General features: G+C 71.4%; 52 protein-coding genes, 2 tRNA genes and 1 pseudogene (1 of these 55 only partly in view). 16 read left to right on the top strand and 39 right to left on the bottom strand.

The genetic code is table 11. From position 1 onward, the window contains the following. The 7 genes from EDF34_RS15630 to EDF34_RS15600 form a co-directional block, all read right to left on the bottom strand. Positions 1–123, bottom strand: the start of a protein-coding gene (locus tag EDF34_RS15630; protein ID WP_158615105.1) for an endo-1,3-alpha-glucanase family glycosylhydrolase. The gene continues 1,887 nt to the left of window position 1, outside the view; only the first 123 of its 2,010 coding nucleotides appear in the window; the start codon lies at positions 121–123; its stop codon lies beyond the left edge, outside the window. 250 nt (positions 124–373) lie between these two features. Further along, entirely contained in the window at positions 374–1,810 is a 1,437-nt protein-coding gene (locus EDF34_RS15625) for a sugar transferase (RefSeq protein WP_233575422.1), read from the bottom strand. A 226-nt stretch (positions 1,811–2,036) separates the two neighbouring features. Next, complete coding sequence (gene pth / locus EDF34_RS15620; RefSeq protein ID WP_123372447.1) at positions 2,037–2,654, bottom strand: aminoacyl-tRNA hydrolase; 618 nt, start codon at positions 2,652–2,654, stop codon at positions 2,037–2,039. 84 nt (positions 2,655–2,738) lie between these two features. After that, positions 2,739–3,362 carry a 50S ribosomal protein L25/general stress protein Ctc gene (locus EDF34_RS15615; RefSeq protein ID WP_123372446.1) on the bottom strand — a complete coding sequence of 208 codons (624 nt, stop codon included), beginning with the start codon at positions 3,360–3,362 and terminating at the stop codon, positions 2,739–2,741. Positions 3,363–3,622: 260 nt separating this feature from the next. Beyond that, positions 3,623–4,609, bottom strand: coding sequence for a ribose-phosphate diphosphokinase (locus EDF34_RS15610; protein WP_118766585.1), 987 nt, complete (start codon positions 4,607–4,609; stop codon positions 3,623–3,625). Next, positions 4,606–6,234 carry a bifunctional UDP-N-acetylglucosamine diphosphorylase/glucosamine-1-phosphate N-acetyltransferase GlmU gene (gene glmU, locus EDF34_RS15605; RefSeq protein ID WP_123372445.1) on the bottom strand — a complete coding sequence of 543 codons (1,629 nt, stop codon included), beginning with the start codon at positions 6,232–6,234 and terminating at the stop codon, positions 4,606–4,608. Before glmU ends, EDF34_RS15610 begins: the two co-directional genes overlap by 4 nt. A 232-nt stretch (positions 6,235–6,466) precedes the next feature. Next, entirely contained in the window at positions 6,467–6,910 is a 444-nt protein-coding gene (locus EDF34_RS15600; protein ID WP_123372444.1) for a CPBP family intramembrane glutamic endopeptidase, read from the bottom strand. 134 nt (positions 6,911–7,044) lie between these two features. On the opposite strand from EDF34_RS15600, the gene EDF34_RS18040 reads away from it, so the two are divergent. Genes EDF34_RS18040 through EDF34_RS15585 form a run of 3 tightly spaced genes read left to right on the top strand, consistent with a single transcriptional unit; the run spans position 7,045 to position 9,054 of the window. Continuing rightward, positions 7,045–7,416, top strand: a complete 372-nt coding sequence (locus tag EDF34_RS18040; RefSeq protein WP_123372443.1) for a peptidase inhibitor family I36 protein — start codon at positions 7,045–7,047, stop codon at positions 7,414–7,416. 19 nt (positions 7,417–7,435) lie between these two features. After that, positions 7,436–7,975 (top strand): RNA polymerase sigma factor, encoded by a 540-nt coding sequence (locus EDF34_RS15590; protein WP_123372442.1) that lies wholly within the window; start codon positions 7,436–7,438, stop codon positions 7,973–7,975. Next, the gene (locus EDF34_RS15585; protein WP_148076661.1) at positions 7,972–9,054 is read left to right on the top strand and encodes a CU044_5270 family protein; all 1,083 of its coding nucleotides are present in this window, start codon (positions 7,972–7,974) and stop codon (positions 9,052–9,054) included. The genes EDF34_RS15590 and EDF34_RS15585 overlap by 4 nt, the downstream gene beginning before the upstream one ends. A gap of 197 nt (positions 9,055–9,251) precedes the next feature. Here EDF34_RS15585 and EDF34_RS15580 read toward each other — a convergent pair whose 3' ends face one another. The 5 genes from EDF34_RS15580 to EDF34_RS17445 are packed head-to-tail and all read right to left on the bottom strand — an operon-like array spanning position 9,252 to position 13,065. Further along, on the bottom strand, positions 9,252–10,379 hold the full coding sequence (locus EDF34_RS15580; protein WP_123372440.1) for an FtsX-like permease family protein: 1,128 nt from the start codon (positions 10,377–10,379) through the stop codon (positions 9,252–9,254). Beyond that, positions 10,376–11,062, bottom strand: a complete 687-nt coding sequence (locus tag EDF34_RS15575; RefSeq protein WP_123372439.1) for an ABC transporter ATP-binding protein — start codon at positions 11,060–11,062, stop codon at positions 10,376–10,378. Before EDF34_RS15575 ends, EDF34_RS15580 begins: the two co-directional genes overlap by 4 nt. Before the next feature lie 2 nt (positions 11,063–11,064). Continuing rightward, positions 11,065–11,955: a hypothetical protein gene (locus EDF34_RS15570; protein ID WP_148076660.1), complete on the bottom strand. Its 891-nt coding sequence runs from the start codon at positions 11,953–11,955 to the stop codon at positions 11,065–11,067. A 35-nt stretch (positions 11,956–11,990) separates the two neighbouring features. Beyond that, a complete protein-coding gene (locus EDF34_RS15565) occupies positions 11,991–12,500 on the bottom strand; it encodes a hypothetical protein (protein ID WP_148076659.1) in 510 nt (169 codons plus the stop codon). 52 nt (positions 12,501–12,552) lie between these two features. Further along, complete coding sequence (locus EDF34_RS17445) at positions 12,553–13,065, bottom strand: hypothetical protein (protein ID WP_148076658.1); 513 nt, start codon at positions 13,063–13,065, stop codon at positions 12,553–12,555. 650 nt (positions 13,066–13,715) lie between these two features. Here EDF34_RS17445 and EDF34_RS15555 point away from each other — a divergent pair. Continuing rightward, positions 13,716–14,462: a hypothetical protein gene (locus EDF34_RS15555; protein WP_123372435.1), complete on the top strand. Its 747-nt coding sequence runs from the start codon at positions 13,716–13,718 to the stop codon at positions 14,460–14,462. Between the two features lie 287 nt (positions 14,463–14,749). On the opposite strand, the gene EDF34_RS15550 is transcribed toward EDF34_RS15555, so the two are convergent. The 3 genes from EDF34_RS15550 to EDF34_RS15540 form a co-directional block, all read right to left on the bottom strand. Next, entirely contained in the window at positions 14,750–15,691 is a 942-nt protein-coding gene (locus EDF34_RS15550; RefSeq protein ID WP_123372434.1) for a hypothetical protein, read from the bottom strand. Between the two features lie 2 nt (positions 15,692–15,693). Next, positions 15,694–16,206: a hypothetical protein gene (locus tag EDF34_RS15545; RefSeq protein WP_148076657.1), complete on the bottom strand. Its 513-nt coding sequence runs from the start codon at positions 16,204–16,206 to the stop codon at positions 15,694–15,696. Between the two features lie 490 nt (positions 16,207–16,696). Further along, positions 16,697–16,768: transfer RNA gene (locus EDF34_RS15540), tRNA-Gln, on the bottom strand. 118 nt (positions 16,769–16,886) lie between these two features. Here EDF34_RS15540 and EDF34_RS15535 point away from each other — a divergent pair. Both EDF34_RS15535 and EDF34_RS15530 read left to right on the top strand, forming a co-directional pair. Continuing rightward, positions 16,887–17,486 (top strand): TetR/AcrR family transcriptional regulator, encoded by a 600-nt coding sequence (locus tag EDF34_RS15535; protein WP_123372654.1) that lies wholly within the window; start codon positions 16,887–16,889, stop codon positions 17,484–17,486. A 41-nt stretch (positions 17,487–17,527) separates the two neighbouring features. Then, positions 17,528–18,034: a MarR family winged helix-turn-helix transcriptional regulator gene (locus EDF34_RS15530; protein WP_123372432.1), complete on the top strand. Its 507-nt coding sequence runs from the start codon at positions 17,528–17,530 to the stop codon at positions 18,032–18,034. Here EDF34_RS15530 and EDF34_RS15525 read toward each other — a convergent pair whose 3' ends face one another. The 10 genes and pseudogenes from EDF34_RS15525 to EDF34_RS15485 form a co-directional block, all read right to left on the bottom strand. Further along, positions 18,035–19,369, bottom strand: coding sequence for an ABC-F family ATP-binding cassette domain-containing protein (locus tag EDF34_RS15525; RefSeq protein ID WP_370450090.1), 1,335 nt, complete (start codon positions 19,367–19,369; stop codon positions 18,035–18,037). A 2-nt stretch (positions 19,370–19,371) separates the two neighbouring features. After that, a pseudogene (locus tag EDF34_RS18035) lies at positions 19,372–19,837 on the bottom strand (ATP-binding cassette domain-containing protein); the annotation flags it as partial. Positions 19,838–20,036: 199 nt separating this feature from the next. Next, positions 20,037–20,975 (bottom strand): 4-(cytidine 5'-diphospho)-2-C-methyl-D-erythritol kinase, encoded by a 939-nt coding sequence (locus tag EDF34_RS15520; RefSeq protein WP_123372430.1) that lies wholly within the window; start codon positions 20,973–20,975, stop codon positions 20,037–20,039. Next, positions 20,972–21,892, bottom strand: a complete 921-nt coding sequence (gene rsmA / locus EDF34_RS15515) for a 16S rRNA (adenine(1518)-N(6)/adenine(1519)-N(6))-dimethyltransferase RsmA (RefSeq protein WP_123372429.1) — start codon at positions 21,890–21,892, stop codon at positions 20,972–20,974. The genes EDF34_RS15520 and rsmA overlap by 4 nt, the downstream gene beginning before the upstream one ends. 76 nt (positions 21,893–21,968) lie before the next feature. Next, the gene (locus tag EDF34_RS15510; RefSeq protein WP_233575421.1) at positions 21,969–23,084 is read right to left on the bottom strand and encodes a resuscitation-promoting factor; all 1,116 of its coding nucleotides are present in this window, start codon (positions 23,082–23,084) and stop codon (positions 21,969–21,971) included. 381 nt (positions 23,085–23,465) lie between these two features. Continuing rightward, the gene (locus EDF34_RS15505) at positions 23,466–24,665 is read right to left on the bottom strand and encodes a ubiquitin-like domain-containing protein (protein WP_233575420.1); all 1,200 of its coding nucleotides are present in this window, start codon (positions 24,663–24,665) and stop codon (positions 23,466–23,468) included. Between the two features lie 144 nt (positions 24,666–24,809). Then, positions 24,810–25,739, bottom strand: a complete 930-nt coding sequence (locus tag EDF34_RS15500; protein ID WP_123372427.1) for a TatD family hydrolase — start codon at positions 25,737–25,739, stop codon at positions 24,810–24,812. A 3-nt stretch (positions 25,740–25,742) separates the two neighbouring features. Further along, on the bottom strand, positions 25,743–27,527 hold the full coding sequence (metG, locus tag EDF34_RS15495) for a methionine--tRNA ligase (protein ID WP_123372426.1): 1,785 nt from the start codon (positions 27,525–27,527) through the stop codon (positions 25,743–25,745). A gap of 158 nt (positions 27,528–27,685) precedes the next feature. Continuing rightward, positions 27,686–28,552 (bottom strand): endonuclease domain-containing protein, encoded by an 867-nt coding sequence (locus EDF34_RS15490; protein ID WP_123372425.1) that lies wholly within the window; start codon positions 28,550–28,552, stop codon positions 27,686–27,688. A 298-nt stretch (positions 28,553–28,850) separates the two neighbouring features. Then, complete coding sequence (locus EDF34_RS15485) at positions 28,851–29,969, bottom strand: sorbosone dehydrogenase family protein (RefSeq protein ID WP_123372424.1); 1,119 nt, start codon at positions 29,967–29,969, stop codon at positions 28,851–28,853. 44 nt (positions 29,970–30,013) lie between these two features. Between EDF34_RS15485 and EDF34_RS15480 the strand changes: the two genes are divergently transcribed. Next, positions 30,014–30,583 (top strand): isochorismatase family protein, encoded by a 570-nt coding sequence (locus tag EDF34_RS15480; RefSeq protein WP_123372423.1) that lies wholly within the window; start codon positions 30,014–30,016, stop codon positions 30,581–30,583. A gap of 16 nt (positions 30,584–30,599) precedes the next feature. On the opposite strand, the gene EDF34_RS15475 is transcribed toward EDF34_RS15480, so the two are convergent. Both EDF34_RS15475 and rsmI read right to left on the bottom strand, forming a co-directional pair. Then, the gene (locus EDF34_RS15475; protein ID WP_123372652.1) at positions 30,600–32,309 is read right to left on the bottom strand and encodes an ABC transporter ATP-binding protein; all 1,710 of its coding nucleotides are present in this window, start codon (positions 32,307–32,309) and stop codon (positions 30,600–30,602) included. 105 nt (positions 32,310–32,414) lie between these two features. Next, a complete protein-coding gene (gene rsmI / locus EDF34_RS15470) occupies positions 32,415–33,260 on the bottom strand; it encodes a 16S rRNA (cytidine(1402)-2'-O)-methyltransferase (protein ID WP_123372422.1) in 846 nt (281 codons plus the stop codon). A gap of 114 nt (positions 33,261–33,374) precedes the next feature. Between rsmI and EDF34_RS15465 the strand changes: the two genes are divergently transcribed. Continuing rightward, positions 33,375–35,231 (top strand): dolichyl-phosphate-mannose--protein mannosyltransferase, encoded by a 1,857-nt coding sequence (locus EDF34_RS15465; protein ID WP_370450085.1) that lies wholly within the window; start codon positions 33,375–33,377, stop codon positions 35,229–35,231. Between the two features lie 4 nt (positions 35,232–35,235). Here the strand turns inward: EDF34_RS15465 and EDF34_RS15460 are convergent, their stop codons facing one another. The 4 genes from EDF34_RS15460 to EDF34_RS15445 all read right to left on the bottom strand — a co-directional run bounded on the left by EDF34_RS15460 (position 35,236) and on the right by EDF34_RS15445 (position 42,679). Continuing rightward, positions 35,236–35,793 (bottom strand): isochorismatase family protein, encoded by a 558-nt coding sequence (locus tag EDF34_RS15460; RefSeq protein WP_123372421.1) that lies wholly within the window; start codon positions 35,791–35,793, stop codon positions 35,236–35,238. Positions 35,794–35,858: 65 nt separating this feature from the next. Next, positions 35,859–37,322 carry a beta-N-acetylhexosaminidase gene (locus EDF34_RS15455; RefSeq protein ID WP_123372420.1) on the bottom strand — a complete coding sequence of 488 codons (1,464 nt, stop codon included), beginning with the start codon at positions 37,320–37,322 and terminating at the stop codon, positions 35,859–35,861. Positions 37,323–37,465: 143 nt separating this feature from the next. Continuing rightward, positions 37,466–41,479 carry an Ig-like domain-containing protein gene (locus EDF34_RS17990; protein WP_123372419.1) on the bottom strand — a complete coding sequence of 1,338 codons (4,014 nt, stop codon included), beginning with the start codon at positions 41,477–41,479 and terminating at the stop codon, positions 37,466–37,468. A 183-nt stretch (positions 41,480–41,662) separates the two neighbouring features. Continuing rightward, complete coding sequence (locus tag EDF34_RS15445; protein WP_233575419.1) at positions 41,663–42,679, bottom strand: bile acid:sodium symporter family protein; 1,017 nt, start codon at positions 42,677–42,679, stop codon at positions 41,663–41,665. 110 nt (positions 42,680–42,789) lie between these two features. Here EDF34_RS15445 and EDF34_RS15440 point away from each other — a divergent pair, with 110 nt between their 5' ends. The 6 genes from EDF34_RS15440 (at position 42,790) to EDF34_RS15415 (ending at position 46,847) form a co-directional block, all read left to right on the top strand. Further along, positions 42,790–43,050 carry a GlsB/YeaQ/YmgE family stress response membrane protein gene (locus EDF34_RS15440; protein WP_123372418.1) on the top strand — a complete coding sequence of 87 codons (261 nt, stop codon included), beginning with the start codon at positions 42,790–42,792 and terminating at the stop codon, positions 43,048–43,050. A 144-nt stretch (positions 43,051–43,194) separates the two neighbouring features. Then, on the top strand, positions 43,195–44,028 hold the full coding sequence (locus EDF34_RS15435; RefSeq protein WP_123372417.1) for a hypothetical protein: 834 nt from the start codon (positions 43,195–43,197) through the stop codon (positions 44,026–44,028). Continuing rightward, positions 44,025–45,482, top strand: coding sequence for a hypothetical protein (locus tag EDF34_RS15430; RefSeq protein WP_123372416.1), 1,458 nt, complete (start codon positions 44,025–44,027; stop codon positions 45,480–45,482). Before EDF34_RS15435 ends, EDF34_RS15430 begins: the two co-directional genes overlap by 4 nt. 8 nt (positions 45,483–45,490) lie before the next feature. Continuing rightward, positions 45,491–45,781 (top strand): hypothetical protein, encoded by a 291-nt coding sequence (locus tag EDF34_RS15425; RefSeq protein WP_123372415.1) that lies wholly within the window; start codon positions 45,491–45,493, stop codon positions 45,779–45,781. Then, positions 45,778–46,392 (top strand): hypothetical protein, encoded by a 615-nt coding sequence (locus tag EDF34_RS15420; protein ID WP_123372414.1) that lies wholly within the window; start codon positions 45,778–45,780, stop codon positions 46,390–46,392. Before EDF34_RS15425 ends, EDF34_RS15420 begins: the two co-directional genes overlap by 4 nt. Further along, a complete protein-coding gene (locus EDF34_RS15415) occupies positions 46,389–46,847 on the top strand; it encodes a hypothetical protein (protein ID WP_158615104.1) in 459 nt (152 codons plus the stop codon). Before EDF34_RS15420 ends, EDF34_RS15415 begins: the two co-directional genes overlap by 4 nt. 6 nt (positions 46,848–46,853) lie before the next feature. Here EDF34_RS15415 and EDF34_RS15410 read toward each other — a convergent pair whose 3' ends face one another. From EDF34_RS15410 to EDF34_RS15380, 7 genes are all read right to left on the bottom strand, one after another. After that, positions 46,854–47,861 carry a hypothetical protein gene (locus tag EDF34_RS15410; protein ID WP_123372412.1) on the bottom strand — a complete coding sequence of 336 codons (1,008 nt, stop codon included), beginning with the start codon at positions 47,859–47,861 and terminating at the stop codon, positions 46,854–46,856. After that, a complete protein-coding gene (locus EDF34_RS15405) occupies positions 47,855–48,454 on the bottom strand; it encodes a hypothetical protein (protein WP_148076656.1) in 600 nt (199 codons plus the stop codon). The genes EDF34_RS15410 and EDF34_RS15405 overlap by 7 nt, the downstream gene beginning before the upstream one ends. Positions 48,455–48,574: 120 nt before the next feature. Next, positions 48,575–48,647 (bottom strand) — tRNA-Ala (locus tag EDF34_RS15400). 48 nt (positions 48,648–48,695) lie between these two features. Further along, positions 48,696–49,652, bottom strand: a complete 957-nt coding sequence (locus EDF34_RS15395) for a hypothetical protein (RefSeq protein WP_123372410.1) — start codon at positions 49,650–49,652, stop codon at positions 48,696–48,698. Positions 49,653–49,728: 76 nt separating this feature from the next. Further along, positions 49,729–50,328 (bottom strand): GNAT family N-acetyltransferase, encoded by a 600-nt coding sequence (locus EDF34_RS15390; protein WP_123372409.1) that lies wholly within the window; start codon positions 50,326–50,328, stop codon positions 49,729–49,731. Next, positions 50,328–51,551 (bottom strand): gephyrin-like molybdotransferase Glp, encoded by a 1,224-nt coding sequence (glp, locus tag EDF34_RS15385; RefSeq protein WP_123372408.1) that lies wholly within the window; start codon positions 51,549–51,551, stop codon positions 50,328–50,330. The genes EDF34_RS15390 and glp overlap by 1 nt, the downstream gene beginning before the upstream one ends. A 56-nt stretch (positions 51,552–51,607) precedes the next feature. Beyond that, positions 51,608–52,993: a UTP--glucose-1-phosphate uridylyltransferase gene (locus tag EDF34_RS15380; RefSeq protein WP_123372407.1), complete on the bottom strand. Its 1,386-nt coding sequence runs from the start codon at positions 52,991–52,993 to the stop codon at positions 51,608–51,610. 158 nt (positions 52,994–53,151) lie between these two features. Between EDF34_RS15380 and EDF34_RS15375 the strand changes: the two genes are divergently transcribed. Then, a complete protein-coding gene (locus EDF34_RS15375) occupies positions 53,152–53,823 on the top strand; it encodes a 5-formyltetrahydrofolate cyclo-ligase (protein WP_123372406.1) in 672 nt (223 codons plus the stop codon). Here the strand turns inward: EDF34_RS15375 and EDF34_RS15370 are convergent. After that, positions 53,813–56,371 (bottom strand): penicillin acylase family protein, encoded by a 2,559-nt coding sequence (locus EDF34_RS15370; protein ID WP_123372405.1) that lies wholly within the window; start codon positions 56,369–56,371, stop codon positions 53,813–53,815. The genes EDF34_RS15375 and EDF34_RS15370 overlap by 11 nt on opposite strands. A 159-nt stretch (positions 56,372–56,530) precedes the next feature. On the opposite strand from EDF34_RS15370, the gene EDF34_RS15365 reads away from it, so the two are divergent. Continuing rightward, positions 56,531–56,851 carry an FmdB family zinc ribbon protein gene (locus EDF34_RS15365; protein WP_123372404.1) on the top strand — a complete coding sequence of 107 codons (321 nt, stop codon included), beginning with the start codon at positions 56,531–56,533 and terminating at the stop codon, positions 56,849–56,851. Positions 56,852–57,120: the final 269 nt, after the last annotated feature.

Raw genomic sequence — 57,120 nt, 5'->3', positions numbered from 1 at the left:
GACCTGAGAGGTCGCGACGAGCACGTCGTACTGGGCGAAGTTCCGGGTCGGCTGCGAGCTCGCGGTGAACGTCGCCTGGCTCGGGGTCAGCTGCAGCGAGCCAGTTGCCGCTGCGACGGGCACGGATGACGCAGCGAAAGCAGGTCCGACCGTCGCCGCGACGGCCGCGGTGAGCACGAGAGCGGTCAGCGCCGCAGTGGCTCGCCGGAGACCGTGCTGACCGGCTGACGAACGTCGGTGCCGTGCCGTGGGTCGCTGCATGGGTCGACATGATGTGTGCGCGGGGCGCGTTTCGTAACCCCTTCGTGACACTTCCCCGTTCACGTGTGAGCCAAATCACACCCGTTCGAGTGACAGACCGGGACAGACCGGGCTAGTAGGCGCCGGCCCCGCGGAGCACCGCTCGACCTGTTTTCCACATGATCATGAGGTCCATCGCGACCGACCAGTTGTCGACGTACCGAAGGTCGAGCCGGACCGCTTCTTCCCAGTCGAGGTCGGAGCGCCCGCTCACCTGCCACAGACCGGTCAGACCCGGCTTCACGCACAGGCGTCGGTGCACCTCGTCCTCGTACGCCTCGACCTCGACCTCGAGCGGTGGGCGAGGGCCGACGAGCGACATGTCGCCGCGCGCCACATTCCACAGCTGCGGCAGCTCGTCGAGCGAGTACTTGCGCAGGAACCGCCCGACCGACGTCACGCGCGGGTCGTCGTGGAGCTTGAAGAGCAGACCCGCTCCTTCGTTCTGCGACAGCAGTGCCGCGCGACGTTCGTCCGCGTCGACGTACATCGTGCGGAGCTTCCAGATCGTGAAGGGAAGGCCATCCACGCCGACTCGCGTCTGGCGGAAGAATGCGGGTCCAGGCGACGAGAGGCGGACGGCCAGCGCCGCGCCTGCCACGACGGGCAGCAGCACGAGGCCCGCGATCGCGGCCAGGGTGATGTCGATGATCGACTTGGCGACGAGCCGGCGGCGCGGCGCGTCGACCTCGACCTCGAGCAGCGACAGGCCGGCCGTCGGCCGGACGGAGAGCCGCGGGCCGGCAACCTCGACGATGTCGGGCGCGACGACCATGTGTGCACCCGCGCGACCCAGCGCCCACGACAGCCGACGCAGCGCGTCACCGCCGAGGCTCGACCCGGTGATGATCACCACCTCCGCCGCGCGGTCCGCCACCACCTGGACGACGTCGGCGAGCGCGCCGACCACCGCGACGTCAGCAACGACCTGAGCGGCGTCGACCGACGGGAGGCAGACACCGTCGATCCGGTAGCCGTGGTGAGGCGCGGCGGCGAGGTCGTGGATGACGCGCGCGGCGGACGACGGGTCACCGACGACGATCGTCGACCGCATGGCGGCGCCGGTGCGACGGGCCACGTGCAGACGGCGGCGGCGGCCGTACCGGAACAAGCACGCGACGGCAGCGGTCAGCGGCACAGCCACGAACACGACGAGCTGCGGGATCTGGATGTCGAAGGCGTAGGCGACGACGATCAGGACCACGGCGACCAGACCGGCCGCACGGAGGACCGCCTGGAACTCGGCGGGACCGTCCCCCATGCGCTCGTGCCGGTAGCCGCCACAGGCGGCCACAAGCGTGGTGAAGAGCGCCGCCCCGGACACCGCAGCGATGAGACCTGCATCGGCGCCCAGCGTCGTCAGCACGGCCGCGTAGCCCACGAGCGCCGCGAGCACGAGCTCCAGAAGCGCAGTCGCGACGGCGTAGCGGACACCGACAGAACGCCACGCGCTGGAGCGGCGGAGACCATCGACGTTGAACGGGGTGCCGCGCCGCTCGAACGGCTGCATCGAGGCCCATGACCTGCGAGGCTCCCGAGCTGAGCTCCGCCGTTCGAAGTCGTCGCCCGACCACAGCACGCCGCGATCTGCGGTGAGCGTCATCGTTTCCCCCAACCTTGATCCGACGAGTTCGTCGTGGACAAGTTGGAGGCTATAGGTCCTGGTCTGTACCGATCAGTACCTTCTGTCCGATTTCACCCTGTTAGTGAAGACTTCACCCCCCATCGGGTGACAGTCAGGGCTTGGTGTGAAACCGCAGCTGCGCCGCCTCGAGACCCGAGGTCACGACGAGCTCGACCGCGTCGGCCGCGGCGTCCACCAGCCAGGCCAGGTCCTTGCGCTCGACCGAGGAGAAGTCGCGCAGCACGAAGTCGGCCGCGTCCATGCGTCCGGGGGGCCGACCGACACCCACGCGGACCCGGATGTAGTCCTTGGTGCCGAGCGCCTTGGTCGTGTCGCGCAGGCCGTTGTGGCCGCCTTCGCCGCCGCCGCGCTTGAGGCGAACGTCGGCGTAGGGGATGTCGAGCTCGTCGTGCACCATGACGACGCGCTCCGCGGGGACGTCGTAGTAGCGGGCCAGGGCCGCGACCGGACCCCCGGAGGTGTTCATGTACGTCGTCGGCTTCGCGAGGATCACGCGAGGGCCGGGAGCTCCCCCGGGCAGGACGCCGAGGCGGACGTCCGCGGTGACGGCCTGGGGGCGACGGCCCAGCAGCCCGCCCGACGAGCCGAACGAGGCAGAGCAGCGGTGCGCCAGCTCGTCGAGCACCATCTGCCCGACGTTGTGCCGGTTGCCGGCGTACTGGGTCCCGGGGTTGCCGAGGCCGACGACGAGCCACGGTCCGTCAGTCACGGGAACCTCCTAGACAAAGGGCAGGGACGACGACGCCCGGCACCGTTCGAGACGGTACCGGGCGCCGGGGTGCTACGAGGAGGCTCAGGCCTCGGCGGCAGCGGCAGACGCGGCGGACTGCGCGGCGGCGATGTCCGCAGCAGCGGCCTCGGCGGCGACGTCGTCGGCCGACGCGTGCGGGACCGTGATCGTGACGATGACGGTCTCGGGGTCGGTGATGAGCGTCGCGCCCTTGGGCAGCTCGATGTCGGCGGCCGTGATCGAGGCACCGGAGACGGCACCCTCGATCGAGATGTCCACGCCCTTGGGCAGGTTGGTCGCCTCGGCCTCGAGGGCGAGCGTCTGGGTCTCGACGAGGTGGATCGTGCCGGGGGCCGACTCGCCCACGACGTTGATCGGGATCTCGACGGAGACCTTCTCGCCCTTCTTCACGATGAGCAGGTCGACGTGCTCGATCGTGTTCTTGACGACGTCGCGCTGGACGTCCTTCGTGATCGCCAGCGTCGTCTTGCCGTCGAGCTCGATCGCGAACAGGGCGTTGGCCGCCTTCACGGCGAGCATCGTCGCGTGACCCGGGAGGGCGACGTGCAGCGGGTCCGAGCCGTGGCCGTACAGGACGGCGGGGATCTGGTCCGCGCGACGCAGGCGACGGGCAGCGCCCTTGCCGAACTCGGTGCGGGTGGTGGCGACAAGCTTGATCTCGGACACGATGACTCCCAGGAGGCAGACGACGATGAGGTGGCGCCGGAGCGGCGCGATGTGGATCGAGTTGTGGTGGCCTCGACGCGGGGCGCAGGACGGACTGGCGCACGCACGGAGGCAGGCACCCTGTCGATCACGGACGAGTCAGGCCGAGCGGCCGTCCGTCGTCCCTCGCCGAGGCAACCTGAGGATCCTACCCGCTAGCGGGCGGCGCGAGAAACCCGTCGGGCGTGCCGAGGAGCACACCCGACGGGACTCGGGTCAGGTCAGGCGTTGCCGTCGAACAGGGAGGTCACGGAACCGTCGTCGAACACCTCGCGGATCGCGCGCGCGACCAGCGGCGCGATCGACAGGACGGTGAGCTTGTCGAACCGCTTCTCGTCCTCGATGGGCAGGGTGTCGGTGACGACGACCTCGCGTGCGCCGGAAGCCCGGAGCCGGTCGACGGCCGGCTCGGACAGGATGCCGTGGCTCGCGGCGACGATGACGTCCTTGGCGCCGGCCTCCATGAGGACGCGGACGGCCTCGGAGATCGTGCCGCCCGTGTCGATCAGGTCGTCGACGAGCACGCAGGAGCGTCCCTCGACGTCACCGACGACCCGGTTGGCGACGGCCTTGTTCGGGCTGCGCACGTCGCGCGTCTTGTGCACGAACGCGAGCGGCCCGCCGCCGAGCTTGGCGGCCCACTGCTCCGCCACGCGGATGCGCCCGGCGTCGGGCGAGACGACCGTGACGTTGGAGACGTCGACGCGCGAGCGGACGTAGTCGACGAGGATCGGCATGGCCCACAGGTGGTCGACCGGGCCGTCGAAGAAGCCCTGGATCTGCGCCGTGTGCAGGTCGACGCTCATGATCCGGTCGGCGCCCGCGGTGCGGAACATGTCGGCCAGCAGGCGCGCGCTGATCGGCTCGCGGCCGCGGCTCTTCTTGTCCTGGCGGGCGTAGCCGTAGAACGGCGCGACGACGGTGATCGTCTTGGCCGAGGCGCGCTTGAGGGCGTCGACCATGAGCAGCTGCTCCATGATCCACTGGTTGATGACGGGCGACGCGTGCGACTGGAGCACGAAGGCGTCGGCACCGCGCACGGACTCCCCGAACCGCGTGTAGATCTCGCCGTTGGCGAAGTCGTACGTCGTGGTCGGCAGCAGCTCGATGCCCAGCTCGTCGGCCACCTGGATGCCGAGCTCCGGGTGCGCACGCCCCGAGACCAGGACAAGCCGCTTCTCTCCGTCGTGGGAGACGATCCCGGTCATCGCACGTCCTTCGTGGTCGTGCCGGCGTCTGCCGGCGGGGTGCTTCGCGGGGTGTCCGGGAAGTCAGGGGGCGGTGTCACGGGGATGCCGCGGGCGGCCGTGGCCGCGCGCTCGCGCTCGGCGCGGGCCTGGGGGGACAGCGACTCGGGCGCGGGGCCAGCGGCGCGGGCCGCCTCGGTGCCGGGGCGCGAGCGCGCGACCCAGCCCTCGATGTTGCGCTGCGAGCCCGCGCTGACGCCGAGGGCGCCCGACGGGACGTCGCGGCGGATCACCGAGCCGGCACCGGTGTACGCGCCGTCGCCCACCGTGACCGGCGCGACGAACATGTTGTCGGCGCCCGTGCGGGCGTGCGAGCCGATCGTCGTGCGGTGCTTGTTCACGCCGTCGTAGTTCACGGTGACCGACGCGGCTCCGATGTTGGTGCCCTCGCCGATCGTCGCGTCGCCGATGTAGGACAGGTGCGGGACCTTGGAGCCGGCGCCGATCTGCGCGTTCTTCGTCTCGACGAACGTGCCGATCTTGCCCTTCTCCCCCAGGTCCGTCCCCGGCCGCAGCAGCGCGAACGGGCCGACGGTCGCGCCCGCGCCGACGACCGCGAGCGTCCCGACGGTCCGCGTGACGGTCGCGCCCGGGCCGACCTCGACGTCGGTCAGCGTGGTGTCGGGGCCGACGACCGCGCCCTCGCGGATCACCGTCGCGCCGTGCAGCTGGGTGCCGGGCAGGAGGGTCACGTCGCGCTCGAGCTCGACGTCGACGTCCACCCACGTGGTGGCCGGGTCGACGACCGTCACGCCTTCGCGCATCCAGTCCTCGAGGATGCGGCGGTTGTACTCGCGCGCCAGCAGCGAGAGCTGGACGCGGTCGTTGACGCCCTCGACGACGAACGGGTCGTCGGTGCGCAGCGCGCGCACGTGGCCGCCGTCCGCGCGGGCGATGGCCAGCACGTCGGTCAGGTAGACCTCGCCCTGCGCGTTGTCGCGGCCGAGGCGCCCGAGCGCACCGCGGAGGACGGCCGCGTCGAAGACGTAGATGGAGGAGTTGATCTCGCGGATCTCGCGCTGCGCCTCGTCGGCGTCCTTGTGCTCGACGATGCCGAGCACGTCGCCCGTGCCGGGCTCGCGCAGGATCCGGCCGTAGCCGGTCGCGTCCGCCAGCTCGGTCGTCAGGACGGTGACCGCGTTCTCGTCGGCGTGGTGCGCGGCGAGCAGCTCGCCGAGCGTGCCCGCATCGAGCAGCGGGACGTCCCCGGCGACGACCACGATCGCGCCGGTGGCCAGGGCCCCTGCTGCAGACCCCGGCGTGCCCGCGTGCGCCGTGTCGGCCTGCGCCGCGCCGTCGAGCCGCGTCATCGCGACCTGGACCGCGCGGCCGGTGCCGGGGATGTCGTCCTGGTCCGCGAGCAGGGCGAGGGCGTCGATCTCGGCGATGTGCGCCGCGACCCTCTCGCGCTCGTGGCGGACCACGACCACCACGCGCTCCGGCTCGAGGCCGCGCGCCGCGGCGAGCGCGTGGCCCACCATCGAGCGGCCGGCCAGGGTGTGCAGGACCTTCGGTGTTGCCGAGCGCATCCGCGTTCCCTCGCCTGCGGCGAGGACGATGACGGCAGCTGGGCGGGGATACGTCACCTTCGGGGTGCTCCTCGCGGGTCTGCCCGAGCTTCCGGGCGGCGGTTCCGTGCGCGATCACACTCTACCGTCGCGCGGGTGCCCGGCCGGACCCGTTCGCGGGTGCCGTGGCTCTTGCCGTGGTCCAGTCTGCCGTGCGCCGCGGCGCACGGCAGACGGTCGGGAACGCCGACGACCTGGTGACCCTCCCCCTCCGGGCGGTCACCAGGTCGTGCGACGGGTCTGCGGGACCTCAGATCAGCGCGGCGGTCGCCGCGGTGCCGATCGCGAAGAGCGTCCAGTCGTTCAGGACGTGCGCTCCGGTCGAGGCCCAGATGTTCTTGGTCTTGAGGAACGGGATCAGCAGGATCACGCGGGCGGTCCCGATCACCGCGATGCACTGCACGATGTTGCCGCCGTACGTCGGCAGGTGGATCGCGGCGAAAACGAGCGTCGCGACGAGCGACGCACCGACGACGGCAGTTCGGCGCGGGATGCGCACGATGCGCGAGAGGAACGTCAGCGCCGCCAGGAGCAGCAGGATCGTGAAGAGCTCCTCGCCGAACAGCTGGGGGACCATCGAGAGGAACGTGAGGACCCGCTCACCGGCGCCGGTGTGTGCGATCGAGTCGTTCATCGGGTTGGCGTGCATGTCGACGAGCTGCGAGGCCACCCCGCCGGCGACCGAGCTGACCACGACGCTGAGCGCGGCGAAGCCGAACCACAGCTTGACGCCGTTTCGACCAGCTTGCCGACACGATCGACTCCTCCCCGCACCGGCGTGGTGCTAACGCTCTCAAGTCAACGGGGCACCGGGTCGATGAAAGGAAGATGAGCCCCCGCCGCCTTCTCGTCGCTTCGGCGACCATCACCGTGTCCCTTGCCTTCGCGGCGATCTGCGGACCAGCTTCGGCTGACGAACCAGCCTCGCCGGCATCTGCGAGTCAGTGCCCCGCAGCCGCGCTTTGCGTGTGGGGCGGCACTTTCAACTCCGGGAGCTTTGGCACCACGAAGAGCACCACGGCGGTTGCCAGCGGCGTCTCACCTGCCAAGTCTGTCTGGAATCGCTCGACTCATGCCGCACGGGTGTACTCCGGCGCTGGTGGCACGGGCACATCCACCTGCTTCGAACCTGGTGAGTCCGTCACGTCGACATCCGTGGGGTCTGTATCTTTCCGTGTCCTGAGCACGACTACGTGCTAGCGACACGGCTGGGGGGTCAGTGGACTCGGACTCGGACTCGCCCCCGCCGGCGCCCTTCGACGCTCACTTCCGTGAAGAAGTAGCAGCAGTCCGCCGATATGCCGCGCGGGCGGCAGGCGACGCAAACGCCGACGACATCGTCAGCGAGACGTTCGCGATCGCGTGGCGGAAATGGGACGTGGCACCCGAGGGTCCGGGGGCGCGACGCTCATGGACGTTCAAAATCGCCCACAACGTCGTCGCCCACCACCACCGGTCGGAAGCGCGACGGTTCCGCCTGTTCAACCGTGCGACGCAGATCAACTCTGACCGCGCTGCCGACCACGCTGTCGCTGTCGCGCTCGACGACTGGGCAGAACGCGCGGTCGCCGCCCTTCCGCTGCGTGAACGGGAAGCTCTCGCCTTGGTCGTGTTCGCTGACCTGACGCCGAAGGAAGCTGCGGCAGTCCTAGGTTGCTCGCCGAGCGCGCTGAGTTCAAGACTCTCACGTGCCCGTCAGCGGCTCGCGGAGCAACACTTTGGACAGCTTGAGACCGAACGAGAGGGGGCTGGCAGGTGAAGCACGACGATGCCGCCCGTCTCGAGGCTGCCCGTATTCGCGAGTTGTTGAACGTTTCCCCGCACCCAGGTGCCGCGCCGACCGCCGAAGACATGGCGATACTGGCTCGGATCCTCGCAAGCTCAACCCCGAAAATCACAGTGCCGAAACGGTCACCGATCGCCCGCATGCCCGTCACAGCTCGCCTCGCTGCAGCGTTCGCTGCTATCGCGGCGCTCGTCGTGGCAGGCATCGCCGTGCAGTCGCGACAGGCGCCGGCCGCCGCGACACCCGCGATGCTGAGCTTCTCGGCGATTTCCCCTACCGAGATCATCGAGGGAAAGTCAGCTCCGGCCGGTGGCGCCCTTCGGGCATTGGCATCCACGGCTCTGTCCCAGCCTCCCATCACAGGGACCGGTAAGCAGGTGGTGAAGTCCTACGCCTGGTACTGGACGAACCAAGTCAGCGAGGACGGGACCCGGCGGATCGAACTTGCGCCGACCTTTCAGACCACGTCCATCGGAATCGACGGCTCGTTCTCAAACACTGAGGTACGTGCACCGGCCCTCGACACCGCAGGCCGCGTAATCGACCCGAACCACTACCCCGCCGGCGGCAAGAACTCGACTGAGACCTACCCTGCGGGTTCTATCGATCCTTCGTACCCGTCCTCGCTCCCTCGCGATCCGGCCAAGCTCCAGGCAGCACTGATCGACTCGCAGGGAGGTGAAGCTGTCTGCGGCATCAACGACCTGGCTGAGGCGTCATGCCTGTACAGCGCGGTCATCGACTTGAACACACGATGGGTCGTACCGCACGACCTAACATCCGCCCTCTGGTCCGTACTCGCAGACCAACGGCCCGTCGTCGATATGGGCGAGGTCGTGGACCGACTGGGCCGCGCAGGCAAAGCCTTCGCGCTCCCCCCAGACCCGTCAACGACGAATGACATCTCGATCATGGTCCTCGACCCGACAACAGGTCAGTTTTTGGCCTGGGAACGGGTAGCAGCGACCCTGCCTGACCTTGAGGTAGCCGGTCCCGCTGTGACCAGCTTCCAAGCCGTGTCAGACGCGACGTGGAGCGAGCCCAGCAGTTAAGGGATGGCGCACGGCACCCGCGTGAACCCGCTACCGGTCCCGGCCGCTGACCTACCGCAGAGGGCCTCTCTCAGTGAGATGCATGCCTGCCCGTGGCGACGGTGAATCCGGCGACATCCCTGCGAGTCGAACTCCGTGAGCAACTTTGGCCACGATGCATACGATCTGGGCCCCGAGTCCGCGTCCGCGGTCGCCGGCTACGACGGAGGCTCAAGCACTCTTACTGGGTCGGCGCGCATTGCGTAAACGGCTGGATAGCTGACAGCGATACCGAGTACGAGGACAGCCCCACCGATGAGCGCCCCGAACGCTCGCGCGCCGAGGAGGTGGACATGAAGTTGGAACGACTTCCACGCAAGATCGTCTGCCGCTGGTTGCACAAGTGCGGCGGTAGCGACGGCAAGGAGCGTTCCCGCCAGTAGGACGAAGAGCACGTCGGCAGTGATGAGAGCGAGGATGTGAAGGCGCCGGGCGCCCACGGCTCGCGCGAGCCCGAAGAACCACGTGCGACCACGTATCACTACGAGTTCAGCGACAAGCAGTCCGAGCGCGCCTAGCACCAACACGCCCCAACCAATCACGCCGTACACGATACGAATGCCATCGCTCGCGGACCTGATGGAATCGCCTTGCTCGTTGTGCACGACGGAGACAACTGATGCCGCTGAGGGCAGCCCAAATCGCTGCGCTGCCTCGTCGAGGGCGTCGAGAACCGACGCTTGCATCTCGTCTCGTACATCCACTGTCGAACCGGTCACAGCCCAGTAATGGTGAACGATCGGTTCAGCGGTGGAGCTCGCGACCGCCTGGGTATATTCGGGGTCAAGGACGAGTCCACTCCCCCACGCCTGTTGTTCGGTTCGCGTCGGCAGGTAGACCGCGGTCAGGGGGACTTGAAGTCCTCCGAGGCAAAGGCGTGTGCCGTCTGGCAATCCCGCACCGTACGGCGGGTGCACGTCGCCGCCCTGCAGCACGAGAAACGGGAGCGCCCCAAGCGATTCAAGTGGCGGGCAGTCGGAAGTTTGTGCTGGCAGTACGGTGATCGACACGACGTGCCTGTCAACGAACGGTGCTAGGGCGGCTTCAACTCGGCTCGTCAGAGCCGCCGATGAGAGACCAAGGTCATCGTCGATGTCCACCGTGTACGAGCCGGTTACACCTATGTCCTTCTCGACTGCATCGTCGAGGCCCGAGGTGGAGATCCGCGAGAGCTCCGTCACGATTAGAAGCACCGTCATGCCGACGGCCACCAGCACGCTGAGCAGGAAGAACTTCAGCGGAGCCGCACGGTGGAACCGCGCTGCGAGCCCGAAAGCGCTTCTCATGAAGTTTCGTCGAGACGTCCGCGGGTGATCTCCAGCCGGCGGTCTGCCGCCGAAGCGACCTCGACGTCGTGCGTGACCAGCACGAGCGTTGTTCCGACCTCGCGGGGCAAGGCGAGCAGGGTCGAGGCAACGTCGTTGGCTGTGTCTTCGTCGAGGTTCCCAGTGGGCTCGTCGGCGAGCAGCAAGGCGGGCTGCCCAAACAGGGCGCGGGCGATGGCGACCCGCTGCCGTTGCCCGCCAGACATGGCGCTGGGTCGACGCTGCCGAAGATCTCCAATGCCAACCAACTCAAGCAGGTCCTCGGCGCGTTTCACGGCGGGCCGCCTTGGGGACCTCTCAGTGCGGAAATACCACGGGAGCATAACGTTCTGCGCGGCCGTCAGCGCCTGATCGAGATGGAACGCTTGGAATACGACGCCCACGCTGCTCGAGCGCACGCGGGCGACAGCAGAGTCGGTGAGGGAGGACATGTCCTGCCCGCCGATTTGTACGGTCCCGGTCGTCGGTCGTCGCAGCAGAGCGAGAACTGACACGAGCGTGGACTTCCCACTCCCGGAGCGTCCGGTCACCGCCGTCGAGGTCCCCGAGGCGAACGACAATGAGACGCTTTGGAGGGCGTGCACGGTGCCCTGCGGCGTGCGGTGCTCGACACTGACGCCGACGAGTTCGGCCGCTGCAGCCATGGTCACTCGCTGGCAGCCTGATCGGCGAGGATCGCTGCACCGGCCGGAAGTTTGCTCGTAATCACGCGCACGACCCCGTCGGTCGGGCCGACATCCACGGCTACCTCGTGTCGACCTTCCGCGTCCTCGAGGGTGACGAAGTACCCGTCGCTGCCCGAGTCGTAGCTCAATGTGATGTTGGGAACTACCGTGGCCTCTGGTATGACCACCGACTTCAGCTCAAGCTGCGCCCGCAGTCCTGCCGTCGTTTCGGTTTGCCGGGGAAGCCGACAGTGCAGCGCGTGTCCGCCGCCGCCATCGTCGTCCGCCCCGCCGGTGGAAGCGGTGGTGTCGATCCAGATCGCATCGCACTTGACGGTCCTCACCCCAACGACCGTCTCGATAGTTGCGCGTCCCTCGAAAGGCGTCGATCGGTACCGCAGTTCTTGGATCGGACTGAGTTGGATGACGACGTCGACCCCTGTGTTCGCCACCACATACTGCCCACCGCGCTGCTTGAAGATACCCGCCACCGGGCTCTTTAACGGCCGGGCCAAGCTCCGCAACCTTGCAGCGTCCTGCGCGTCGAGCCTGCTGCGTCGAGAGCCGGTATCGAGGGCGCTCAACACCTCCGGACTCGCCCGAAGCCGACCGAGCATGTCGCCCTCATCGACGGAGGTGCCGTCCGCAGGTGCGTCCTTCAGTTCCAGGTTCGGGTCGGACAGCAGCCCAACTGCCTCGCTCGACACGGACTTCCCGTCGAGTTGGTAAGTCATCTGAAAGTCGACGACCCGTACCTCGGCAGTTTCGCTCGACTCGGGGTCCGCGGCGTCACTGCTGGACCCTGCAGTTGGTTGCGCCGTATCCACGGGTGGCGGGTCGTCGTGCGTGCAGCCCCCGACGAGAAGCACCAAGACCACTCCGAGCAAGAGGCCGGGTCGGCGACGTGTCACGAGCCTGCCCGTACCGCGTCGGAGATCGTCACGTCAGGCTTATCGGGACTCACCGGAATCCACGCGCCGCAACTTCCGGGCTGAGTGAGCCAGTCGCGCACCTGGTCCGGCTCACCGGAAGCGTATTGGCTCTCGAGGTACGCGTAATCGGTCTTCCACTGCGTGGCGGATGGCTCTTCCGGGTTCTTCGGCTCGGGAAGCGCGACGAGGTCCGGTCTGACGCCCGTCGTTATCCACTTGCTGTAGTCGTCCCAGACCCCCCGACACACGATGAAGTTGCGCACGATTCCCTGCGCCATGCTCGCGCGCGTATCCTCCGGTTCTTCATTGATCTTTTGGCGAGACACGGGGTTGTCCAGGACTTCCTGGACGTAGGCGGCTTCCAGACCCTCGAAGTAGGGCTGGGCGGCGTCAACTTTCACTTCGCTGCTAGAACAGGCTGTAAGTGCGAGAATGCTCACGCTTACCGCGAAGGCGGTGCCAACAGGAACGCGATTCTTTAGCATCTTATCCCCCTCAGCCCTGGCGACCCCCACGGGTCGCCAGGGCTGATTTGCGTCAGCCGTTGTAGGTGACGGTGTAGTCGAAGGTGTAGTTACCGGCCCCGGGCGCGAGGCCGTTGCAGTTCTTGTCGTCGCTTCGACGCGCATGGACCTGGTAGGTCGAAGGCAGGACGCCCGTCCAGGTCGCCGTCTGTCCGTTCTCGACGAACTTTAGGGGCAAGATGTCGTTGCCGTTCGCGGAACGCGCCGTGACCTTCGAGATCGAGTCCTGTGTCGTCTCGTCGTTCTGCTTGATCTTGAACGTGCCGGAGGTCGCGTGGCTGACGGAGATGTCGTACTTCCACGTCACGCCGTCGCAACTGATCGTCGTTGAGCTGTGCTTCGTCGACGCCTCAGCAGGGAGCGCCACGGCGCCGAGAGCGAAGGCAGAACACAGAGCGATGATGGTGGTCTTGCGCGCAGCTCCCATCTTGGTCGAGCGTTCCTGGTTCGCGGTGCGGCGAAGGGCAAGCCTGTCTCGCATGATTTCCCCTTGTCTTCTGTTCTCGAGTTCTTTCTCGAAGGGCACGGTTGTCCAACCTGCTCGCCCCCATGTCTGCGAGTGCGAGCGCCGACCGGGCCCTGGCGGACGAGGTTGCGCAACCGATGTGGAGTTCCCCCCAGTCCGCCTGTCGTCACATAGAGCGAGTGTGATGTGCATCACACTTCGGCGCTGCGCATCGCGAGCCTAGCCACCTACTCAGCACGGGGGACCCCTGCGCTACATGAGGGCGCGCGTCGGCGAGAGTGCTGCGCTAACGCCCCCGCTTCTACCAATGGCACGACGGCGGGCGCGCGCCGCCTGCGCAACGCGGTCAGTCGCGGCGCGCAGGAGATGACTCAACATGAACGGCATACGTCAATGCCTCGACGTCCTCGGGAGGCGAACCAGGGGCACGTCCCAACGGAGCCGCCGCACGCAAGCGAGCTGCCCCATCTCGAGACGCCAGCGTCGGCCTAGGCGAGACCCGCGAGGGTCTGGGCGGCTTCCCCGCCGAGGGCCGGTCCGGTGGCGTGCGGCTAGTGGGCGACGCGAGCGTCATGGGCGCCGCTCCTCGCGGCTACATTTGGCGGCGTTGCGCCACTCAACAGCACGACGTCCTCGACGGGGAGCCCGACACGCATGCAATCAGGAGCCGACACATCCGCTGTCAACTGCTCGGCTAACGGCATCTCGCGATGAGTGCCACCGCCGACCTGGAAGCCGGCACGCTGGCGCGGGTGTTGAGCATCCTTGACGAGGGCGCCAGCGTCTTCGTCGTCGTGATGAACGGCACCACCCACAAGCTCACACTCGGCGACTACGAAGGTTCAGTGAAGCGCGGCGACGTCTTCTTCCTGCACAACGACGGCACAATCGAGGCGGCGCCGCCCGATGCATGGCTCGACGCGAAGGAACTTGGTGTCATCCGGCTGACCGACGATACTCAAACCGTCGTAGAGGTCGGCCTGCAACTGCGAACGATCGCCGCCGACCAGGTACTCGTTGACGTCGCGGTAGGCAACACGGTCGCTCTTCGCGACGGTCGCGAGATCGTCGATGTGGTCAGCTTGACGCCGCTTCGCTCCTCGGAAGTCGAGACGGCGGTCGACGCCGAGGATTACAGGGTGTCCCGCGATGAGCTGCAGGACGCCACATTTGACTCTTTCGGCGGATATAAGGCAGTCCGCGACCAGTGTTGCCTCCGCCGCTCCTACGCGCGGTCAACGGGTCGTTCTGGTCTGAAGGTTCGCCGTGCGACTTCTTCTCCGTTACGAAGTCTTCACAGAGCGTGGAGCCTCCGGCTCGCACGAACGGGTCGCGACTTCATGCAGCGGCCGGTGTCCACGCCCATACCGTGCGTGCCGTATCGGCTCAGCCCTTCGTCTGCCCAGCTACCCAGGGGTCAGGGGCGCGATGGCCGCTTGCGGCCGCACCCCCGATGAGCTTCTCTGGCGGCGGCGTGTGGGAAGCGATGCACGACTCGATGACCGGCTGGTTCGAGATCCGGCTAGACGGCCCTCCGAACCGGACGCACTACCGGCTGTACTGCCTGCAGGACACGACAGGTGCCCTATGCACTTCGTGCATGTCCGTCATTTCGTTATCCCGCATCGAATGGAACTGTTCTGGCCGGCCGAGCTCGCGAAGGCGAGCCCCGTGGGCGCCTGTGAGCTCCGGCGGCACCGCGCCGGATAGGAAGCTGGACGCGACGACATTCCGACGACATGCCTCAGCGTGAGTGCTTTCGATCAGCGCGGAAGGGCGTGTTCGACAGACCCCCGACAAAAAGGTCCTCGTTCAGGAACTGAAGCATCACGGGAATGTCAGCGTCATCGAGCACGAGGGCGCCGCTCGCGTCGACCAGGTCGTCGGCCGGCAGCCCGTACCCGATCATGGCGCTGCGCAATGCCTGCGGCGTTACCGACGTGAGGTGTCCGCGGTGCACGATCGCTTCGAGCCGGCCCAGCAGCCTGGTGTCGCGCAGGGCGCGTACAACGAGCCGAGAGACGCCCTCGTCGGTGATGGTGACGCACGACCGAATGTCTGCCACCCATTGCGGCGCCCTTGCCGCGAGGCTCTGGTTGTCGCGAAAGATCGCCGCGAACGCGACTTGGCTGAGGATGAATAGCTCTTCACCGTGCACGACGAGGTCGATCGTCTCGTCGAACCCGAAGACGGGGCCGTCGATCTCCCTCAAGACGTCGCGATACACGGTCAGCATCCGCCCGCCACGCAACGATCGTTGCGGGTTCACACGCCGTAGGAGGACTGTGCGGCCGGTTGTGTCGTTGCCGGACACGAACGCGTAGAAGGTCAACGACGCCGCTGGAAGGTCGTGCGGTGTCACCACCGGAAGATCAGCGGCGCGCTGCAAAGCGTCCAAGAACGTCAACGGGCGGTGCTCACGCGTGACGGGCGGCTGCGGCCCCACGTCGGACAACGGCAAAACCAGGACCGTCTCGGGTGAGACGTCAACCTCGGGCGTCCACGACTCGCGTTCGCGATGCCGGACCGAATCCTTCACACGCGCGATGACACCTCGGAACTCGTCTGCAACGGTTTCGGACAAGCGCACGCGCCGCAGGTGGTAGTTCGTCGGCGAACGCCAACCAACCACAAGGTCGACGCTCGCGTCCGGGTCTAGATCGTCCAGGCTCGTGTAGTAGGCCATCGTCACTCCTCCGGTTCGATCGACTTCACGCGGCGCAAGCCGGGCGCGACGTCAACGACAGTGCATCGCGTTCCGGGAATGATCGGCTTTGATGACAAAAGGAAGCCGCGCCACGGCAAGCCACCGTCACCCACAACTTCGAAGAGGCGGAAACGTAGTAGCGCAAGAAGGGGGTTGACCTGGAGGGCGTTCGCTCGCCACAAGATTGCACCGGTAACGACGAGGAACCCGACGTAGGCGATGACGTCCCGGCCAGTGGGCGCTGACACCGTCAGAAAGGGCAGCAGGTACGTCGCCAGGTACGCGGCGACCTGACCGCCTTCGTTTCGGACCTCCGCCAACTCCATCGGGCTGCCTGCTTCGTCGCCCTGCGCGCGGATCAGGACTCCTGCTGCGACCAGACCAAGCGCAGCGATGATCGCGCACCCGATCTGGAGCGCCCGGTCCTCGAAGCGGATCACCAATAGCACAAACAGCGGCGTGTAAGAACTCGTAAGCAACAGGAGCCGGACCACCAAGATTTCCCCTCGCACCGGGCCTACCGAGTGACGCGCACCGGCCCGTCCGTTACTTGCCGCGCACTCCGCTGTGCTCGGACAGTCGCCGATCTTATCGTGACACCGCGGTGCGTGCGGACCACTTCAGAACCCACAACAAGGTGCGCGAACGCGATACCTAGTGATGTTCTGCCACAAGCGATCTCACACAAACCATTCGCAACTCGCTGCCCGTGCCTCATTCGTCGCGCCTCCTCGTCCGCAAGTCTTCTCCTGACCACCGACACGCGCTGACTCAACGCCGTACGACGCGACCAGATCCGCGCGCCGTCGTCGTTCGTGAGTCGACACATGAGCGAGGTTGGAGATCCCGGCTGGGGCCACAGCCGCCCGAAACAAGCGGACCCGCAGACTCGCCGCTCAGGCGATCGACGCTAGCGAACCTGCAGGTCAGATCGCAAAACTGCGCTGCGACCTCGCACCCGAAGTGGCTGCGACCCCTCTCGGGCTCCGCCCTCAGGATTCGAACCTGAACTGCACGGCTCCAAAGGCCGGCGTGCTGCCGTTACACCAGGGCGGAACGACGAGCGGCCAGCACTCGTCGGCGGTCCAGTCTGCCAGGCCACGGATCCCCGACGACGCGCGCACGGCATGATGGGCGCGTGGCTCCCGAGACCAAGCGCGTCCCCCGTTCGCGCATGACCGGCACGCAGCGCCGGGCGCAGCTGCTCGAGGTCTCGCGCCTGCTCTTCGCAGAGAAGGGGTTCGACGGCACCAGCGTCGAGGAGATCGCCGTGCGCGCGGAGGTCTCCAAGCCCGTCGTGTACGAGCACTTCGGCGGCAAGGAGGGGATCTACGCGGTCGTCGTCGACCGGGAGATCCAGGCCCTGACCGGCGCGCTCACGGGTGCGCTCGAGGGCGGCGGACACCCCAAGGTGCTCGTCGAGCGGACCGCGCTAGCGCTGCTCACCTACATCGAGACGTCCGAGTCCGGCTTCCGCATCCTCGTGCGCGACTCCCCCGTCGCCCAGGCGACCGGCACGTTCTCCTCCCTGATCGGCGACGTCGCGAGCCAGGTGGAGCACCTGCTGGCCGACCAGTTCAAGAAGCAGGGCCAGGACCCCAAGGCCGCGCCGATCTACGCGCAGATGCTCGTCGGCATGGTCGCCCTCACCGGGCAGTGGTGGCTCGACGCACGCCGGCCCGGCAAGTCCGAGGTCGCCGCCCACCTGGTCAACCTCGCGTGGAACGGCCTGTCCGGCCTCGAGCGGCGCCCGCAGCTCACCAAGGCGGACTGAGGTCCCTCGCATGTGTCTCGACGTCGAGTAATCTCGGCCGCATGGCTCCCGACGACGTGCGCGACGAGGTCGATCGCATCGTGCACGCCTGGCAGCGCGAGCGCCCGGACCTGGACGTCCGCCCGCTCGAGGTGCTGTCCCGCGTGAGCCGGCTCGCCCGCCACCTGGACCTGGCCCGGCGCGGCGCGTTCGCCCGTCACCACCTCGAGACGTGGGAGTTCGACGTGCTGTCGGCCCTGCGCCGCGCGGGAGCCCCCTACCGCCTGTCCCCCGGCGTCCTGCTCAACCAGACCCTGGTGACCAGCGGCACGATGACCAACCGCATCGACCGCCTCGCCGAGCACGGGCTGGTCGAGCGCCTGCCCTCGCCCGACGACCGGCGCGGGGTGCTCGTGCAGCTCACCGCCGCCGGGCTCGAGCGGGTAGACGCCGCCTTCTCCGACCTGCTCGACGTGGAGCGCGGGCTGCTCGGCGGCCTGGCCGACGAGGACCGCGACCAGCTCGCCGCGCTGCTGCGCGAGCTGGTCACCCCCTTCGACGCGAGCTGATCAGCCCGCGATCTCCGCGGCCTCCAGCCAGGCGGCCTCGAGCTCGTCCTTCTCGTCGGCCAGCGCGCGCAGCTCGGCATCGAGCGCCGCGACGGCGACGTGGTCCGTCGCCTGCGCCGCCATCTTGTCGTGCACCCGCGCCTCGAGCTCGGCGATCTTGGACAGCCGGCGCTCGATGCGGCCGACCTCCTTGCGGGCGGCGCGGACGTCGGCGGCGGACGCCTGCTCGGTCGGTGCGGCGGCGGTCGCCGCGGGTGAGGCGCCGGGCGCGGACCGGGGTGCAGGCGCGGGCAGCGCGAGCGCGTCGCGGCGCAGGTCCAGGTACTGCTCCACGCCGCCGGGCAGCTCGCGCAGTGCACCGTCGCCGAGCAGGGCCACCTGCTTGTCGCACACGCGCTCGAGCAGGTAGCGGTCGTGCGAGACGACGATGAGCGTGCCGGGCCAGCCGTCGAGCAGGTCCTCCAGCGCGGCCAGGGTGTCGGTGTCGAGGTCGTTGGTGGGCTCGTCGAGCAGCAGCACGTTGGGCTCGCCGACGAGCAGGCGCAGCAGCTGCAGCCGGCGTCGCTCGCCGCCCGACAGGTCGCGCACCGGTGTGCGCGAGCGCTCGCGCGTGAACCCGAGCCGCTCGACGAGCTGCGCCGCGGTGAGCTCCTTGCCGCCGACGACGACCGAGCGCTTCTCGGACTCGATCACCTCGACGACGCGCAGGTGCGCGAGCTCGTCGAGGTCCTCGACGTCCTGGCGCAGCTCGGCGATCTGCACGGTCTTGCCGCGCTTGACCCGACCGGTCGTCGGCTCGAGCCGGCCGGACAGCAGGCGCAGCAGGCTCGTCTTGCCGGCGCCGTTGACGCCGACCAGGCCGATCCGGTCGCCGGGGCCGATCCGCCACGTGACGTCGTCGAGAAGCGTGCGCTCGCCGAACGTGAGGGTCACGTCCTCGACGTCGAGCACGTCCTTGCCCAGGCGGGCCGTCGCCATCCGGTCGAGCTCCATGCGGTCGCGCGGCGGCGGCTCGTTCTCGATGAGCGCGTTGGCGGCGTCGATGCGGAACTTCGGCTTGGACGTGCGTGCGGGGGCGCCGCGGCGCAGCCAGGCGAGCTCCTTGCGGAGCAGGTTCTGCCGCTTCTCCTCGGTGGCCGACGCGGTGCGCGCGCGCTCGGCGCGGGCCAGCACGTACGCCGCGTAGCCGCCCTCGTACTGCTCGACGACGCCGTCGTGCACCTCCCACGTGCGGGTGCAGACCGCGTCGAGGAACCAGCGGTCGTGCGTGACGACCACCAGGGCGCCGTTGTTGCCGCGGTAGCGGTCGGACAGGTGGTTGGCGAGCCAGGCCACGCCCTCGACGTCGAGGTGGTTGGTCGGCTCGTCGAGCACGAGGACCTCGTCGTCGCGCACCAGCAGCGCCGCGAGGGCGACGCGGCGGCGCTGGCCGCCCGAGAGGGTCGAGACGTCGGCGGTCATGTCGACGTCCGGGAGCAGGCCGTCGTGGACCTGGCGGATGCGGGGGTCGGCCGCCCACTCGTACTCGTCGGCGCTGCCGTGGATGTGCGCGAGCACCGTCCCGGTGCCGAGGTCGTCGCGCTGCTCGAGGACGGCGATCCGCGTGCCGCCCGAGCGGGTGACGCGGCCGTCGTCGGGCGCCTGGATCCCGGACAGGACGCGGAGCAGGGTCGACTTGCCGGCGCCGTTGGGGCCGACGACGCCGATGCGCTGGCCGTCGTCGAGGCCGAGGCTGACCTCGTCGAGGAGGGTCCGCGTGCCGAGCGTGAGGGTGACGCGGTCCGCGCCGAGCAGGTGAGCCATGAGGCCACCGAGGCTACCCGCCCGCCGCGCTCCGCTCGTCCGGGCCATCGGCTCGCCGATTCGTCATCGGCTCGCCGATCACATCCGGCGAGGCGATGCGGAATCGGCGAGCCGAAGGCGCGCGGTCGACGGTTCGGCGACAGGTAGGCGGTTGCAACCGGCGACCCGTCGCCGGATCGACTACCCGGCGGGCAGGGGGCTACTCCGCAGAGATGATCCGGGCGCCGACGACCGGGCCCGTCGCCGTCAGCACCCGGTCCGCGACCCCCGACGCGGTGAACGACGCGGCCAGGGCCAGCGCGTGCTGGCGGTTGCGGGCCAGGGCGGCGACCGTCGGCCCGGAGCCGGACACCACGACGCCCAGCGCGCCGGCGTCGGTCGCGACGGACAGCGGCTCGGCGAGCAGGGGGTCGAGCTCGAGGGAGGCGAGCTGCAGGTCGTTGTGCAGCGCCTCCCCCAGCGCGCGGGGGTCGCCGGCGCGCAGGGCCTGCATGAGCGGGACGTCGAGCTCGGGGTCGGGCGCACCGGGCGAGCCGCCGTGCAGCTCGTCGAACGCGTCGTACACCGCGGCCGTCGACAGCCCGCGGTCCTGGACGGCGAACGCCCAGTGGAACTCGCCGCGGGTCAGCGCGGGCGTGAGCAGGTGCCCGCGCCCCTGCCCGACCGCGGTGTGGCCCATGAGGATGAAGGCGACGTCCGCGCCGACGTCGGCGGCGAGCTCGATGAGCTCGGGCCGGCTCAGCCCGGTGTGCCACAGCGCGTCGCACGCGACGAGGGCCGCCGCTGCATCCGCCGAGCCGCCCGCCATGCCGCCAGCGACCGGCACTCCCTTGTCGAGGTGCAGGTGGACGCCGTCGTCGATGCCCGTGTGCCGCGCGAGGACCTCCACGGCCTTGAGCGCCAGGTTGCTCGCGTCGGTCGGGACCAGGTGCGCCTGCACGCCCGAGACCGTCAGCGTGCGCTCGTCGGACGGGGTCGCGACGACCTCCTCGTAGATCGAGACCGCCTGGAAGACCGTGGTCAGCGGGTGGTAGCCGTCGGCCTCGCGGGCGCCGACGCGCAGCGACAGGTTGATCTTGCCGGGGGCTCGCACCCGCACCTCGTGCTCGGGCAGGGGCTCCACGGGGGTCAACGTCACGCGTCCACCCTGCCAGAGCCACCCACCAGGTGCTCCGCGATCCGGGCGAACCCCACGATGTCTACACGTTCGCCCCTGGCCTGCGGGTCCACGCCCGCGGCCTCGAGCGCGGCGACCGCCGCATCGGCCGACCCGGCGAGCGACGAGAGGGCCGAGCGGAGCATCTTGCGGCGCTGCGCGAACGCGGCGTCGACGACCGCGAACACCTCGGTGCGGCTCGCGGTGGTCGTCGGGGGCTCGCGGCGGTCGAAGCGCACGAGGGCGGAGTCGACGTTGGGGGCGGGCCAGAAGACCGACCGCCCGATCGTCGAGGTCCGGCGCGCGTCGGCGTACCAGGCGGTCTTGGCCGAGGGGATGCCGTACGTGCGGCTGCCCGGGGGTGCGGCCAGCCGGTCGGCGACCTCGGCCTGCACCATGACCAGGCCACGCTCGATGGTGCCGAACCGCTCGAGGAACGTGAGCAGCACCGGCACGGAGACGTTGTAGGGCAGGTTCGCGACGAAGGCCACGGGCTGCTCGCCGGGCAGCTCGGTGACCGTCAGCGCGTCGGCGGTGACGAGGGTGAGGCGAGCGCGACCGGTCTCGTCCCGCAGGACGACCACGTCGCCCTCGGTGCTCGTCGTGAGGCCCTCGACGTGCCGCGAGACGGTCTCCGGCAGGAGCCGCGCCAGCACGGGGTCGATCTCGACGGCCGTGACGTCGGCGCCGACCTCGAGCAGCCCGAGCGTCAGCGAGCCGAGCCCGGGCCCGACCTCCACGACGCGGTCACCTGCAGCGACGTCGGCCTGGCGGACGATCTTGCGGACCGTCCCGCCGTCGAGCACGAAGTTCTGCCCGAGCTGCTTGGTGGGGCGGATCCCAGCCCGGGCGGCCAGCTCACGGATCTCCGTGGGCCCGAGCAGGGCGGTCGTCGACATGCGCACGAGCCTAGGGCAGCGGACGACGACGCCCGCCGCACCCCTGCTCGGGGTGGGCGGGCGTCGAGGCGTCAGGTCAGGAGAACAGGTTCTTCCCGCACACGGGCCACTGACCGGCGCCCGAGCGGTTGTAGAGCATCTTGGCGCGTGCGGTCTGCTCGGAGGACGACGCCTGCGACGGCAGTCCCGAGCCACCGACCCCGCGCCACGTGCCCACCGAGAACTGGTAGAGGCCGTGGTACAGCCCGTTCGAGGAGACGACGCGCGGGTTGCCGCCCGACTCGCACTTGGCCAGCGCGGCCCAGTTGAGGTCGTCGGCCTTGCCCCCCGCCTTGATCGGTCCGGACTTGCCCGACGAGCCCGAGCCCGAGCTCGAGGAGGTCGTCGTCTTCACGACGGGACGCTCCTTGGTGCCGACCGTGATGACCTCGTCGACCGGCTTCTTCGTGACCTTGTCGGAGAGCTTGACCTTGTCGGTGACCTTGCCGTCGACGGTCGTGACGCGCGTGACGATGGTCCGCGTGCCCTTCTTGCCCTCGGTCGTGACCTTCTTGGTGCCGACGTAGGCCGACGAGTCCTTCTTCGTGCTCGAGTCGAACGAGAGCTTCTTGGTCGTCTTCTTCTCGTCGACGACGACGCGGTTGACGACGACCTGCACCCGGCCCGTGTCGCCCTGCTGCACCGCGACGCGGTCCAGGGGCTCGAGCGTGACGCCGAGCTCGCCGAGCACCTGGCCGACGGAGACGTCGGCATCCTGGCCCGTGAGGGTCTTGCCGTCGACGAGCACGTCGACCGAGCCGTGCAGGACGAGGTCCAGCGGCAGCTCGGCGCGACCGCCCGAGCTGCGGGAGGCGACCAACGAGACGCTGGCGTCGCGCGCGGCGAGGGTGTCGAGCGCCTCGTCGGCGGTCAGCGCCGTGGTCCACACGGTGTCGTTCACGCCGTCGCGGGCGACGGTGATCTGGTGGGCGTGACGCACGACGACGTCCTGGCCCTCACCCAGCGCGCCGGTCGCGGAGACCGTGTCCCGGGTGCCGACCTGCACACCCTGGTCCGCGAGCAGCGCGTCGACGGAGCCGGCGAACGTGCTGACGTGCTGCACCTGGCCGTCCACGTCGAGGGAGACGGTCTTGTGCGCGTGGGCGTAGGCGGCGGTGCCGCCGGCGAGGACGAGCACCGTGGCGCCTGCCACGACGGGCAGGACGCGACGACCGGATCGACGGCCCCCCGCTTCTGCGTGTGCGCTGCGGTTGCGCGCGAGGGGTCCAAGGATGCGGGTCGTGAACTGCACGGGGCTCCAGCCGTCGAGGTGCCCGGGCACGGGGGGCGGAGCGCGTGCCGTTCCCGGCACACCCGGCGGCGGCCGGTGCTGCTGGCCAGCGGACGCCTGGAGGGAGGCGTCCCCGTCGGTCCCGGATCCCCGATCCGGCCGTCTCGGCGTCCGGGACACAGCCCGGCGCCGTTCGCTCCGGCCAACCCGATCAGGGCCGGTTCGTCCGGAGCGACACGCGACCGTAACCGAATCGTGATCGGGTTGCCAACCCCTCGGGTCGGCGCCCTGGTAAAGGGACGGTCAGTACCAGCCCTGGGACTGGAAAGAAGCCCAGGCCCCGCAGGGCGTCTTGTACCGGTTCTTGATGTAGCCGAGCCCCCAAGTGATCTGGGTGGCGGGGTTCGTGCGCCAGTCCGCACCGACGGAGGCCATCTTGGTGCCCGGCAGCGCCTGCGGGATGCCGTAGGCGCCCGACGACTTGTTCTCGGCGTTGATGCGCCAGCCGCTCTCGTGCTTCCAGAGCGTGACCAGGCAGGCGAACTGGTCGTCGCCCCACCCGCGCGCGGCCGCCAGGTCCCGGGCGATGGCCTGCGCACTGCCCGGCGAGACGTGGATGTCGCTCGGGTCCGGCAGCACCATCGTGCCGACGTGGACCACCTGGGTCACGGGCTCGGTGGTGACGACCGACGAGACGGCCTGACGGTCCGTGACCACGCCGCCGACCGTGTCGAGCTGGTACGTGGTGGTGCGGATGCCGGCCTTGCCCTTGGTCACGACCACCTTGGTGCCCTTGGCCAGGCCCGGGTCGTCGATCTCCTCGACCTTGAACTTCACGGCCTCGGTGCGGGTCTCGGCGTCGGTGGCCGCGCGCGTGACCAGCACGACGAGGCCGTCGACCGCGGTCGCGTCGAGCGGGACCGACACCTCGTCGCCCTCGTCGAGCACCAGCCCGATGTCCTTGAGCGCGTCGCGCACGGTGGCCGCGCTGCTCACGCCGTCGATGACCTGGCCGTCGACCGCGAGGTGGATCGTCTTCTCGGTCGACACCCGCAGCGCGTCGCGACCCAGCGGCTCCGACCGGCTCGCCGACAGGCGCACGTCCCCGTCGCGCAGGCCCAGGCCCTCGACCGCCTCGCCCACGGTCAGCGCCGTGGTCCAGACCGTCTGCGGCTCGCCGTCGACGACGAGCTTCAGGTCGCGGCCGTGCCGGACGACGATCTGCTCGCCCTGGGCGACGCTGTCGTGCAGGCCGGGTGCGACGAGGTCGCCGTCGCCGACCTGGATCTTGGCGCCCGCGAGCACCGCGCCGACGGTCCGACCGAAGCCCTCGACCTGCACCTGCTGGCCGTCGACGTCGACGGTGACCTGCTTGTGCATGACGGCGAAGGCGCTCGTGGCACCGGCGACGACCGCCAGCACGGAGGCCTGGGCGACGATGCGACCGAGGCGTCGACGAGGCGCGCTCCGGCGCGTCGCCGCGCCCTGCTCGCCGTCCGTCACGCCGGTCCTCTCGTCGGTCTCGCGGGTGGTCCCGCGACTGGCATCGTCAGACCGTAACCGATCCGTGATGAGCCCCGGAACCGCAGAACGGACACCCTGGGGATCCCTCACCCGGCTGCCCGGCGTGTCGTGCGGCGTGTCGGTTCACCAGGGCCCGTAGACGGCCTCGGAGTTCCGCGCGATCTGCGTGCAGACCGCCTCCAGGTCCCGCCCGGTCACCTCGGCGACGGTGCGCACCGTGCCCGGCAGCAGGTACGGCGCGTTGGGGCGGCCGCGGAACGGGTGCACCGTGAGGTACGGGGCGTCGGTCTCGACGAGGACGAGCTCCGGGGGCAGCTCGCCGAGCGCCGCGCGCAGCTCGTCGTTCGCGCCGAAGCTGACCGGGCCGGCGAAGCTCGCGTACCAGCCCTGCTCCCGGGCGATCCGGGCCAGGTCCGGGCCGCCGCTGAAGCAGTGGAAGACGGTCCGCTCCGGGGCACCGTCGTTGAGCAGGACGTCGACGACGTCGTCGTGCGCGTCACGGTCGTGGATCTGCAGCGCGAGGCCGAGCTCCTTGGCGAGCGCGACGTGCGCGCGGAACGCGTCGCGCTGGACCGCGCGGCCCTGCGGTCCTGCGCGGAAGTAGTCGAGGCCGGTCTCGCCGATCGCCCGGATGCGGGGGTTCGCCCGGGCGATGCTCATGACGGTGTCGATGGCGTCGTCGAGCTGGGTCGCGTGCCGCGGCTGCGGGTCGGGCTCGAGCTCGTCGGGCGCGATCTCGCGCACCCCCGCGTGCAGGACGGCTTCGTTGGGATGGATCGCGACGGCCCCCAGCAGCTGGGGATGCGCACGGACGACCTCGTCGGTCCAGTGCACGGCGTCCAGGTCGCAGCCGACCTGGACCATCCGCGTCACGCCGACGGCCGCCGCTCGCTCCAGGTGCTGCGCGATCGTCGTCGTCCCCGCCGGCGCCCCCGGCTCCCAGCCGTCGGCCACCCACTCCACGACCGAGTCGAGGTGGGTGTGGTTGTCGACGACCGGGACCGGGAGGGCGTCCGGGGCGGGCGGCCAGCCGCGCTCGCGCGTGCGGGCCACGGGTCAGGCGTTCTTCGCGCGTTCGATCTCCTGCTCGACGATGTCGTCGTCGAGCTTGGTGAACACCGGCACCGGCTTGGCCACGGGCGTCCCGGCCACGACCGGCACCGACGCGAACCGCGGCGTCGCCGAGTAGTCGCCCGTGATGATCGGGTAGTGCCGGGACTCGTCGTCCAGGTCCGTGACCTCGTCGATCCGCGGCTGCGGCGCGAACGTGCCCGTGCGACCGAAGGTCTCGTGCACCTTCTGCGCCGCGAACGGCAGGAACGGCGCGAGCAGCGTGTTGGCGTCCGAGACGGCCTGCGCGGCGGTGTTGAGCACCGTGCCCAGCCGCTCGCGGTCGCCGGTCAGCTTCCACGGCTCGGTCTCGGAGATGTAGCGGTTGGCCTCCTGGACCACCCGCATCGCCTCGCCGATCGCCGCACGGTTGCGGTGCCCGCCGAGCAGGTCGCCGACGGACCCGAACGCCGCGCCGGTCGTCGCGAGCAGCCCGTGGTCCACCGGCTGCAGCTCACCGGCGGCCGGGATCTCGCCGAAGTTCTTGGCGATCATGCTCGCCGTGCGGTTGACCAGGTTGCCCCAGCCCGCGACGAGCTCGTCGTTGGTGCGCCGCTTGAACTCGGCCCAGGTGAAGTCGACGTCCTGCGTCTCCGGCCCGGCCACGGACAGGTAGTACCGCAGCGCGTCGGGCTGGTAGCGCGCGAGCATGTCGCGCACGTAGATGACCACGCCGCGCGACGAGCTGAACTGCTGGCCGGCCACGTTGAGGTACTCGCTCGAGACGACCTCGGTCGGCAGCTGCAGCGTCCCGTACGGGCCGGGCGCGCCGCCCTTGTTCCCCCGGCCGTCGTAGCCCATGAGCTCGGCGGGCCAGATCTGGGAGTGGAACGTGATGTTGTCCTTGCCCATGAAGTAGTAGCTCAGGGCCTCGGGGTCGTTCCAGAACGGGCGCCACGCGTCGTCGTCGCCCGAGCGCCGTGCCCACTCGATGCTGGCCGAGAGGTAGCCGATCACCGCGTCGAACCAGACGTACAGGCGCTTGTTCGGGTTCTCCTCCCAGCCGGGCAGCGGCACCGGGATGCCCCAGTCGATGTCCCGCGTCATGGCCCGGGGGCGCATGTCGTCGATGAGGTTGAGGGAGAACTTCAGCACGTTGGGGCGCCAGCCCTGCCGGCCCTTGAGCCACGCCTCGAGCGCGCTCGCGAACGCGGGCAGGTCGAGGAAGAAGTGCGTCGACTCGACGAACTTCGGCTTCTCGCCGTTGATCCGGCTGTGCGGGTTGATGAGGTCGATCGCGTCGAGCTGGTTGCCGCAGTTGTCGCACTGGTCGCCGCGAGCGCCGTCGTACCCGCAGATGGGGCACGTGCCCTCGATGTAGCGGTCGGGCAGCGTGCGGCCCGTGCTCGGGCTGATCGCGCCCATGGTCGACTGCTCGACCATGTACCCGTTCTTGTGCACCGTGCGGAACATCTCCTGCACCACGGCGTAGTGGTTGCGCGTGGTGGTGCGCGTGAACAGGTCGTAGCTCAGGCCCAGCTGCGCGAGGTCCTCGACGATGACGCGGTTGTAGCGGTCCGCGAGCTCCTGCGGGCCCACGCCCTCCTGCTCCGCCTGCACCAGGATTGGCGTCCCGTGCTCGTCGGTGCCGGACACCATCAGCACGTCGTGACCGGCCATGCGCATGTAGCGGGAGAAGACGTCCGAGGGGACGCCGAAGCCGGCGACGTGACCGATGTGGCGGGGGCCGTTCGCGTAGGGCCACGCGACGGCGGACAGGATGCGAGACATGCGCCGATCCTAGGTGCCCGGGCGCCGCGACTCCCCCTCCGCCCACCTGCCGTCCGCGTGGCTGGTCGCCCATCGGCCCGACCTAGCCGCACTTGTGACTGGTGACCGCTCCTGGGGCTCTCGGGCGCCCCAGGAGGCAACTCCAGTCACAAGTGCGGCTACCTCGGGCTTGTCAGCCGCGCGCAGGCCGCCTTGACGGCGGCGACGACGCCCGCCATGTCATGCGTCACGTCGGTGTACGTGAAGCGAAGGACGACGTATCCCTGCGCGACCAGCTCGCGGTCCCGCCGGCGGTCGTCCTGGAACTGGATGCGGCCGCTGTGGAACTCGTACCCGTCGAGCTCGACGACCACTCGACCGGCGACGATCAGGTCCACGTAGCCCACCCGCGGCACGAGCGGACCAGGTTCCACCACCAGCCCAGCGGCGCGCAGGGCAAGCCGGGTCAACGTCTCCAGCGGGGACATGCTTCGACCGTCCGCGCGCCCGAGCACCACGCGCGCCCACACCGGCGCGGTGCTCGGCAGTGCCGCGGCGATCCTGGCCGTCGTCGTGCGGCCACGATGCAGCGCGTCGTCGATCGAGACGAGCGCGGCCTCCGCCGAGCAGCACAGCAGCATCCGGGCAAGAGCCTCGTCGAGCGGGGCCACCACGACGCCTTCCAGAGGACCCGACCTCGCCCAGGCCTCGCGGTGCAGCACCACGTCCTGAGCCGACCGGACGAGCGACTCGCTGCGGCCCCGGTCCCGCGGCACGGCCAGATGCGGGGTGCGCGACGGCTCGAGGACCGCGATCCCGAACCGCTCGACCGCAGAGATGCAGGCGATCGTCGCGCAGTGCGTCGCGGCCGCGATCGCGACCCGGTCGGCGTCTGCGAGGGCGTAGACGCCCCGGGCCGGGCGCACGACTCGCCCACTGGCCACCGCCGCCCGCAGTGCCGCACGGGCACCGGCCACCCGGCCGAGGTCCTGCAACTGGGCGGCGCCGCCCAGTTCTCGAAGCCGATGAGCAGTCACGTTCGTCATGACGCGATTCCGGCAGGTCGGCCAGCAGCGTGGGCGGCCCACGACCCGGTTCTGTGGACGTCCCTCCGGCCGGGGTGGGCTGTGGTCGCCTCGGCACGACGGCCCGAGGTAGCCGCACTTGGTACGGGAGTGGCCGGATGAGGCCGATTTGGGTCGCAGGAGGCAACACCACTCACAAGTGCGGCTACCTCGGGCCAGGTGCGCGCCGATCCGCGATGCGGGACCGTTGGCGAGGGCGCGGGCGCGGGCGCGGGCTCCCGCGCGGGCCGGCAGGTCGGGCGGCCGGCGGGCCGGCGGGTCAGCCGAGGGTGAGGCGGACGATGCGGTCGTCGCCGGCGCGCGGGGTGCCGCGGCCGTCGGTGTTGTTGGTCAGCACCCACAGCGAGTCGTCGGGCGCCACGGCCACGGCGCGCAGGCGGCCCAGGTCGGTGAGCAGCTGCTGCGGGGTGCCGACCCCGTCCGCCGTGAGCGGGACCCGCCAGAGCCGCTCGCCGCGCAGCGCCGCCAGGTAGACCGCGTCGGCGGTCACGGCCAGGCCGCTCGGGGACGCGTCGGCGGTGGACCACTGCGCGACCGGGTCGACGAAGCCGTCCTCGCCGGCCTCGCCCTCGACGGTCGGCCAGCCGTAGTTCGAGCCGGGCTCGATGACGTTGAGCTCGTCCCAGGTGTTCTGGCCGAACTCGGCGGCGAACATCCGCCCGTCGGCGGCCCAGCCCAGGCCCTGCGGGTTGCGGTGCCCGAGGCTCCACACCGGCGAGCCCTCGGTCGGGTTGCCGGGAGCGGGGTCGCCGTCGACCGTGATCCGCAGGATCTTGCCGTTGAGCGAGTCGGGGTCCTGGGCGTTCGCCGTGTCGGTCGCGTCGCCGCTGGTGACGTAGAGGAAACCGTCGGGGCCGACGGCGAGGCGGCCGCCGTCGTGGTTGTTCGCCTTGGCGATGCCGGTGAGGATCGGCCGGACCTCGCCGAGGGAGTTGCCTGTGAGCGTGGCGCGCAGGACGCGGTTGTCGTCCGCCGCAGTCGCGTAGAGTGCGAGGTCGACGGCGTCGCCGGACGAGCCGAGCACCGCGACTCCGAGCAGGCCGCCCTCGCCGCCCGGGACCACGAGGTCGTCGAGCTGGTCGGCGCCCGGGCCGGTCACCTCGGTCACGGCGCCGGACGACGAGACGAGCACGAGCCGCTTCTCGTCGCGCAGGGTCACCACCGCGTCGCCCGACGGCAGGAACGCGATCCCCCACGGCGCGGGCAGACCGGTGGCGACGTCGTCCTGCGCGGTGACGGAGACGGTCGGGTCCGACGAGGGCGGAGCGGCGGGAGAAGACGGCGGCAGGGACGAGCCCGACGACTCCGGCTCTCCCCCGCCCGAGCAGCCAGCGAGCAGGGCGACGGCCACCACCAGGACGATCCGCGCGCGCGTCATGCCCCACCCCAACACGACCGGCGGACCCGTGCAACGCTGGGCCGATGACGGATCACCGGGCCCTCCTCGTCGTCGACGTCCAGCCGACCTTCTGCGAGGGCGGCGCGCTCGCCGTCCCGGGAGGCAACGACGTGGCGCGCGCGATCGCGGAGTACGCCGCCGCGCACCGCGGCGAGTACGACCTCGTCGTCACCACCCAGGACTGGCACGTGGACCCGGGCGCGCACTTCAGCGAGACCCCCGACTTCGTCGACACGTGGCCGCCGCACGGCGTCGCGGGCACCGCCGAGGCCGAGCTGCACCCCGCGCTCGCGGAGCTCGGCCCCGACGCGAGCGTCCGGAAGGGCGCCTACGCCGCGGCGTACTCGGGCTTCGAGGGCGTCGACGCCGAAGGGCGCGCGCTCGCGCAGATCCTCGAGGGCGCGGGCATCGCGGCGGTCGACGTCGTCGGGATCGCGGAGTCGCACTGCGTGAAGGCGACCGCCCTCGACGCCCTCGAGCTCGGGCTGGCCACGCGCGTCCTGACCGACCTCACCGTGCCCGTCACCCCCGAGCTCGGGGCCGCCGCTCGCGACGAGCTGCGGACCGCGGGCGTCGAGCTCGCGACGTCCTAGGCAGCGGCCCGGCGGCTCAGGCCGAGACGGGTCCGGACGCGAGCCGCTCGAGCTCGGCGTACGCGCCGTCGGCGGCCATGAGCTCGGCGTGCGAGCCGATCTCGACGAGCTGCCCGTGCCGCATGACCGCGATCCGGTCGGCGCCCCGGATCGTCGAGAGGCGGTGCGCGACGACGAACGTGGTCCGCCCCCGCATCAGCCGCCCGAGCGCCTCCTGGACCAGCCGCTCCGAGGCGTTGTCCAGGGCGGACGTCGCCTCGTCGAGCACGAGGACCCGCGGGTCACGAACCAGGGCGCGGGCGATCGCCAGCCGCTGGCGCTGCCCGCCGGACAGCCGCGCCCCGCGCTCGCCGATGACCGCGTCCAGGCCGCCCATCTGGTCGACGAAGTCCATCGCGTTGGCGTCGCGCAGGGCCGAGAGCACGTCGGCGTCCGAGAGGTCCGCGCTGCCGTAGGTGACGTTGTCGCGGATCGACCCCTCGAACAGCAGCGACTCCTGCGGCACCACCGCGAGGAACCGGCGGTACGTGCGCAGGTCGAGCTCGGCCATGTCGCGCCCGTCGAGCGTGAGCCGCCCGCCGCTCGGGGACAGGAAGCCGATCACCATGTTGAGGACCGTCGACTTGCCGGAGCCGGACGGCCCGACGAGCGCCACGGTCTCGCCCGGCCGCACGTGCAGGTCGAGGCCGTCGATCGCGATCTCGTCGGGCGCGTCGTCGTACGCGAACCGCACGCCCTCGAACTGCACCTCGCCGCGCACCGCGTCCACGGACGCCTTGCCGTGGTTGCGCTCGATGTCGCGCTCGCTGAGCACCTCGCTCATGGACTTCACCGACTCCAGCCCCTTGGAGATGATCGGCATCAGGCTCATCAGGGCGGTGACGGACGCGGTGAGGGCGACGAAGTACGACGAGAGCATCGTGACGTCACCGGCCGTCATGCCGAACATCCCGCTCCACGCGACCCACGCGGCGCCGATCAGGCAGCCGACCGACAGCAGCTGCATGAGGATCCACGACAGCGAGCCGAACCAGCCGTTCGTCCTGTCCAGCCGGATGCCGGCGTTGCGGACGCCGACGAGCGTCGCGCCCATCCGGTCGAGCTCGTTGCGCTCGAGGGCGTGCGCGCGGGTGATCGGGATGAGGTGGGTCATCTCCGAGACGCGGGCGGACATGTTCTCCACCTCGGCGCGGAACGCGGCGTTGCGCACCGACATCCGCCGGCGCATCGAGACGACGAGGGCCGCGGCGGCCGGCACCGCGAGCGCGTAAACCGGGAGGAACTCCGGGACCTTGATCGCCGTGATGACGATCGCGCCGACGAGGGTCGTGATCGCGGCCATCCCGGAGTCGAACGCCTGCCGGGAGCTCTCGACGACGTTCTCCACGTCGCGCACGATCTTGGCCTGCAGCACACCGGCACTCACGCGACGGTGGTACCCGATGGACAGCTCCTGCAGCCGCCGCGAGAGCGCCATCCGCAGGTTCGTCTCGACCGTGCGCACCGAGAGGGACAGCATCCGCACGTAGACCTGGTGCAGCGGCAGGTTCTGCGCGATGAGCAGCGCCATGAGCGCGGCGTTGACCCACAGCTCGTGCAGCGGGCGGTGCTCGACGACCACGTCGATGACGTTGGCGGTCAGCAGCGGGATGATCCAGATCGGGCTGTGCTTGACCGTGAACGACACGGTCGCGATCGCCAGTCGGCCGCCCTGGCCGCGGAACATGCGCGCGAGCGTGCGGACGGGGTGGGCGCCGTCGTAGATGTCGTCGGCAGGGGGCTGGGTCACCGCTCCATCGTAACGATTCGACGGCGCGCGGTCCCAGGGGTTTCAGCGCCCCCGTGCGGCCAGCGCAGCGGCGTAGAGGTCGCGCTTGGCGACCCCCGCGGTCGTCGCGACGTCGGCGACCGCCTCCTTGAGGCGCTCCCCGGAGTCGGCGCGTGCGAGCACCTCGGCGACGAGGTCGGCGGTCGAGGCGACCTGCGTGCGGTCGTTGCCGCCGACGACGACGACGATCTCCCCCCGCACCTCGGAGTCCCTGGCCCACTGCGCGAGGTTGCCGACCGAGTCGCGCAGCACCTCCTCGTACGTCTTGGTCAGCTCCCGGCACACCGCGGCGGGCCGGCCGGGACCGAACGCCTCGGCCATCGCCTCGAGGAGGTCACCGACGCGGTGCGGGGCCTCGAAGAACACCATCGTGCGGCGCTCGTCGGCCAGGTCCGCGAGCGCGCGGGCTCGCTCCCCCGGCTTGCGCGGCGGGAACCCCTCGAAGCAGAACCGGTCGGTCGCCAGGCCGGACAGCGCGAGCGCGGTCAGGACCGCGCTCGGGCCGGGGGCGGACGTCACGGTCACGCCGGCACGCACGGCGGCGCCGACGAGGCGGAAGCCGGGGTCGGACACGGACGGCATGCCCGCGTCCGTCACGACGACGACGGTCCCGCCGCCGGCGACCACCTCGAGCAGCTCGTCGGCGCGGGCGGCCTCGTTGTGCTCGTAGAAGCTGACCACCCGCCCGCCGACGGTCACGCCCAGCCGGGCCGCGAGCGCGCGCAGCCTGCGCGTGTCCTCCGCGGCGACGACGTCGGCCTGCTCGAGCAGCCGGCGCAGGTGCGCCGAGGCGTCCTCCGCGTTGCCGATGGGCGTCGCCGCGAGCACGAGCCGTCCCTGGTTCTCCACGCCCCCACCCTCCCATCCCGCGACCGCGACCCACGCCCGGACGCGGGTCTCCGACCGCGCGCACGGAGGTGGGTGGTGCGAAGTTCGGGTGGAATCACGGGTCGCGCCCCTACGATGTCGGGCGTGCCGCCTGCCACCGACGACGACGTCCCCGCCGCGCCCGACGCCGAGGGCGGTCCCCCGGCGCGGCGCGACCAGGCGGCTGAGGCCGACGAGCACCCGGGAACCGCCGCGCCCGGCTGGCCGGCCCGCGACGCGGCCGCCCCCGGCCTGGTCACGGACGAGCCGGTCGCCGACACCCTGGTCGCCACCGACGCGTCCGACGACGGGGCCACCGACGGGGCCGACGAGGACGAGGACGACGGCCCGCCCGAGTCCACGCACGACCGCCTCCTGCGCCGGCTCCTCGGCGACGCGGCCATCGCGCTCGACGCGACCCGCCGCGCCCGCGTCCTGGGCTGGGTCCTGCCCCTCGCGGTCATGGTCTTCGGCGGGATCCTGCGCTTCCTGCACCTGGGCACCCCGCACCAGCTCGTCTTCGACGAGACGTACTACGTCAAGGACGCCTGGTCGCTGCTGCAGAACGGCTACGAGGCGAACTGGGACGAGAACGCGAACCCGCAGTTCGAGGCCGGCGACGGCAGCGCCCTGCGCACCGACGCCGAGTACGTGGTGCACCCCCTGGTGGGCAAGTGGCTCATCGCGTTGGGCATGCACCTCGGCGGCGGCATGGACAGCTCGACGGCGTGGCGGCTGTCGGCGGCGGTCTTCGGCACGATCGCCGTGCTCATGGTCGGGCGGATCGGGCGGCGGCTGTTCGCCTCGACCGCGTGGGGCACGGTCGCGGCGGTGCTGTTCGCGCTCGACGGCCAGGCGATCGTCATGTCGCGCATCAGCCTGCTCGACGGCTTCCTCATGTTCTTCGTGCTCGCCGCGTTCGGGTTCCTGCTCCTCGACCGGGAGCAGGCCCGTCGGCGCCTCGCGGAGCGGACCGCGGTGCTGCTCGACGCCGGTCACGAGCTGGGCTACGGCCCGGGCCTGGGCATGCGCTGGTGGCGGCTCGCCGCGGCGGTGAGCCTCGGGCTCGCGTGCGGGACCAAGTGGTCCGGCATCTACTTCCTCGCCGTGTTCGGGATCCTCACCGTGGTGTGGGACATGACCGCGCGGCGAGCGGTCGGGGTGCACCCGTGGGCGTGGGCCGGGGTCGTCAAGGACGGCATCGTCGCGGGCGTCGTCCTCGTCGGCGGCACGTTCGTCGTCTACCTCTCCACCTGGGCCACCTGGTTCACGCACCCGCAGGCGTGGGGGCGGCAGTGGGCCGCCGAGAACCCGGGCCAGGGCGTGCAGTGGCTGCCCGAGTCGCTGCGCTCGCTGTGGAAGTACCACCAGGACATGTGGGCGTTCCACACCGGGCTGTCCACCCCGCACGACTACTCCGCGCACCCGCTGGGCTGGATCGTGCAGTGGCGCCCGACGTCGTTCTACTACCCGACCGAGATCTCGGGCCTGACCGGCCAGCAGGCCGTCGACGCCTGCGGCGCGAGCAGCTGCTCGCAGCCGATCGTGGCGCTCGGCAACCCACTGCTCTGGTGGGCCGCGTCGGCCGCGATCCTGGTCGCCGTCGTCTGGATGCTCCGCTACCGCGACTGGCGCGCGGCCGCGGTGCTGTCCGGCATCGCCGCCGGCTGGCTGCCGTGGTTCCAGTACCCGCACCGCACGATCTTCACGTTCTACTCGGTCGTGTTCGTGCCGTGGATCGCGCTGACGCTCGCGTACGTGCTCAGCCTCATCGTCGGCCCACCCGACCCGGACCCGCGAGGGCAGCGCAGCAGGCGCGGCGCGATCATCGCGGTGAGTGCCGTCGTCGCGCTCGTCGTGATCGCCGGCCTGTTCTTCTACCCGGTGTGGAGCGGCTGGGTCATCTCCTACGACGAGTGGCACGCACGGATGTGGCTGCGGTCCTGGATCTAGCGGTCTACGCGGGCGACAGGTCCACGTCCGCAGCCTCGACGACCGCAGCGGTCCGGCCCGGGCCGTCCTGGTAGCGCCAGTACAGGTTCGTGTGCGCGATGACCTCAGCGGGTGACGGCGCGCCATACGGGCTGAGGTCCTCCGTGGTGTGCGCGTCGCTCACCAGCGTGGTGTCGTAGCCGCGGGTGAACGCGCCGTGGATCGTCGAGCGGACGCACGCGTCGGTCTGCGCGCCGACCACGACGAGCCGCCCCACTGCCCGCTCCGCGAGCAGCTGCTCGAGCTCGGTGTCCTCGAACGAGTCGCCGAACGCCTTGCGCACCCTCGGCTCGTCGGCGCCGGGCTCGAGCTCGGGGACGACGTGCCAGGCGTCGCTGCCCGCCACGAGGTTGTCGTCGGTCTGCTGGACCCAGATGACCGGGACCTGCTGCCGGCGCGCGCGCTCGACGAGCCCGGCGATCGTCGCGACCGTCGCGTCCCGCTCGTGCGCCTCGGCGACGACGCCGTTCTGCACGTCGACGACGAGCAGCGCGCTGCGCGGTCGGTTCTCGAACGTGGTCATGCTGGCCTCCCGTGGGTGTGCGGACGTGTCCCGCCCACGCTAGGCAGGACCACCCACACGACCCGTCAGCGGCGCCAGTCCACCTGCGGGCTCGCGTACCAGCTCAGCCCGAGGCGGTCCCAGAACGCGGCCTGCCCGGCGACCCGGTCGCGGAAGCCGTCCCAGTCGCGCAGCTCAGGCGCCGTCCACGCGACCTCGGCCACGGCCGCGAGCCGGGGCAGCAGCATCGACGTCAGCGCGGGCAGGTCCCGCAGCGTCTCGGTCCAGATGGCCGCCTCGACCCCGATGACCGCCTCGGGCGGCATGCCCTCGATGAGGGTCTCGGGGTCCCAGTCGTAGGCGTCGCGCACCTCGATGTGCCCGGCCCACTCGAGGCCGAGCTCGGTGCTCGCGTCGTACTTCATGTCGAGGTAGGTCTTGGAGCCGGGCGACATGAGGAACTTCGCGCCCGCCTTGGCCGCCTCGACGAAGGGCGCCGGGTCGACGCGCGGGTCCCAGAACTGCACCACGGTGCCGGGCTCGAGCGGCGTGTGCGCGATCTCCTGCCAGCCGACGACCTGCCGACCCGTGGAGCGCACCGCCTGGGCGGCGGTGCCGACCAGCCGCGCGTACTCGTCGGGCGCCATCGTCAGGACCTCGTCGCCGCCGATGTGGATGTACGCGTCGGGCGAGACGGCGGCCACGTCGCTGAACACCGCCTGCAGGAACGGGGTCGTCGCCGGCAGGTCCGCCGTGAGGAAGCTGAAGCCGACCTCGATGCCCGTGTACTCGTCCGTGGGCTGGCCCGAGGGCGTGAGCTCGCCGTACGCGTGCGTCGCCGCGTTGACGTGGCCGGGGACGTCGATCTCCGGGACCACGCGGATGCCGCGCGCACCGGCGTACTGCACGATCGCCGCGAAGTCGGAGGGCGAGTAGTAGCCGCCGGGGTCCCCGCCGACCGCGGTGCCGCCCGACACGCGCGTGAGGTTCGGCCGCGAGGGGATGTGCAGCCGCCAGCCCTGGTCGTCGGTCAGGTGCAGGTGCAGCACGTTGAGCTTGTAGTGGCCCATGAGGCCGATGACGACCTTGAGGTCGTTGACGGGCAGGAAGTGCCGCGCGACGTCGATGGACAGGCCGCGCCAGGCGTAGCGCGGGGCGTCCTCGATCCGGACGGCGGGCACGCTCGTCGTGCCGAGCCGGTCGGTGGCCACGAGCTGGCGCAGCGTGACGACCGCACGGATGAGGCCGGCGGCCGAGCGCGCCTCGACGTCGATCCGCTCCGCGCGGACGGTGAGCCGGTAGGCCTCGTCGGAGGCGGGCAGCTGGTCCGTGATCCGCAGCAGGATGACGCCGCGCTCGCCCGCGTCGCGGTAGCGCACCTGGACCGCCTGGTCCGAGACCCGGCCGAGCACGTCGGCGACGAGCACGGCGACCTGGATGAGCTCGGGCCGCGGCTCGACGACCACCGTGGTGGCCTCGTCGAGCACGAACGGAGGGGCGTCCTGGGCCTCGACCGACAGCGGGCGAGGGACGAGGGCGATCTCGGGCACGAATGGTTCCTTTGCGACGCTCCGGGTGAATCGGGGTCGACGGTACTCGACGGCGCGCGTCCCGGCAGACGACACGGGGAGGAGACCGGTCGGTCCCCTCCCCGTGCCCCCTGTGTCGCGGCGTCGAACGCCCCGTCAGCTCGTCAGCGGACGACCTTCACCGAGGTGACGGCCGAGCTGCCGGAGTGCGTGCCGCTGCCGCCGTACACGACCTTGACCGCGGCGGTGCCGACCTTGGTGGGCGCGGTCACCGCGAACGTGACCTTGCCCTTGGCCGAGGCCTTGAGCGTCACGGTCGTGGCCAGCTTGTACGAGCCGCCGGCCTGGCGCTCGTACACCTTGACCGTGCCCGTCGGGTAGGTCCCCGCCGTGGCGCCGCCGATGGTGACGGTGCCGGTGAGCTTGCCCTTCACCTTGACCGTCTTGGCGGTCGTGACCTTCGCCGTCGTGGCCTTCTTTGCGACGGTCACGCTCTTGGGCGCCGCGGAGCTCGCGCCGTACGAGCCGTCACCCGAGTACTCGGCCTTGACGGTCAGCGCCGTCGCGGTCGTGGGGGCGACGACGGAGTACGCCACCTTGCCCTTGGCCGCGGCCGTGACGGCCACGGTCTTGGCCAGGGTGAACGCGCCCGTGCCCTTCTTGACGTAGACCTTCACCGAGCCGGTCGGGAAGGTGCCGGACACCGACCCGCCGACCGTCACGGTGCCGGCGATCGCGCCGCCGACCGTGACCTTGGCCGGTGCGGTCAGCGCCGACGTCGTCGCCTTCTTCGCGACGACCAGGCTCGCCGACGCCGTCCCGCTCGCGTCGACGGTGTCGGTGCCGAGGAACGTCGCCGTCACGGCGTACGAGCCCGGGGTCACCGAGCCCGGGACCGTGAACGTCGCGGCACCGTGCGAGAGCTGGACCGTGGTCGTGGCGCTCCCGTAGGTGACCTTGACGGCACCGTCCTGCGTGTTGGCGACGGCCACGATCCCGGTGACGGGCGTGCCGTAGACGGTCGAGCCCGACGAGAGGGCCAGCGCGATGCTCGACGCCCCCTTGACGAGCGAGAACGAGACCACGTTGGACGACGACGCCTGGGCGGTCGCCGTCTCCCCGAAGGTCGCGACGATCGGGTGCGTCCCCGCCTTGAAGCCGGCGGGCACCTCGAGCGTGGCGACGCCGTCGACGAGCTCGGAGGTGCCGAGCGTCGTCGTGCCGTCCACGAAGGTGACCGTGCCGGTCGTGGCGCCCGTGACGGCCGCGGTGAGCGTGACCGGCTGGTTGATCGACGGCACCTCGGGGGTGATCGTCAGCGCCGTGGCCGTGGTGGCCAGGACCGAGAGCGGGCCGCTCGCGGTGCGACCGGTGCCGGCAGAGACAGCCGAGACCGTCGTCGCGCCGAGCGCGGTGTCGGCCGGGACCGTCAGCGCGAACGTGACCGTCCCGTCCGCCGCCGCGACGCCCGACCCGACGGACACGCCGCCGAGCGTGAACGCGACCGACTCACCGGAGCGGAAGCCCGTCCCGGTGACCGTGACGACGCCCTCGGGCGCGACCTTCGGCTCGCTCGTGGTGAGCGTCCCGGCGGTCGGCGCGAGCTCGGCGCAGGGGTCACCCTGGACGCCGACGGCCGGCAGGGCGACCGCGGTGCCCGTGACCCCGTCGTCCTCACGGACGACCAGCTGGGCGAACGCGTTGGCGCCCATGACGGCGTTGCTGGTGTTCGTCACCGAGATCTTGAAGGCCGTGGAGGCCGCCGCGCTCGCGGTGCTGTCGCCGTAGGTGGCGACCGTGACGGGCTTGCAGACCTCGCCCGGTGCGAACGTGACCTTCTCCATGACGACGGCCGCCTTGGACGTGGCGGTGGTGCCGCCCGCGACCGTGACGAACGCGGTGACCGGGACGGTCGCCGGTGCCGACAGGAGAACCGGCACGTACGCCTCGCCGGGGCCCTTGCCCTCCTCGACCGCGACGCGAGCGGTGCCCACGGCGACCTCGGTCTTGACCTGCGGGCTGCCGAGCGACGGGCGGTCGAACGCGAGGTCGGACAGGTAGGCCCCGCCGGTGACGAGACCGTCGATGCCGACAGCCGCCGTGAGGCGGACCTCGCGCAGGTCGGTCGTGTCGACCCCCGTCATGTCGGCGACCGGCAGGTTGACCTGCTGGAGGACGACCTTGCCGAGCGTGGTCGGGTTCTGGGTGCTCTGCGGCATCCGGTTCAGCGCGTTGGCGTTGAGCTCGGAGACCTTCTTGGAGAACGTGGCACCCGAGCCGTCGACGACGGTGAGCGTCAGGTCCGTGCCGCCGCCGATCGCGACGGTCTCGTCCGCGGCGAGCTTGAGCGACAGGTTGGTGTAGACCGACGCGTCGCGCGCGGCCTTCGGGACGGTGAGGCGGACCTCGCCCGTGCCGGACGTCCACGCCATGCGCGTGACCGGGGTCGCCGGGACGTTGGCGCCGTTGGACGCGGGCGTCCAGTGCGGGACCTGCGCGCTGGCGAGGGTCGTGGAGCAGTAGGGCAGGACCGCCGCGAGCGTGCGACCGAACAGGCTCGCGCAGTGCGTGGCCGTCGCCGTGCCGTAGATGCGCACCGAGGTGCTGGGCTTGGCGAAGGTCTGGATGTCCGCACGTGCGGAGGCGGGCTGCGTGGCCATGACGCGCACGTCGGAGGTCAGCGTGGTGTCGACCTTCGCGCCCGAGCCGTCGAACATCGGCAGGAACTGCTGCTCGCCGCCCACGGTCAGGCGGAAGAAGCCGGACATGAGCGATGTGCCGATGTCGTACTGCTGGTCGGCCGTCAGGCGGATGCTCGTGCTGGTGGCCGCACCCGCGGTACCGCACACGGAGTCCGTGGCCCGGGCGGACGTGGAGCTCGTGCCCGACCAGTCGTCGCTCACGGACAGCGCGTACTTGCCGGGGGTCCAGACCGTGTTGAAGAAGTTGTGGTTGGCGCCCATCACCCAGACGTTGGAGCGCAGCACGTCGTCGTCGAACGCGTAGCGCGCGTCGTCGTTCATGTGCTGGCCCTGCTGGTTGGAGACGTCACCGTCGCAGTACGGCAGGACGACCATCGTGGGGATGTTCGGGACCGTCATGCGGCCGAAGTCGACCGGTGCCAGCGGCAGGATCGAGACGATGTCGAACGGGTGCGCGAGCGCGTTGTTCAGCGTCGCCGCCGAGGTCACGCCCTCACCGCCGCGCGAGTGGCCCATGAGGCCGATCTTGCGGAAGTCGAGGCGGCCGACGAGGTCGGCGGGCGCGATCTCGGTGACCTCGGGGTCGATCAGCGCGGCCGGCTTGGTGCCGTTGCCGTCCAGCGCGTCCGCGAGCGTCACGTCAGTGTCGGTCTGCGCGTCGTGCAGCGTGATCGGCTCGCCGTTCGTGGCCTTCTGGAACAGGCCCAGCGTGTCGAGGATCAGCTGGCCGCGAGCCTGCGCGCCCTGGTCGAGCGCGAGCTCGTTGTCGTTGGAGTTGATCGCGTTCGCTGCGATCGAGAGGACCGCGTAGCCGTTGCTCGCGAGCGCCTCGGCCGTGCCGTCGTAGCCGGCGTAGCTGGGGATGTTGGTCTGGGTCGGACCGCACGGCCAGCGCAGGGGGTTGGCGCCCGAGCCGTTGCAGGAGGTGTGGCGGCCGTGCAGGAGCAGGACGACGGGGCGCGCGCCGCCGGTCGTCGGGAGGTAGATCTTGCCCTCGACCTCGCCGCGGATGCCGCCGATGCCGGCGAGCGCGATGGCCTGGTTGCCGAACGAGTAGATCGACTTGGTGTACGCGTACGTGCCGTGGTCCGCGGGGTCCGGGGTGTCGGACGGCGCCGCGTCGGTGATGATCTGCGGGTCGACGATCTCGGGGGTGGGGCCGTCGACGGCGGTCGAGGTGCCGGCGGGGGTGTTGCCCTCGCTGAACCAGCCGAGCTGGACCTTCTTCGCCTTGCTGACGCCCGGGTCGGACGTCAGCACCGAGAGGGACTTGCCGTCGGCGGACTGCTGGGCCAGGCCGATGGCCTCGCCGTCGACGATGAGCGTCGGCGCGTCGGACCGCATCGGCAGGGGCGAGTCGAGGTCGAGCACGACCTCGTACGTGCCGCCCAGGTCGGTGACCGTGAAGTCGTCACCGTCGAGCACCGCTCCAGCGGCCGAGGCGGAGGTGCCGGCGACCGTGAGCGTTCCGAACATGAGAGCGAGTGCCGCGGACGCGACGGCTATCCGCCGCGTTGTTGGTGTGGGACGCAAGGGGGTGTCCTTTTCGCTGTGAGGAGCCTGTGCCCAGATGGGGAGGCCCTCGCACGCTAGGAACGGGGATCGCGCGTCCCGGTCACCGTCCCGTTACCAGGTGGTAAACAAAATTGCCCAGGGCGCTCATTTGCCCGGGTTTGTCTGATCCGGTGGCTCGTCCGGGCGTGCCGCGAGGCGCCGCGCGAGCACCGCGCACGTCGCGAGCTGCAGCTGGTGGAACACGATCACGGGCAGCGCGACGCTCGCCGCGACGGCCGGTGTGAAGAGCACCGCGGCCATCGGCAGACCCGTGGCCAGGCTCTTCTTCGACCCGACCATGAGCAGGGCGATCCGGTCGGGCAGCGCGAGGCCACGCCCGCCGTTCCAGGTCAGCGTGAGCATGACCGCCAGCAGCACCGCGCACACCCCGATGAGCCCGACGAGGGCCCCCGCCGTGACGTGGTCCCACGCGCCGGACGTCTGCGCCTCGCTCACGGCCGTGTAGGCGACCAGCAGGATCGTGAACCGGTCGGTCAGCCGGGTCAGCCAGGCGTGCGCGCGCACCCAGCCGCCGATCCACGGCTGCACCAGCTGGCCGACCGCGAACGGCAGCAGGAGCTGCAGCAGGATCCCGACGACAGAGCCAGAAGCCCCCCCGCTCCCGCCGAGCAGCAGGGCGACGAGCAGCGGGGTCACGACGACGCCCGCGACGTTGGAGATCGTCGCGCCGGTGATCGCGCCGGCGATGTTGCCCCGCGCGATCGACGTGAACACGACCGACGACTGCACGGTGGAGGGCAGCAGCGACAGGTACAGGACGCCGGTCGCGAGCTCGGGCCGCAGGACCGCGTCGGGCAGCAGCTGTGCGGCCAGACCGAGCAGCGGGAACACGACGAACGTCGCGGCGAGCATGGACCCCTGCAGCCGCCCGTTGCGCAGGCCGTCCCAGATCTCCGAGGTGCGCATGCGGGCGCCGTACCCGAAGAAGAGCACGACGATCGCGATGGTCTGCACGGTCGACAGCACGTCCGCGGCCGTCCCGGAGGCCGGCAGCACGAGCCCCAGGACCAGCACGGCAAGGATCGCGACGACGAGGGGGTCGACCCAGCTGCGCACCGTCGCCACGAGCCCGCGCGAGGGCTGGTCGGGGCTGTCGGGCACGGCGCAATCCTCGCACCACCAGGCACGGGGACCGTTCAGCGCGCGCGTCGGCCGATCCGCCCGTAGTGTCCGCTTGCCCGCTAGATCAGACCTACGTCAAGGAGCCCAGCGTGACTGCTGACGGCATCATCAGCGCCATCGTCATCGGCGCCATCATCGGAGTCCTCGCACGCCTGATCCTCCCGGGTCGGCAGAAGATCTCGGTCCTGCTCACGATCGTCGTCGGCATCGTCGCGGCCCTGCTCGGCACGTGGCTCGCCTCGCTGCTCGGGGTGAAGACCACCGACGGCATCGACTGGATCGAGATCCTCATCCAGATCGTGCTCGCCGTCATCGGCGTCTCGCTCGTCGCCGGCCGCAGCCGCCGCTGAGCCACCCGCCGAGGGCCCACCCGCACCACGCGGGTGGGCCCTCGCGGCGCGCGGGGGCCCTCGCGGCGCGCCGGGGCACCCGCGTCGGTAGGGTGCTGCCGGACATCGGACGTCTCAGGCATCAACGGCACCAGGGGGTCGGGCATGGCGCGGCTGGACGCGGTCAGGCACCGGATCGAGCTCGACGAGAACGAGTTCGAGACGCTGCGGCTCGTGCACAACGGCGAGGAGGCCGACGCCGAGACCCGGCGCTCGCTCGAGGAGGCCGGCCTGGTCGGCGCCGACGGGCAGATCTCGCCGCTCGTCCTCGACCTCGTGCAGACGGTCTCGGAGCCGATGATCGAGTGCGCGATCGAGACAGCCGGGCCCCAGGGTCCTCAGCACGCGGTGCTCGCGGTCCGCGAGGAGACGATCTGGTACACCGACCCGTGGCCGCAGGACGGCCCGGGCTCCCCCACCGTCTACAGCCGCGACGAGCTCCCGCAGCTGCTGTGGATCCTCGCGCGGCTCGTCGGGCTGCGCCGCCACGAGGTGCCCCGCGCGGCGGTCCCGTTCACCGTGCCGCTGCGCTCGATCGACGCCGTCGTGCAGACCATGTCGCTGTCAGAGGGCGAGTGGGAACCCGCCCGGACCGTCGCCACCGCGCAGCTCGACCGGTTCTTCGGCGAGATCGCCGAGTCCGACCGCCTCATGCTCATGGCGACGCTGTCCCACCTCGAGTCGACCGCGCGCGTGACGATGGTGTGGGGGCCCGACGTCTCCACCGACGCGCGCGGCGTCGCGCTGTGGAACTGCGGCGACGGCGGCTACTGGGTGCGCTCCGCGCCCGCCGAGCCGCTGACCGCGCAGGACATCACGCCGGACACGCCGGCCACCTTCCGGCCGGTGAGCGCTGGGGAGGTCTGGCGCGCGCTGGCCGACCTGCTGCCCTCGTCGGCCGAGCTCCGCGCCCTCGTCGACCGCGTGGCGACCACATGACGGTCAAGGTCGACAAGGAGGTCCTGGCCGCGACGGTCGTCGCCCTGGACGACCTGGCCGCCGACCTGCCCGCGCTGTTCTCCCGCGCCTCGTCGCTCGACGCCCGGATCGACATGGCGGGGCTCAACGGCGCCGAGGAGTGGGCGAGCGAGACATCGAAGGACCTGCGCGGGCGCATCGGTGTGCTCGAGCAGATGGCCCAGGCGCACCCGTCGTTCGGCGGCGTGCGGATGACCGGCCCGCAGGCTCTCGAGATCGCCGGCCAGTCGATGCACGTGGAGGACGCCGCGCTCGCGCTGCGCGCCACCAAGACCCAGGCCGGCGCGTGGGAGAACGACGACCCCGCCAACCTCAGCGAGTGGTTCGAGCAGCTCGAGGCCGAGGCGGTCAAGCGCCTGGCGGGGATGAACGACACCGAGCAGGCGCAGGCGCTCGTCGACGGCTACAACGACATCCAGAACCTCATCACCGCCAGCAACGCCACGGTCGTCACGGTCACGCAGGTGCTGCTCAAGGGCGGCCCCGCGCTGGCCCGCTGGCTGGGCGAGCACCGCGTCAACGCCGCGCTCGAGTCCCTCGCGAACAGCGGCAAGCCGGGTCTGGCGAACTGGTTGTCCGGCGCGCTCAACGTCGCGGACAACAACCTCCTGCGGGCGAAGACCACGTTCACCTACCCCGGTGCGTTCGTCCCGAACCTGACGCAGAAGATGCTGCTGCGCGCCGCGCCGGTCATCGAGGGGTTCGACGACTGGGTCGCCCGGCTGTCCGCCAAGACCAAGCCGTTCACGGTCATGGTCGACGGGGAGGCCCGGCCCCAGCCCACGCTGCTCGCGAAGCTGCTGCAGAGCCAGCGGGGCGTCAAGGCCACGACCTGGGGCTCGGACATCCTGCGGACGACGAGCTCGGGGCAGCTCGCGCAACGCCTCGCGGGCTGGGGCAACGTCGCCTTCGGCAGGCCGTGGACCAACCTGGCGACGGGCGTCAGCTACGGCCGCGGGGCGGGCAACCTGCTGACGATGGCCAACCAGTCCGGCCTGCGCACGATGGCCTCGACCGCGGGCGTGCTGCGCGTCGCCGGCGTGGCCGGGAGCGCGTTCGCCACGGTCGACGGAGCCGTCGGGCTGTGGAACAACCGCGAGGAGAACGCCGAGCTCTGGTCCGAGGGCGGGACGAAGGGCAAGGCCCACGTGGTCGGCGAGTACGCCGAGACGGCCTTCAACGCGTCGATGACCGCCGCGCTGATCGCGCCGAACCCCGTCACGCTCGGCCTCGTCGCCGTCACCGGCCTCGTCTGGGCGGGCGCCGAGGTCGTCGAGCACTGGGACGACATCACCAAGGCCGCCGACGAGGCCGTCGACTGGGCGGGCGACCGCGTCGACGACGCCGCCGACTGGACCGGCGACCGCGTGGACGACATCAAGGAGTCCAAGATCAACCCGGCCAACTGGTTCTAGGGGACGCCATGACCTCCACCGAGCTGTACGCCAAGGCGCACGACCTCGAGACGCTCGCGAACGACGTCGAGGGCTGCGTGGACCCCGCGAAGACGGTCGCGAGCTCCCCGGACTGGGACTGCGACAACGCGACCGACGTGCGCGACGCGCTCAAGCACTGGCGCTCCGCCGCCCAGAACGCCGCGCGCAACCTGCGTGACGAGGCCGCCCGCGTCCGCGGCGAGGCCCGCAAGGCCGAGAACCGCGAGGACGAGGCGCGCGAGGAGCGGGAACGCGAGCGCGAGCGCGAGGCCCGATGACCCTCGACCCCTGGGCACCCCTGGGCCAGGCGGGCACCCTCGCCGTCGAGGACGCGCTGAGCTTCCGCGACCTCGTGCACCTGCCGAAGGCCACGCCGCACGCGCAGCGCTGCGACCTGCAGATCGTCGGCACGGTGGTGAACCTGAGCTGGCAGCACCGCGAGCTCGTCGCCGCGATCGACGGCCGCGAGGTCGCGCGGGGCGTCGCGCGGACCGGCGAGGGGCAGGACACGTTCGCGTGGGAGTTCACGGTGATGCCCGTCGTCGTGCTCGGGGACGTCGTCGAGGTCGAGCGGCAGCGCAACGGGCGTGACCGGTGGAGCCTGGCGGTGCGCGGCCCCGGCGGCCGGGCGTGGGAGTGGCGTCCCGGCGGTCGCCTGCTGGCGGACCGGATGGAGCTGACCCGGGCCGACGAGAAGGACGCGGTCGTCACGCACTCGCTGCGGCCCGTGCCCGGTCACCCGCGGTCGCCGGCCGGCCCGCCGACGGTCACGTGGGACGCCAGCGCGTCGCTGGCCGAGGTGCTGCTGCCGGTGATGTGGGTGCTCGACCGCACCTACTCGGGCCTGCTGCCCAAGGCGCAGCGCGTGGTGCAGGGAGACGTCCTGTGAGCCCCGGATACCCTGCCCGGATGGTCCGGTACGAGGAGCGCTCCCCCAGCCGCCGCGCGTGGCTCGTCCTGCTCGGCATCTGCGTGGTGGCCTGGGCTGCGTTGGCGATCGCCGACGGCGGGTGGGTCTTCGCGACGATCCTCGTCGGCATGCTCGGGCTCATCGCGGCGATCACGATGTGGAGCACCGGGGTCTACGGCAACATCCGGCTCACCGACACCACGCTGCGCGTCGGCCGCACCACCGTCGCGCTCGCCGACCTCTACCCGTGGGGCGTGTCCCAGCCGGGCGAGAAGGTCGAGGGCAAGATCATCGGCGGCGCGTTCGGCTCGACGATGGGCTCGCGGGTCCTCGGCCTCACGCCGCGCGAGGGCCGGCCCATGCTGGTGCAGAGCAAGGACCCCGACACCCTGCGTGCGGCGCTGGAGGAGGCGCTCGCGCCCTACCGGACCTGAGTCGCGTCAGCTCGTGCTGAGCGACTGGACCTCCATGACGGGGATCTCGGCGGTCGTCGGGTCGGGCGGCTCGACGGTCAGCGCCTCGGGGTTCGCGTTGTCCGAGGAGGTCCACGTCGCCGCCCACTGCGACTGCGCGGTCACGGTCCAGGTCGGCAGCTTCTCACCCTGCTTGACGGACTGGCCCGCGGTCGAGCGCGAGAACTGGATGCTGCACGACTTCTGCGCGCCCGACGCCCACGCCGTCCCGGTGCCACCGCACTGCGCCGACTCCCGCGCGCCGTCCGACGAGACCTTCAGCCCGGTGAGCGTGGCGTCGATCTGCGCCCAGGTGCCGGGCACCTCGGCGCGGACCATGGCCGTCGTCGGGGCGTCGTCGACCCAGATCCAGGTGTCGGCGCCGACGATGGTCGCGCCGGATCCCCGCAGCTGGGGGTTCCAGTGCATCGTGCCGACGGGGAGGTCCATGTAGTCCAGGGCGATGTCACGCAGCACCGTGGGGTCGACGTCGACCTGGGTGACCGGTGCGGGGTCCTGGGGGCCGACCCAGATCGCGGGGTTCTCGACGTAGAACGTGGACTGATACCCGGACGCGGCGGCCTCCGCCGTGCACGCGACCTCGTACCAGTAGCCGTCCTTGATGTCCTTGTAGTCCTCGAAGTTGTCGTGCAGACCGCCGCCGTAGACCCAGTCCTCGATCGTGTCCGCCCCGCGCCCCGGGCCGCCCGGCTTGTAGAACTCGTAGTACTCGTAGCCGGACTTCCCTCGCTCGAACCAGCACGGCGGCTGGATCGTCGGCCCGCTCGTCGAGCTGCTGAACGAGCTCCCGCCGCTCGTCGTCCCGCTGGTCGTCACCTTCACCGAGATCGCGCCGCCGGAGGTGTCCGGCGTCGCCGAGCCCTCGCCGCCGACCACGGGCGGGGTGCCATCCGCCTGCGCGGGAGCGGCCGCGAGCACGGCCGACCCCAGCGCGGCGGATGCCGCGATCACCACTGCCAGCGCCGCCCTCAGCATGAGCCCTCCACTTTCACGGTCTGCACCATCCACGTCGTTCCGCTCGGGCCACGCGTCACCGTCACGTCCTTGTGCCGCGGCACGCCGTACCCGACCTGTGCCGGGGTGTAGGTGCCGTTCGGGTCCTTCACGGTCATCTTCGCGTAGTCGTCGCAGACCGCGGCGGTGGCCTTCTCGCCGTCGACCGCGACGTCGCTGATCGTCGTGCTGAACACCCCGCCGAGGTCGATCGACCCGGCCTTGTTCGTCTTGACGATCCCCTTCATCGTCGCCTGCACGTCACCCGAGGCGAGCACCGAGAACGACGGGCTGACGGCGTTGGTGGTCATCGTGCGCCAGTACTCGGTCTGGTAGCTCGAGAGCAGGTTGTACACCTCGGCCTCGGCGCCCGTCAGGGACGGGACGTCCTCGAACACGATCCCGAGATCGCTGCTCGAGAGGTCCTGGACCTCGCTGGTCGCCGTCGGGGTCGGGGAGGGGGCAGGGGTGGAGGCCTTCGTCGTCGCCGCGACCGGAGCCGGGTCCGACGACGTGCATCCGGCCACGAGGGCGACGCACAGCGCCGGCACCAGGGCCCACCTGCCTCGACTCATCCGTGTCCTCGCCCGAGAGAGTGACGTCGGCCACGTCGGCCGACCCCCCGTACGGTACCCAACGGACACACCGGACGCAGAAGAGGCCGGGCCCGTGGGCCCGGCCTCTTCTGACTTCGGTGGAGCTGAGGGGATTCGAACCCCTGACCTTCTCATTGCGAACGAGACGCGCTACCAACTGCGCCACAGCCCCTCAAGCGGGCTAAACATTAACACCACCGGGCGCTCAACAGAAACGCGGCTACTCCCCCGACGCGCGGCGCTTCGCGAGCACCGCGTCGAGGTCGATCGAGCCGGTCGTCTCGACGACGGGCTCGGACACGACAGCCGCCTCGACGGGCCGCGCGGCCGTCGAGCCCTCGAGGTTGTCCAGGGCCACGGGCTCCCGACGGGGCGCCTCGGCCTTCATCGTGTACGTGGGCCGCGGGACGGGCACGGGCGACCAGCCGTCGGCCCCGCCGGACTCGGCCGTGGTCTCCACGACGACCGCCGCGAACATCTCGGTGTCGGTGTTGGACGGGCGCACGGCGCGACCGGGGGCGGCCGAGCGCGCGACCGCGGCGGACCCGCGCGCGGGGGTCGCGGTGCGGGCGGCGGCGGCACGGAGCTCGGCGGCCTGGCGCTGCTCCCACGCGGCGTCGGCGGCGCGGCCGGCGAGGACGGCCCGGCGACCGAGGACGACGACACCGCCGAGCAGGACTGTCGGCACGACGCCGACGACCCAGGTGACGGCCGGGGCGACGCCCACGACGACCCAGGCGGCGACGGTCGCGAGCGTGAGGAGGCCGGCGAGCATGCCGCGCCGGCGCGCGGCGGCGCCACGGCGGGCGGTCGCGGCGGCGTGCGCGGCACGGGCCTGCGCGGTGCGGCGCGCGGCCTCGGTCGCGATCCGGTCCTGCGTCGCTGTCGGTCGGTCCACGGTGGTACCTCCTGTGTCGGGTCCCGGTCGGCGGACCGGGACCCCCTTGCCCGGGGTCAGCAACCCCGTGGTACTGCGTGCCGCCGCGCGACGTGCGTCGACGGTGCGGGCCGACCGGCCGGGTCGGTCGCTGACCGCCACCACACGCAGCGCGTCCGAGTACCGGTCGTCGGCCCGGGACTCGAGCAGCTGTTGCCGGTGCCGCAGCTTGTGCGGCACCAGGTAGGCGACCCACAGGACCACGAGCGCGAGCGCGACGGGTCCTGCGAGATCTGTCACGCACCGACGGTAGGGCGCGCGGGGGGCGGACGGCCGGAGCCGGGCGGCGTGTCGCTCCCTGTGAACTACACGGGTGTCATCTGCTGCGCGTCGCGTGCCACCGGGCGAGCAGGCCGCCCGGCACGTCCTCGGTCGTCAGCGCGAAGGTCCGGTGGTCGCACCACGCGTCGCCGATGTGCAGGAACCGCTCGCGCACGCCCTCGTCCCGGAAGCCGAGCTTCTGGACGACGCGGAGCGAGGGGCCGTTCTCGGGGCGGATGTTGATCTCCACCCGGTGCAGTCCGAGCGCACCGAAGCAGTGGTCGGTGGCCAGCGCCACCGACGTCGGGATGATCCCCAGGCCGGCGACGTGGCGCGAGACCCAGTAGCCGATGCTGGCGGAGCGCAGCGAGCCGTAGACGATCGACGAGACCGTGAGCTGCCCGACGAGCGCCCCGCGGAAGTCCACCGCGAACGGCAGCGTCGTCCCGGCGCGCGCCTGCGCCGCGAGCGTCCGGACGAACGACGAGAACGACGGTCGCGGCCCGTCGACCGGAACCGGGCTCGTCGCGTCCCACGGCTCGAGCCAGCCGGCGTTCGATGCGCGCAGCAGCATCCAGGCGTCCTGGTCGCGGCGCCGCAGGGGGCGCAGGCGCACGTCGCCGTCGACGAGGACGGCGGGCCAGCCGGGAGCCATCAGCCCTCCAGCACCAGGCAGTGGACCGTCTGCCCGGACCGGACCGTGAGGTCGTGCTCGCCGACGACGGCCAGCGCGTTGGCGTGCGCGAGCGCACTCACCGACGGGGAGCCGGGATCGCCGACCGGGGTCACCCGGTAGCCCTCGTCGGGCGAGCCGAGCACGATCGCGGGCACGAACTGGCGCAACCCGGGGGGCGAGGACCAGCCCTCCGTGGCCTGCGCGGCGACCGAGGGGCGGAACACCTCGGTGTGGCCGGCCATCGCGCGCAGCGCGGGCCGGACGAAGACCTCGAACGAGACCTGCGCGGCGACCGGGTGACCCTGCAGGGCGAAGATCGGCACCTCACGGTCGCGGCCCAGCTCCGAGCCGACCGTGCCGAAGCCGTGCCGGTGCCCGGGGGTCATCGCGACCTGGTCGAGGCGGACGGTGCCCAGCGGGGCCAGGACGTCCTTGACCGTGTCGTGGGTGAGCTCGGACAGCCCGCCGCACACGACGACGAGGTCCGCGCGCACGAGCTGGTCGTCGAGCGCCTCGCGCAGCAGGACGCGGTCGTCGCCCTGGATCGCGACCCGCACGGGCGAGGCGCCGGCGTCGCGGACGGCGGCCTCCAGCGCGTGGCCGTCGGCCTCGAACACCGTCCCCTCCTCGAACCGCGGCGAGCCGGGCTCGACGAGCTCGTCGCCGACGGACAGGATCACGACGCGCGGCGTGGGGTGCACGTGCAGGCGACCCCGGCCCAGCGACGCGGCGATCGCGAGCTGCCGCGCGCCCAACCGGGTGCCGGCCTCGAGCACGACCTCGCCCTCGCGCACGTCCGAGCCCGCGGGCCGCACGTGCTGACCGGCGACGGCCGCCCGCTGGAGCGCGACGCGGGCGGTGCCGCGGTCGGTCTCCTCGAGGGCGACCACCGCGTCCGCGCCCACCGGGAGCGGTGCACCCGACGCGATCCGCACCGACTGGCCGGGAGCCAGCCGCAACGGGGCGCCGCGGCCGGGCCGGACGTCGTGCGCGACGGGCAGCACGCGGTCGGACCCCGTGGTCTGGTGCGCGGCGACCGCGTACCCGTCCCGGGCGGCGACCGCGAAGCGCGGCAGGTCGGCGTTCGCGACGAGGTCGGCCGCGAGGATGCAGCCGGCGGCATCGTGCAGCGCGACGTCGAGCGGCGCGACCGGCCCGACGGCGGCCAGCACGGCCGCCAAGTGGTCCTGGACCGATCTCATCCGCGCATTGTGCCCCGCGGGACGCTCCCGGAGCGCGCCGGCCGCGCCGGACGGCCTCAGGAGATCCCGGCGGGTCCCACCGTCGCGCCGTCCGGCACCCGAGACGGCTCACCGGGGTCGTCGAGCACGGCCTCGCCGGTCACCACCACGTCGGAGCCGAACGTCCAGTCGCCCCGGACCCGCAGCGAGGCGGCCTCGGCGAGCGACGGGGTCACCGGGAGGCGCGCGTCGAAGGCGGCGATCGTCGTGTAGTGCTCGTCGAGGTCGACGAACGGCGCCTCGACGCGGGCGGTCAGCCGGTGGTCGTCCTCGAGGCGGTACACGTCCGAGCGCAGGACCAGCAGGTCGTTCGTCGTCTTGACCGGCAGGAAGCGGGACCGGTCCACCTCGAGCACGGCCGCTCCGTCGAAGACCTCGATCGCGGCGCCCATCGCCGACTCGATCTGGATGACCTTCGGCGACGTCTTGTCGCTCGGGTCGACCGTCTTCTCGTTGCGGATCAGCGGCAGCTCCAGGACCCCGTCGGTCCGCTCGAGCTCGTCCGCGAGCGCCCGGAGGTCGAGCCAGAGGTTGTTGGTGTTGAAGAACCGATGCCGCTCGATGTCGGTCGCCGCATCGACGTCCTCGGACCGGGTCTGCGCCGACTCGCGCAGCACGATCCGCGAGTCCGAGCGCCGCACGACGAGGTGACCGCCCTTGCGGTCCGCCGGCGTGCGCCGTGCGACCTCGGCCGCGAAGGGGGCACCCGAGGCCGCGAACCAGCCGGCGATCCGTGCGTCGGGCGCGGCACCGAGGTTGTCGGAGTTGGAGACGCTCGCGTACCGGAAGCCCGCCGCGAGCAGCGCCTCGAGCACCCCCGACGCGTGCAGGGCGGTGTAGAGGTCGCCGTGCCCGGGCGGGCACCACTCCAGGTCGGGGTCGGCCGGCCACCGCACCGGCGTGAGGTCGTCGGCGCGCAGCTTGGGCTCGCGGTTCTGCACGAAGTCGAGTGGCAGCCCGTCGACCGCGAGGTCGGGGTAGCCGGCCAGGGCGGCGATCGTGTCGCCGCGCGTGCGGAAGCTGTTCATCAGGACGAGCGGCAGCCGCGCTCCGGTCGCGGCGCGGGCCGCCAGCACCTGTCCCGCGATCACGTCGAGGAACGAGCTGTCGTCGCGGACGCGCAGCAGCGACTTCGCCCGGTCCATGCCCATCGAGGTGCCCAGACCGCCGTTGAGCTTGACGACCACGGTGGCCGCCAGCGCGTCGCGTGCGGTCGCCTCGTCCACGTCGAGCTCGGCGAGGTGCGGCACGTCCGTGAGCGGCTCGACGTCGTCCTCGGCGATCACCCCGGTCTCGCCCGACTCCAGGAGTCCGTAGAAACGCGAGAACACGGCGATGGCGGTGGGGTGCACGCCGCCGTCCGTCATCGTGCGCTGGGCCTGTGCGAGTCCGTCGGCGGTCATCTGGCGATGCTAGGGGCGTCCGGCGTGGGCGCGCAGTGGCATGCATCACGCGTTCGCCCGACGTTCCACGCGCGCTCGTCGAGATCCCGGGGCGTCACGCGCCGTTCACGTGTCGGTTCCGTGTCACCGCAACCGGCGCTCTTTGCGACACTGGACCCATGAGCAACGCCGCCCAGCCGTATCCGCGAGCCGCCGAGGGCGACGAGATCGAGGACGTCAAGGACCGGCTGCGCACGGCCATCCGGTCGGCCCGTCAAGCCCGCTCGCAGCGGCTGCGCGACGAGGCCGGGACCGCTCTGGCCCACGTCGTGGCCGCGATCCCCGCGGTCGCGGACGCGGCCGTCGTCTCCGTCTACGCCGCCCGTCCGTACGAGCCCGCGACCGACGCGCTGCTCGAGCTGCTCGACGAGCGCGGCACCCGGATCCTGCTGCCCGTGCTCGGCTCCGGCCTGCAGCGCGACTGGGCCGAGTACGCCGGGCGCGAGGACCTGCGCGAGCGCGCCCCGGGCCGGCCGCCCGAGCCGGGCGGCCCGACGCTCGGCCCCGCGGCGCTGGCCGAGGCGGACGCGATCATCGCCCCGGCCCTCGCGGTCGACACCGACGGCGCGCGCCTCGGGCAGGGCGGCGGCTGGTACGACCGCGCGCTGGAGCACGCCCGCCCGGGCACCCCCGTGATCGCGGTGGTGTTCCCCGAGGAGCTGTACGACGCGACGACGCGGCCGCTGCCGCGCGAGGCCCACGACCGCACCGTCGACGCGGTCGCCACTCCCGAGGGCTGGCGCCCGGTCGGCCCCATCGGCCCGGCGGGGCCGCTCGAACCTACGGGCTGAGCGTCAGGCGGTCCTTCGCGTCGGCCTGCACGCCCGCCGCCGTGAACGGCCACGGGAACGTGGTGCCGTGCGCCCACGCGGAGAACTGGTCCGTGTAGTGCTTGCTCGCGGGGTGGCCCGACGAGCCGGTGAGGTTGACCCAGGTCGAGGAGTCGAGGTCACCCAGGTCGACGACCATGCGCATCGACGGCGCCGACGTCACGCCGTAGGAGCCGGAGCTCGCGTCCCACGCGGTCGCGTCGACCATCGACGAGCCGCCGCCCACCTGCAGCGGCTGCGGGTTGACCAGCCGGCGTACCAGGGCGGGGATCGAGTCACCGCCGAGCACCGCGTGCTCGGGAGCGGCCTCGTGCAGCCGTCCCCACGTCCAGTCCTGCGGGTCGCGGCCGAGCTGGGCCGTGAGCTGGCGCCGCGCCGAGACCATCGCGCGCGTGAGGACCTCGTCGCGCCCCTCGACCACGCCGGGCGTCGAGCGGTCGTCCCACCACGGGGAGTCGGGCTCGTCCAGCAGGCCGCGGACCACCTCGAGCCAGCGCGAGTCGCCGGTCGGTGACTCGCCGTCCGGCAGGTCGTCGTCGAAGGCGAGGCGCAGGATCGTCGACCAGACGGCGGCGAAGTACGCGGCGGCCGGGGAGTCCTTGTCGTTGACGCGGTCCCAGGTGCGCAGCAGGTCCTGGCCGTCGTCGTCGAAGTCGTTGCCGATGTTGAGCGAGAGCAGCGTCGGGACCAGCACGTCCGCGTAGGGGTTGTGCTGGTCGGTCTGGATCGTGTTCATCGCCGCGACGTCGAGCGTGCCGTCGTCGGCCGTCGCCGCCTCGAGGAGGTCGTGGATGCGCTGGCTGCGGAACCCGTAGTCCCAGTCCTTGGTGAGGAACGGGCCCGTGCCGCGCGGCGTGACCTGCTGGTTGGCGGCGACGATGATCCCGCTCTTGGGGTCCAGGACGTGCGGCATGTCGGTCGGGTCGACGTAGCCCTGCCAGTCGTACGCGCTGTCCCAGCCCGGGCGGGGCCAGGTGCCGTCCGAGGGGACCTCGCCGGGGATCCGGGCCCGGACCGGGATGCGGCCCGGCGCCTGGTAGCCGATGTGGCCGTCGGCGGTCGCGAACACGATGTTCTGGGACGGGACCTCCAGGAGGCGGCCGACCTTGGCGATGTCCGTCGCGTTCTTCGCGACGTCGATCGCGAGCAGGGCGTCGGCCGTGTGGCCCGGTGCGAGCGCGGTCCAGCCGAGCGCGACGGCGTACCCGTGGCCGCTCGTGCCGTCCGGGAGCGGCGAGTTGCCGGTGCCGCCGAGGTCGACGACGTCGGAGATGATCGGGCCGTGCCGCGTGCTGCGCACCTGGATCGTGACGTCGTCGCCGCCGTTGACCTTGATCGTCTCGGTGCGGATCGACATGGGCTCGGTGCCGTCGTCGCGCTGCACCACGGTGCCGTTGACGCGCTCGAGGAAGAAGTCGGTGACGTCCGCGCCCAGGTTCGTCAGGCCCCAGGCCAGGTCGCCGTTGTGCCCGATGACGACGCCCGGCATGCCCGCGAACGAGAAGCCCGACACGTCGTAGGGGCACGCGTCGCCGACCTGCTCGCACCGCAGCCCGATCTGCTGCCAGATCCCCGGCGCGGAGATCGACAGGTGCGGGTCGTTGGCGAGGATCGGCTTGCCCGACGCGGTGTGGCTGCCGTCCACGACCCACGAGTTCGAGCCGACGCCCTCGCCCTCGCCGACGAGGTGGGGCACCGCGGACAACGCCTCGTCGGCCGCGGCCAGCGCCTTCTGCACGTCGTGGTCGCCGAGGTCGAGCGGCTGCTCGGCCGACGCCGTCGTCGCCTTGTCGCTGACGTCAGCCTTGGTGAGGATCGGCGCGTTGACGTCCTGTGGGTAGGCCGGGAAGAGCTGGTCGACCTTCTCGACGTCGCGGACGGAGGCGAACGTGCGGGCGCGGGACAGCTCGTCGTCGTAGTTGCCGCGCAGGTCCCACGCCATCGCCTTGAGCCACGCGAGGGAGTCGACCGGGTCCCACTGCTCGGGGGCGTCCGTGTCGACCTGCAGGCCGAGCACCGTGTACTCGACCGCGATCTGCGACGGGGCCTTGCCGGCGAGGTAGGCGTTGACGCCGTCGGCGTAGGCCTGCAGCGCGAGCTTGGTCTGCGGCTCGAGGATCGCCCACTCCTGCTGCGCGACGCGGCGCCAGCCGAACGTGCGGATGACCTTGTCGGCCTCGAGGGCGTCGTCGTTCTCGCCGACGAGCTCGGACAGCCGGCCCGCCGTGACGTGGCGGCGGTAGTCCATCTCGAAGAAGCGGTCCTGGGCGGCCACGTAGCCCTGCGCGCGGAACAGGTCCTCGCTGGTCTTCGCGGTGATCGTGGGGATCCCCCGGGCGTCGCGCGTGACGGACACGGGCGCGCTCAGGCCGTCGAGGTGCAACGTCCCGCTGGTCTGCGGCAGGGGGCGGCGCACGACGACGAACGCGGCGACGATCGAGGCGACGAGGGCGACGACCAGCACGATCGCGACGGAGGCAAGGGTGAGGCGGACAGCACGGCGGGACACCCTGCGAGGGTAGTTCGTCCCTCGCGGCGAGGAGGCCAACTCGCGCCGCGAGCGGCCCGCCGGAACATCGACGCCGTCGTGGCGGTTAGCATTGGCACTCAGACCATGTGAGTGCCAGCGGCGACGGCCGCCCGGCGGACGTCTGCCAGTGGAGATCCTGTGCCTACCTATTCCTACGCGTGCACCGTGTGCGGCCACGCGTTCGACATCCAGCAGTCCTTCAGCGAGGACTCGCTGACCGTGTGCCCCGAGTGCGACGGTCGGCTGCGCAAGGTCTTCTCGTCAGTCGGGGTCGTGTTCAAGGGCTCCGGCTTCTATCGCAACGACGCGCGGGCCGGCTCGGGCAAGTCGTCCTCGATCCCGGCGACGCCGTCGAGCGACTCGTCGTCGTCCACGCCCGCGGCTCCGGCGGCGTCCTCGACGCCCGCCGCACCCGCGCCCGCTGCCGCCGCACCCGCCAAGCCCGCCGCCTCGGCATAGCCCGCGCCGCCGCGTGGCCCGCGCGGCCGCGCGGCCCGCGCCGCCGCGCGGCTGGGCGTTCGCCGCCCCCGCGTGGCTGCAGCGTTCGCCGGCGCGCATCGCCCCCGCGTGGCTGCAGCGTTCGTTGGCGGTCATCCCCCCCGCGTGGATGCAGCGTTCGTTGCAGGGGACGCGCGGCGGTCTCAACCAGTCATCGCAACATGCTTCTCGGATGGGCTCTTGGTCTGGGTCGAGCGAGGGGTTGAGGTTGATGGTGCGTCGGGGCAGGT

Origin of the sequence: Cellulomonas sp. PhB150, from assembly GCF_003755175.1 — a bacterium.
Classification (GTDB): Bacteria; Actinomycetota; Actinomycetes; order Actinomycetales; family Cellulomonadaceae; genus Cellulomonas.
The sequence above is the reverse complement of the archived record's forward strand: the minus strand, read 5'-3'. Positions and strand labels throughout refer to the sequence as shown.

Bases quoted from the DNA above. Each gene is read 5' to 3' on its own strand.
- EDF34_RS15550 (WP_123372434.1), bottom strand. From the start codon at position 15,691: ATGGCCTACTACACGAGCCTGGACGATCTAGACCCGGACGCGAGCGTC.
- EDF34_RS15490 (WP_123372425.1), bottom strand. From the start codon at position 28,552: ATGACGAACGTGACTGCTCATCGGCTTCGAGAACTGGGCGGCGCCGCC.
- rsmA (WP_123372429.1), bottom strand. From the start codon at position 21,892: ATGTCGACGACCGCCCTGCTCGGGCCCACGGAGATCCGTGAGCTGGCC.
- EDF34_RS15575 (WP_123372439.1), bottom strand. From the start codon at position 11,062: ATGGCTGCAGCGGCCGAACTCGTCGGCGTCAGTGTCGAGCACCGCACG.
- EDF34_RS15465 (WP_370450085.1), top strand. From the start codon at position 33,375: ATGTCGGGCGTGCCGCCTGCCACCGACGACGACGTCCCCGCCGCGCCC.
- EDF34_RS15410 (WP_123372412.1), bottom strand. From the start codon at position 47,861: ATGCTGAGGGCGGCGCTGGCAGTGGTGATCGCGGCATCCGCCGCGCTG.
- EDF34_RS15430 (WP_123372416.1), top strand. From the start codon at position 44,025: ATGACGGTCAAGGTCGACAAGGAGGTCCTGGCCGCGACGGTCGTCGCC.
- EDF34_RS15425 (WP_123372415.1), top strand. From the start codon at position 45,491: ATGACCTCCACCGAGCTGTACGCCAAGGCGCACGACCTCGAGACGCTC.
- EDF34_RS15390 (WP_123372409.1), bottom strand. From the start codon at position 50,328: ATGGCTCCCGGCTGGCCCGCCGTCCTCGTCGACGGCGACGTGCGCCTG.
- EDF34_RS15555 (WP_123372435.1), top strand. From the start codon at position 13,716: ATGAGTGCCACCGCCGACCTGGAAGCCGGCACGCTGGCGCGGGTGTTG.
- EDF34_RS15435 (WP_123372417.1), top strand. From the start codon at position 43,195: ATGGCGCGGCTGGACGCGGTCAGGCACCGGATCGAGCTCGACGAGAAC.
- EDF34_RS15375 (WP_123372406.1), top strand. From the start codon at position 53,152: ATGAGCAACGCCGCCCAGCCGTATCCGCGAGCCGCCGAGGGCGACGAG.
- EDF34_RS15565 (WP_148076659.1), bottom strand. From the start codon at position 12,500: ATGCTAAAGAATCGCGTTCCTGTTGGCACCGCCTTCGCGGTAAGCGTG.
- EDF34_RS15625 (WP_233575422.1), bottom strand. From the start codon at position 1,810: ATGCAGCCGTTCGAGCGGCGCGGCACCCCGTTCAACGTCGATGGTCTC.
- EDF34_RS15610 (WP_118766585.1), bottom strand. From the start codon at position 4,609: ATGACCGGGATCGTCTCCCACGACGGAGAGAAGCGGCTTGTCCTGGTC.
- EDF34_RS15460 (WP_123372421.1), bottom strand. From the start codon at position 35,793: ATGACCACGTTCGAGAACCGACCGCGCAGCGCGCTGCTCGTCGTCGAC.
- glp (WP_123372408.1), bottom strand. From the start codon at position 51,551: ATGAGATCGGTCCAGGACCACTTGGCGGCCGTGCTGGCCGCCGTCGGG.
- EDF34_RS15485 (WP_123372424.1), bottom strand. From the start codon at position 29,969: ATGACGCGCGCGCGGATCGTCCTGGTGGTGGCCGTCGCCCTGCTCGCT.
- EDF34_RS15420 (WP_123372414.1), top strand. From the start codon at position 45,778: ATGACCCTCGACCCCTGGGCACCCCTGGGCCAGGCGGGCACCCTCGCC.
- EDF34_RS15535 (WP_123372654.1), top strand. From the start codon at position 16,887: ATGACCGGCACGCAGCGCCGGGCGCAGCTGCTCGAGGTCTCGCGCCTG.
- EDF34_RS18040 (WP_123372443.1), top strand. From the start codon at position 7,045: ATGAGCCCCCGCCGCCTTCTCGTCGCTTCGGCGACCATCACCGTGTCC.
- EDF34_RS15475 (WP_123372652.1), bottom strand. From the start codon at position 32,309: ATGTTCCGCGGCCAGGGCGGCCGACTGGCGATCGCGACCGTGTCGTTC.
- EDF34_RS17990 (WP_123372419.1), bottom strand. From the start codon at position 41,479: ATGTTCGGAACGCTCACGGTCGCCGGCACCTCCGCCTCGGCCGCTGGA.
- EDF34_RS15405 (WP_148076656.1), bottom strand. From the start codon at position 48,454: ATGAGTCGAGGCAGGTGGGCCCTGGTGCCGGCGCTGTGCGTCGCCCTC.
- EDF34_RS15580 (WP_123372440.1), bottom strand. From the start codon at position 10,379: ATGAGAAGCGCTTTCGGGCTCGCAGCGCGGTTCCACCGTGCGGCTCCG.
- metG (WP_123372426.1), bottom strand. From the start codon at position 27,527: ATGTCTCGCATCCTGTCCGCCGTCGCGTGGCCCTACGCGAACGGCCCC.
- EDF34_RS15530 (WP_123372432.1), top strand. From the start codon at position 17,528: ATGGCTCCCGACGACGTGCGCGACGAGGTCGATCGCATCGTGCACGCC.
- EDF34_RS15480 (WP_123372423.1), top strand. From the start codon at position 30,014: ATGACGGATCACCGGGCCCTCCTCGTCGTCGACGTCCAGCCGACCTTC.
- EDF34_RS15380 (WP_123372407.1), bottom strand. From the start codon at position 52,993: ATGACCGCCGACGGACTCGCACAGGCCCAGCGCACGATGACGGACGGC.